Source organism: Pedobacter sp. KLB.chiD, from assembly GCF_047040275.1.
Classification (GTDB): Bacteria; Bacteroidota; Bacteroidia; order Sphingobacteriales; family Sphingobacteriaceae; genus Pedobacter.
Window position 1 is genome coordinate 1 of record NZ_CP178207.1, and the last position, 57,671, is coordinate 57,671.

General features: G+C 40.4%; 48 protein-coding genes, 2 tRNA genes, 3 rRNA genes and 1 pseudogene (1 of these 54 running past the window's edge). 29 read left to right on the top strand and 25 right to left on the bottom strand.

The genetic code is table 11. The features are described 5' to 3' along the window. Positions 1-1,431, top strand: coding sequence for a chromosomal replication initiator protein DnaA (gene dnaA, locus ACK1I8_RS00005; RefSeq protein ID WP_090502090.1), 1,431 nt, complete (start codon positions 1-3; stop codon positions 1,429-1,431). 111 nt (positions 1,432-1,542) lie between these two features. On the opposite strand, the gene ACK1I8_RS00010 is transcribed toward dnaA, so the two are convergent. From ACK1I8_RS00010 to ACK1I8_RS00030, 5 genes are all read right to left on the bottom strand, one after another. Then, positions 1,543-2,091, bottom strand: coding sequence for an NUDIX hydrolase (locus ACK1I8_RS00010; protein ID WP_412467393.1), 549 nt, complete (start codon positions 2,089-2,091; stop codon positions 1,543-1,545). A gap of 50 nt (positions 2,092-2,141) precedes the next feature. Next, a complete protein-coding gene (locus tag ACK1I8_RS00015) occupies positions 2,142-2,531 on the bottom strand; it encodes a hypothetical protein (RefSeq protein WP_412467394.1) in 390 nt (129 codons plus the stop codon). Between the two features lie 98 nt (positions 2,532-2,629). Further along, positions 2,630-3,400, bottom strand: coding sequence for a TPM domain-containing protein (locus ACK1I8_RS00020; protein ID WP_412467395.1), 771 nt, complete (start codon positions 3,398-3,400; stop codon positions 2,630-2,632). A gap of 3 nt (positions 3,401-3,403) precedes the next feature. Further along, positions 3,404-3,847: a TPM domain-containing protein gene (locus ACK1I8_RS00025; RefSeq protein ID WP_412467396.1), complete on the bottom strand. Its 444-nt coding sequence runs from the start codon at positions 3,845-3,847 to the stop codon at positions 3,404-3,406. Between the two features lie 85 nt (positions 3,848-3,932). Beyond that, complete coding sequence (locus ACK1I8_RS00030) at positions 3,933-4,514, bottom strand: LemA family protein (protein WP_412467397.1); 582 nt, start codon at positions 4,512-4,514, stop codon at positions 3,933-3,935. 617 nt (positions 4,515-5,131) lie between these two features. Here ACK1I8_RS00030 and ACK1I8_RS00035 point away from each other — a divergent pair. From ACK1I8_RS00035 to ACK1I8_RS00045, 3 genes are read left to right on the top strand one after another with little or no spacing between them, the layout of a single operon-like run. Further along, positions 5,132-6,673, top strand: a complete 1,542-nt coding sequence (locus ACK1I8_RS00035; RefSeq protein WP_412467398.1) for an NAD(P)/FAD-dependent oxidoreductase — start codon at positions 5,132-5,134, stop codon at positions 6,671-6,673. Positions 6,674-6,706: 33 nt separating this feature from the next. Then, positions 6,707-7,174, top strand: a complete 468-nt coding sequence (locus ACK1I8_RS00040) for a DinB family protein (RefSeq protein ID WP_412467399.1) — start codon at positions 6,707-6,709, stop codon at positions 7,172-7,174. 33 nt (positions 7,175-7,207) lie between these two features. Continuing rightward, the gene (locus ACK1I8_RS00045) at positions 7,208-7,567 is read left to right on the top strand and encodes a CoA-binding protein (RefSeq protein ID WP_412467400.1); all 360 of its coding nucleotides are present in this window, start codon (positions 7,208-7,210) and stop codon (positions 7,565-7,567) included. Here ACK1I8_RS00045 and ACK1I8_RS00050 read toward each other — a convergent pair. Both ACK1I8_RS00050 and ACK1I8_RS00055 read right to left on the bottom strand, forming a co-directional pair. After that, positions 7,564-8,673 carry an acyloxyacyl hydrolase gene (locus ACK1I8_RS00050; RefSeq protein WP_412467401.1) on the bottom strand — a complete coding sequence of 370 codons (1,110 nt, stop codon included), beginning with the start codon at positions 8,671-8,673 and terminating at the stop codon, positions 7,564-7,566. The two genes, ACK1I8_RS00045 and ACK1I8_RS00050, sit on opposite strands and share 4 nt — an antisense overlap. Then, complete coding sequence (locus ACK1I8_RS00055) at positions 8,673-9,638, bottom strand: lipid A deacylase LpxR family protein (RefSeq protein WP_412467402.1); 966 nt, start codon at positions 9,636-9,638, stop codon at positions 8,673-8,675. The genes ACK1I8_RS00050 and ACK1I8_RS00055 overlap by 1 nt, the downstream gene beginning before the upstream one ends. Before the next feature lie 133 nt (positions 9,639-9,771). On the opposite strand from ACK1I8_RS00055, the gene ACK1I8_RS00060 reads away from it, so the two are divergent. From ACK1I8_RS00060 to ACK1I8_RS00095, 8 genes are all read left to right on the top strand, one after another. Then, positions 9,772-10,008: a hypothetical protein gene (locus tag ACK1I8_RS00060; RefSeq protein ID WP_412467403.1), complete on the top strand. Its 237-nt coding sequence runs from the start codon at positions 9,772-9,774 to the stop codon at positions 10,006-10,008. A gap of 427 nt (positions 10,009-10,435) precedes the next feature. Further along, positions 10,436-11,957 (top strand): 16S ribosomal RNA (locus ACK1I8_RS00065). 265 nt (positions 11,958-12,222) lie between these two features. Then, positions 12,223-12,300, top strand: a tRNA-Ile gene (locus ACK1I8_RS00070). Positions 12,301-12,381: 81 nt separating this feature from the next. Further along, a tRNA-Ala gene (locus ACK1I8_RS00075) sits at positions 12,382-12,458 on the top strand. Positions 12,459-12,885: 427 nt separating this feature from the next. Continuing rightward, positions 12,886-15,761 (top strand): 23S ribosomal RNA (locus ACK1I8_RS00080). A 143-nt stretch (positions 15,762-15,904) separates the two neighbouring features. Further along, positions 15,905-16,016, top strand: a 5S ribosomal RNA gene (gene rrf, locus ACK1I8_RS00085). The 16S, 23S and 5S rRNA genes sit together here with 2 tRNA genes alongside, the layout of an rRNA operon. 705 nt (positions 16,017-16,721) lie before the next feature. Continuing rightward, the gene (locus ACK1I8_RS00090) at positions 16,722-18,488 is read left to right on the top strand and encodes a S8 family peptidase (RefSeq protein WP_412469336.1); all 1,767 of its coding nucleotides are present in this window, start codon (positions 16,722-16,724) and stop codon (positions 18,486-18,488) included. Positions 18,489-18,729: 241 nt separating this feature from the next. Beyond that, the gene (locus tag ACK1I8_RS00095) at positions 18,730-19,989 is read left to right on the top strand and encodes an IS4 family transposase (RefSeq protein ID WP_412469337.1); all 1,260 of its coding nucleotides are present in this window, start codon (positions 18,730-18,732) and stop codon (positions 19,987-19,989) included. A 97-nt stretch (positions 19,990-20,086) separates the two neighbouring features. Here the strand turns inward: ACK1I8_RS00095 and ACK1I8_RS00100 are convergent, their stop codons facing one another. Genes ACK1I8_RS00100 through ACK1I8_RS00110 form a run of 3 tightly spaced genes read right to left on the bottom strand, consistent with a single transcriptional unit; the run spans position 20,087 to position 22,981 of the window. Beyond that, positions 20,087-20,866, bottom strand: a complete 780-nt coding sequence (locus tag ACK1I8_RS00100) for a polysaccharide deacetylase family protein (protein WP_412467404.1) — start codon at positions 20,864-20,866, stop codon at positions 20,087-20,089. Between the two features lie 2 nt (positions 20,867-20,868). Continuing rightward, a complete protein-coding gene (locus tag ACK1I8_RS00105) occupies positions 20,869-21,801 on the bottom strand; it encodes a glycosyltransferase family 2 protein (protein ID WP_412467405.1) in 933 nt (310 codons plus the stop codon). Then, positions 21,794-22,981, bottom strand: a complete 1,188-nt coding sequence (locus ACK1I8_RS00110) for a glycosyltransferase family 87 protein (RefSeq protein ID WP_412467406.1) — start codon at positions 22,979-22,981, stop codon at positions 21,794-21,796. The genes ACK1I8_RS00105 and ACK1I8_RS00110 overlap by 8 nt, the downstream gene beginning before the upstream one ends. Positions 22,982-23,153: 172 nt before the next feature. Here ACK1I8_RS00110 and ACK1I8_RS00115 point away from each other — a divergent pair, with 172 nt between their 5' ends. Next, on the top strand, positions 23,154-24,122 hold the full coding sequence (locus ACK1I8_RS00115) for a phosphatidylinositol-specific phospholipase C (protein WP_412467407.1): 969 nt from the start codon (positions 23,154-23,156) through the stop codon (positions 24,120-24,122). 98 nt (positions 24,123-24,220) lie between these two features. Here the strand turns inward: ACK1I8_RS00115 and ACK1I8_RS00120 are convergent, their stop codons facing one another. Continuing rightward, the gene (locus ACK1I8_RS00120; protein WP_412467408.1) at positions 24,221-26,797 is read right to left on the bottom strand and encodes an alpha-L-arabinofuranosidase C-terminal domain-containing protein; all 2,577 of its coding nucleotides are present in this window, start codon (positions 26,795-26,797) and stop codon (positions 24,221-24,223) included. 422 nt (positions 26,798-27,219) lie between these two features. Between ACK1I8_RS00120 and kdpF the strand changes: the two genes are divergently transcribed. From kdpF to ACK1I8_RS00165, 9 genes are all read left to right on the top strand, one after another. Beyond that, on the top strand, positions 27,220-27,297 hold the full coding sequence (kdpF, locus tag ACK1I8_RS00125) for a K(+)-transporting ATPase subunit F (RefSeq protein ID WP_133575248.1): 78 nt from the start codon (positions 27,220-27,222) through the stop codon (positions 27,295-27,297). A 38-nt stretch (positions 27,298-27,335) separates the two neighbouring features. After that, positions 27,336-29,048: a potassium-transporting ATPase subunit KdpA gene (kdpA, locus tag ACK1I8_RS00130; RefSeq protein WP_412467409.1), complete on the top strand. Its 1,713-nt coding sequence runs from the start codon at positions 27,336-27,338 to the stop codon at positions 29,046-29,048. An 87-nt stretch (positions 29,049-29,135) separates the two neighbouring features. Beyond that, positions 29,136-31,160: a potassium-transporting ATPase subunit KdpB gene (gene kdpB, locus ACK1I8_RS00135; RefSeq protein WP_412467410.1), complete on the top strand. Its 2,025-nt coding sequence runs from the start codon at positions 29,136-29,138 to the stop codon at positions 31,158-31,160. 80 nt (positions 31,161-31,240) lie between these two features. Beyond that, positions 31,241-31,801, top strand: a complete 561-nt coding sequence (locus ACK1I8_RS00140; RefSeq protein ID WP_412467411.1) for a K(+)-transporting ATPase subunit C — start codon at positions 31,241-31,243, stop codon at positions 31,799-31,801. 215 nt (positions 31,802-32,016) lie between these two features. Beyond that, a complete protein-coding gene (locus tag ACK1I8_RS00145; protein WP_412467412.1) occupies positions 32,017-33,087 on the top strand; it encodes a porin in 1,071 nt (356 codons plus the stop codon). A 137-nt stretch (positions 33,088-33,224) separates the two neighbouring features. After that, the gene (locus tag ACK1I8_RS00150; RefSeq protein ID WP_412467413.1) at positions 33,225-33,473 is read left to right on the top strand and encodes a hypothetical protein; all 249 of its coding nucleotides are present in this window, start codon (positions 33,225-33,227) and stop codon (positions 33,471-33,473) included. Between the two features lie 5 nt (positions 33,474-33,478). Then, complete coding sequence (locus ACK1I8_RS00155) at positions 33,479-34,609, top strand: sensor protein KdpD (protein ID WP_412467414.1); 1,131 nt, start codon at positions 33,479-33,481, stop codon at positions 34,607-34,609. A 53-nt stretch (positions 34,610-34,662) separates the two neighbouring features. Beyond that, positions 34,663-35,040 (top strand): hypothetical protein, encoded by a 378-nt coding sequence (locus ACK1I8_RS00160; protein WP_412467415.1) that lies wholly within the window; start codon positions 34,663-34,665, stop codon positions 35,038-35,040. A 269-nt stretch (positions 35,041-35,309) separates the two neighbouring features. Beyond that, entirely contained in the window at positions 35,310-36,278 is a 969-nt protein-coding gene (locus ACK1I8_RS00165; RefSeq protein ID WP_412467416.1) for a helix-turn-helix transcriptional regulator, read from the top strand. Positions 36,279-36,396: 118 nt separating this feature from the next. Here ACK1I8_RS00165 and ACK1I8_RS00170 read toward each other — a convergent pair whose 3' ends face one another. The 5 genes from ACK1I8_RS00170 to ACK1I8_RS00190 all read right to left on the bottom strand — a co-directional run bounded on the left by ACK1I8_RS00170 (position 36,397) and on the right by ACK1I8_RS00190 (position 39,843). Next, entirely contained in the window at positions 36,397-36,855 is a 459-nt protein-coding gene (locus tag ACK1I8_RS00170) for a DinB family protein (protein ID WP_412467417.1), read from the bottom strand. Positions 36,856-36,949: 94 nt separating this feature from the next. Next, a complete protein-coding gene (locus ACK1I8_RS00175) occupies positions 36,950-37,126 on the bottom strand; it encodes a quinol oxidase subunit 4 (protein WP_412467418.1) in 177 nt (58 codons plus the stop codon). A 146-nt stretch (positions 37,127-37,272) separates the two neighbouring features. Continuing rightward, entirely contained in the window at positions 37,273-37,524 is a 252-nt protein-coding gene (locus ACK1I8_RS00180) for a hypothetical protein (RefSeq protein WP_412467419.1), read from the bottom strand. Positions 37,525-37,774: 250 nt separating this feature from the next. Then, positions 37,775-38,890 carry an acyltransferase family protein gene (locus ACK1I8_RS00185; protein WP_412467420.1) on the bottom strand — a complete coding sequence of 372 codons (1,116 nt, stop codon included), beginning with the start codon at positions 38,888-38,890 and terminating at the stop codon, positions 37,775-37,777. A 302-nt stretch (positions 38,891-39,192) separates the two neighbouring features. Then, complete coding sequence (locus tag ACK1I8_RS00190; RefSeq protein ID WP_412467421.1) at positions 39,193-39,843, bottom strand: suppressor of fused domain protein; 651 nt, start codon at positions 39,841-39,843, stop codon at positions 39,193-39,195. Between the two features lie 272 nt (positions 39,844-40,115). Between ACK1I8_RS00190 and ACK1I8_RS00195 the strand changes: the two genes are divergently transcribed. The 3 genes from ACK1I8_RS00195 to ACK1I8_RS00205 all read left to right on the top strand — a co-directional run bounded on the left by ACK1I8_RS00195 (position 40,116) and on the right by ACK1I8_RS00205 (position 42,875). Beyond that, positions 40,116-40,604, top strand: a complete 489-nt coding sequence (locus ACK1I8_RS00195) for a hypothetical protein (RefSeq protein WP_412467422.1) — start codon at positions 40,116-40,118, stop codon at positions 40,602-40,604. 117 nt (positions 40,605-40,721) lie between these two features. Beyond that, the gene (locus ACK1I8_RS00200; protein ID WP_412467423.1) at positions 40,722-41,591 is read left to right on the top strand and encodes a helix-turn-helix transcriptional regulator; all 870 of its coding nucleotides are present in this window, start codon (positions 40,722-40,724) and stop codon (positions 41,589-41,591) included. Between the two features lie 165 nt (positions 41,592-41,756). Continuing rightward, entirely contained in the window at positions 41,757-42,875 is a 1,119-nt protein-coding gene (locus tag ACK1I8_RS00205; RefSeq protein ID WP_412467424.1) for a Gfo/Idh/MocA family protein, read from the top strand. 170 nt (positions 42,876-43,045) lie between these two features. Here ACK1I8_RS00205 and ACK1I8_RS00210 read toward each other — a convergent pair whose 3' ends face one another. From ACK1I8_RS00210 to nhaA, 9 genes and pseudogenes are all read right to left on the bottom strand, one after another. Further along, complete coding sequence (locus ACK1I8_RS00210) at positions 43,046-43,723, bottom strand: DUF4397 domain-containing protein (RefSeq protein ID WP_293785427.1); 678 nt, start codon at positions 43,721-43,723, stop codon at positions 43,046-43,048. A gap of 348 nt (positions 43,724-44,071) precedes the next feature. Beyond that, positions 44,072-47,128 (bottom strand): DEAD/DEAH box helicase, encoded by a 3,057-nt coding sequence (locus ACK1I8_RS00215; protein ID WP_412467425.1) that lies wholly within the window; start codon positions 47,126-47,128, stop codon positions 44,072-44,074. A gap of 724 nt (positions 47,129-47,852) precedes the next feature. Then, a complete protein-coding gene (locus tag ACK1I8_RS00220) occupies positions 47,853-48,155 on the bottom strand; it encodes an ArsR/SmtB family transcription factor (protein WP_088300346.1) in 303 nt (100 codons plus the stop codon). A 10-nt stretch (positions 48,156-48,165) separates the two neighbouring features. Beyond that, on the bottom strand, positions 48,166-48,903 hold the full coding sequence (locus ACK1I8_RS00225; protein WP_088300345.1) for a metallophosphoesterase family protein: 738 nt from the start codon (positions 48,901-48,903) through the stop codon (positions 48,166-48,168). Positions 48,904-48,906: 3 nt separating this feature from the next. Next, positions 48,907-49,677, bottom strand: a complete 771-nt coding sequence (locus ACK1I8_RS00230; protein ID WP_088300344.1) for a metallophosphoesterase family protein — start codon at positions 49,675-49,677, stop codon at positions 48,907-48,909. Then, the gene (gene arsB, locus ACK1I8_RS00235) at positions 49,677-50,762 is read right to left on the bottom strand and encodes an ACR3 family arsenite efflux transporter (protein WP_088300343.1); all 1,086 of its coding nucleotides are present in this window, start codon (positions 50,760-50,762) and stop codon (positions 49,677-49,679) included. Before arsB ends, ACK1I8_RS00230 begins: the two co-directional genes overlap by 1 nt. A 17-nt stretch (positions 50,763-50,779) precedes the next feature. After that, positions 50,780-51,250: a DUF6428 family protein gene (locus ACK1I8_RS00240; protein ID WP_088300342.1), complete on the bottom strand. Its 471-nt coding sequence runs from the start codon at positions 51,248-51,250 to the stop codon at positions 50,780-50,782. Positions 51,251-51,308: 58 nt separating this feature from the next. After that, positions 51,309-51,638: an ArsR/SmtB family transcription factor gene (locus ACK1I8_RS00245; RefSeq protein WP_088300341.1), complete on the bottom strand. Its 330-nt coding sequence runs from the start codon at positions 51,636-51,638 to the stop codon at positions 51,309-51,311. A gap of 58 nt (positions 51,639-51,696) precedes the next feature. After that, positions 51,697-52,876 (bottom strand): annotated as a pseudogene (gene nhaA, locus ACK1I8_RS00250) (Na+/H+ antiporter NhaA). A 264-nt stretch (positions 52,877-53,140) separates the two neighbouring features. Between nhaA and ACK1I8_RS00255 the strand changes: the two are divergent. The 4 genes from ACK1I8_RS00255 to ACK1I8_RS00270 all read left to right on the top strand — a co-directional run. Continuing rightward, positions 53,141-54,679, top strand: a complete 1,539-nt coding sequence (locus ACK1I8_RS00255) for a SulP family inorganic anion transporter (RefSeq protein ID WP_088300340.1) — start codon at positions 53,141-53,143, stop codon at positions 54,677-54,679. A gap of 295 nt (positions 54,680-54,974) precedes the next feature. Further along, the gene (locus ACK1I8_RS00260) at positions 54,975-56,171 is read left to right on the top strand and encodes a sulfite oxidase (protein ID WP_008245487.1); all 1,197 of its coding nucleotides are present in this window, start codon (positions 54,975-54,977) and stop codon (positions 56,169-56,171) included. A gap of 158 nt (positions 56,172-56,329) precedes the next feature. Next, positions 56,330-56,860 (top strand): DUF305 domain-containing protein, encoded by a 531-nt coding sequence (locus ACK1I8_RS00265; RefSeq protein ID WP_056095405.1) that lies wholly within the window; start codon positions 56,330-56,332, stop codon positions 56,858-56,860. Positions 56,861-56,863: 3 nt separating this feature from the next. Then, a protein-coding gene (locus ACK1I8_RS00270) for a beta-propeller fold lactonase family protein (RefSeq protein ID WP_056095402.1) crosses the window boundary here: on the top strand, positions 56,864-57,671 show its 5' portion. The gene runs 584 nt beyond the window's last position; 808 of the gene's 1,392 nt are visible here — the first part of the coding sequence; it begins with the start codon at positions 56,864-56,866; the stop codon falls past the right edge of the window.

Sequence of the window (57,671 nt, forward strand, 5' to 3'; positions counted from 1 at the left end):
ATGGAAAAAACTTGTACAGAAGTATGGAAGAACTGTCTTCAAATTATTAAGGATAATATTCCGGGCCAAAGTTTTAAAACTTGGTTCGAGCCGATAACGGCTCTTAAATTGGAAGGCAAGGTTTTAACCATACAGGTGCCAAGTTTGTTCTTTTACGAATGGCTTGAAGAACATTATGTGGGCTTGCTTCGCAAGACCGTAAAAAAACAACTTGGAGAGGATGGCAGGTTGGAATATAACATCGTTGTAGATAAATCATCAAACAGCGGTAATCCTTATACTACCAATATGCCCTCAAATGGAAATGGAGCGGAGGCAAAGGTACAATCGATGCCGATTCCGGTTTCCATCAATAAGGATATTAAAAACCCATTTATTATCCCTGGATTAAAAAAATTAAATGTTGATCCACAATTAAACGCTAACTACACTTTCGAAAATTATATTGAGGGAGATTGCAACCGCTTGGCACGTTCTGCAGGTTACGCTGTAGCGGCTAAACCAGGGGGGACATCTTTTAACCCTTTAATGATTTACGGTGGAGTTGGTTTGGGTAAAACACACCTGGCGCAGGCAATCGGTAATGAGATTAAACGCAGCATGCCAGATAAATTGGTGATCTATGTAAGTTGTGAGAAATTCTGTCAGCAGTTTGTAGATTCCTTGAAAAACAATACGATTAACGATTTCGTTAACTTTTACCAGGCAATGGATGTAATCATCATGGATGATGTACACAACTTCGCGGGCAAAGAAAAAACACAGGATATTTTCTTCCACATTTTTAATCACTTACATCAGTCGGGCAAACAGGTCATCTTAACATCTGATAAAGCGCCAAAAGATTTAGCTGGGTTGGAAGAACGTTTATTAAGCCGTTTTAAATGGGGGCTATCTGCCGATCTTCAAATCCCTGATCTGGAAACGCGTATTGCTATCTTAAGAAAGAAAATGTATGCAGATGGTATTGAGTTGCCAGGAGAGGTAGTGGAGTATGTGGCGCATAACATTGATAATAATGTGCGTGAGCTGGAAGGTGCCATGGTATCACTTTTAGCACAGGCCACTTTGAATAAAAAGGAAATCGATTTAGCCCTGGCGAAGCAAATGTTGAAGAACTTTATCAAAAATACCTCAAAAGAAATTTCAATGGAGTACATCCAGAAATTGGTTTGTGAATATTTTGAGGTTCCTGTTGATATGGTGAAATCGCAAACACGTAAACGCGAAATTGTTCAGGCCCGTCAGATTTCAATGTATCTTTCTAAAAGTCATACTAAATCGTCATTAAAAACAATTGGTGCTTTCTTTGGCGGGCGCGATCATAGTACCGTAATTTATGCTTGTCAAACTGTTGAAGATTTAATCGATACCGATAAGAAGTTTAAAGCTTACGTACACGATATCCAAAAGAAATTAAAAATGAGCTAAGCCTTTACAGGCTTATTGCTCTATAAAAAAGCAGCCAGATGTTTAAAAATCTGGCTGCTTTTTTTACCTGTAATTTTTGAGATGGGAATAAGGGGCCTATCTCAGATTTTATTAACCTTTGGCTATTTCTTCGAGCCCGTAAAACAAAGCGGCAACGTGTAAAGCCTGAGCTATTTTATTTTCCTTAATCAGTTGCTTTACCTCATTAACCGTATATTCTTCCACATTTAAAATTTCATGTTCATCTAAATGCTGCTCGTGGGTTTTAATCCCGCCTGTTAATAAATAGGTAAAGGTCCTGTTATTTGAAGTTGCCGGATTGGGATAAAGTTCCGCAATAAGTTTGCAGGTTTTAAAACTGTAGCCGGTTTCTTCCAAAAGCTCACGTTTAACGGCAATTTCCGGGGCTTCATCACCATCAATCACGCCGCCCGGAACTTCAAGTGAAACGATATCGGCTGCATGGCGGTACTGGCGCACCATAATTATTTTCCCTTCTTCCGTTAATGCAATAGCATTTACCCAGTTTGGATATTCTAAAACATAATAATCGTCTTTTACCACGCCACCCGGAAGTTTTACTTCATCAACGCGCAAAGTAGCCCATTGTTCGCGTACTAAATATTTAGAGGCAAGTTTTTGCCACTTCTCTATAACCATTTAATTTATTTATTTAATAGATCTTACTCCAAACTCGAAACCGCCAACTCCTAACTGATATACTGTTGTATTGTTTTCTGTCGGTGCAGGTTCACCAAATGTACGATCTTATGCTCATCTGACAAGTATTGATAAACTAAATTAAGTTTTGGCGCAATGATTTGATTCCGCTCCTGACTTACCCCTAACTCGTAATATAAAAATTCGCTTAACGAGTCGAGTTTTTCTGGGGGAAGATTGCCTTCAGCAAGCCAACTTTCAAAAACTGAGAGGTCTTCGTTTTCAAGAATTTCTTTTGGCAGTTGAAAGCCGCCAGCCATAGTTTCATCAAAAAGTTGATCGGCCTCTGTTAACTTACCCTCTAATTTGAGCCCCATGATACGGGCCAGAACCTGGGCCAGTTTCTGTATTTCAGCTGTAATTAAATCTCTTCTATACATTATTGTTGTAATCTGTAACGGTCAAAACAAACGTGATTCTCATTTAAAGACTAAAGACTAAAGACTAAAGACTAAAGACTATGGACTTAAGACTACTGCTACCAGCTTCCGCTGCTACCGCCTCCACCAAAACTGCCGCCGCCAAAACCACCGAATCCACCACCGCCTCCGCCAGATGAACCACCTCCCCAGCCACCGCTGCTTCGGCCACCGCCGCTTCCAAACAACATCGCCCAAAATAGTGCATTAGATGCTCCGCGTCCGCCAATTACCTCGCTTCCGCCTCCGCCACCTTTACGCATGATGATGATAATCACAATTACAATAATAATAATGATAACGATGCTACCTGAACCACCTTTCCTGGAGGAAGTTTTCGGATTATCGTTTTTGTATTCGCCTCTGGTGTATTTTATAATGGAGGTAGTAGCTTCGTCTAAGCCTGCATAGTAATTCCCTGCTCTGAAATTGGGTTTAATATCGTTATCAATGATACGCTTGGCGTAGATATCAGGTAAGGCGCCTTCAAGTCCGTAACCGGTTTGAATAGAGATTTTCCGGTCGCCCACGGATACCACGATCATAATGCCATTGTTTTTGCCACTTTGGCCAACGCCCCATTTTCTGCCGAGTGCTACAGCGTATTCATTAATATCATAATCGCCTACGGATTTTAAAATAGCAATGGCAATCTGTGTAGAAGAAGAGTCGTTAAAGGTTACCAGTTTATTTTCGAGTGCCTGTTTCTGATCTGATGATAATACATTAGCATAATCGTTAACCAAAGTAGTAGGCTTTTCCGGAAAGTCCTGTGCAAAAGCAAAGGCGAATAATAAACTGAATAATGATAAAAGGAATATTTTCTTCATCTCTTATTTGTTCTCTAGCTTATCCATAAAAACAATATCGTTCGGCAATTCATTAATATCGCCTTTTTGCGGAGGAAAAAACAAGGCTAACTTTTCTCCGGCCAATGCTATGCCTGCAATAATGCCATCGGCCAGATTGCCTTTTGCAAAATGCGCTGTCATGGCAATTTTTGTGGTTTCCCAGAAGTTATCAGGAACCACTTTATGGATACCAACATCACCGATAATGGCAAATTTATGGTCGGCATGTGCCAGATAAATCAGCACACCATTTCTTTGTGCAGTTTTATCCATATCCAGTTTAGCAAAATACTCGGTGGCTTTTTCATATGGATCACCTGCACAATGTTTATCAATAGCAATTCTGATTTCTCCGGAAGTTGCTCTTTCTGCGTCGGAGATTGCATTTGCTATTCTTTCTTGTTCAATATCTGAAAATAACGACATGTACTTATTTTTATATGAAGTAAAAAGGGTAATAAATGTTTAGCTGATAAACATTCACTACCCCTTATATGTTGTGTTGGGAATATTAAAATTCTACTTTAGGTGCATCTTTAGCAGAAGCATCAGCCTCAAAATATCCTTTAGGTTTAAATCCGAACATTCCCGCTGTTAAATTGGTAGGGAAAGACCTGATTTTGCCATTATATTCTTGCACCGCATCGTTAAAATCTTTACGTGCAACTGTAATCCTGTTTTCGGTACTTTCCAATTGTGCCGATAAATCGCTGAATTGTTGCGTAGCCCTTAGTTCAGGATAATTTTCTGTAATGGATAATAATTTACCCAAAGCCTGACTCAATTCGCCTTGTGCAGCCTGGAATTTTTTGATGTTTTCTGGCGATAAATCATCTGTACTTACTGTCATTTGTGTCGCTTTTGCACGTGCTTCAGTCACAGCGGTTAACGTACCCTGCTCAAATTTAGCCGCACCTTTCACCGTAGCTACCAGGTTTGGAATCAAATCTGCCCTTCTTTGATACTGGGTTTGCACGGTTCCCCATTTTGATTTAACGTTCTCATCCAATTTAACCATGCTGTTATAACCGCATGAACTTAAAGTGCTCACTGCAATAACTGCAGCTAAAAATCCAAATATTAATCTTTTCATTTTTATGGTTTTGTCTTTTTAATAGAAATTGATTTATGTTCAATTTACGAATTAGATATCAAATTGCATGCCTTTGTTACAGTTTCGGTATTTATCTGACAGGTTGACAAGCGCCACAGGAATTTAGTAAGTTGAAATTTGCAATATTCTGATGGCAATTGAATAATAAACCGTTGCTTATCAAAGCTGGTTTTTGTTTTGGAGCGCAGGGTCTTTCGCTTTTTTTAATGTTCGTTCCCGCTCATGCGCTTTATCCCGATAGAAACCTGTGAAACAAGCAAGCACACCAAAGTATAATATAAGCCGGTGCTTAAAATCTGGATGCCCGCTCCGATCGGGGCTAAAAACTTTATACTGTGGTACAGAAAACCGGCATAGTAGCAGAAAAAACCACCTAATCAAACCTAAGGGATCGAACGGATGCCCCCGGCCTTCACCGGAGCAGGAGGTAGAGCGGGAAGAAACTGACTTATAGTACACAGCATTTGCTTTCCGGATCAATAAAAGATTTTCTAAATATGGCACTAATGTACTTTTTAATCTCTATAGAATTATAGTGTTAATTATTCCCGAGTTAGCTATCTTTGTACCCATTCAGGATAAAAACCTGACCTGTTATGCAAAAAGATATCGAAATTACCTTGCTCCCTGATCAGGTTGAGCAGCTTGAAGTTATTAAACAGAAACTCGCAGAAGGTTTAAAACTTTCTCAAACGCGGATAAAAGGTTACGAAATTCTGAAAAGATCGATCGATGCCCGTTCCAGGAAGGTAATTTTCCGTTTACAGGTAAGAGTTTTTGTCGATGAAGAAGCTGTCCCCGCGATTTATCACATCAACTATCCCAACGTGAGGGGAGCCAAACCGGTAATTATTATTGGCGCCGGTCCGGCGGGTTTGTTTGCGGCCCTGCAATGCATCGAAAATGGGCTAAAACCCATTATTATCGAAAGGGGTAAAGATGTAAAACAGCGAAGGAGAGACCTGGCAGCTATAAATAAACAAGGTTTGGTTAATACAGAATCTAATTATTGTTATGGCGAAGGTGGTGCCGGAACCTATTCTGACGGTAAGCTATATACACGCTCTAACAAACGCGGCGACATCAATAAAGTACTTCAGATTTTTGTAAATCATGGTGCCGAAGCAGATATTGCTATCGATGCCCGTCCACATATCGGTACGAACAAACTTCCCCATATTATCACTTCGATAAAAGATACGATCCTGAATGCCGGAGGTGAAGTGATGTTCGATAGCCGGATGACGGATATTTTAATTGAATTTGGAAAAGTAAAAGGCGTCGAGATAAATTTTGAAGAAAAGTTGAGGGCAGATAACATTATCTTGGCAACAGGTCATTCTGCAAGAGATGTGTACGAATTATTGAACAGTAAAAATATCTTAATTGAGGCAAAACCTTTTGCTTTAGGCGTACGGATTGAACATCCTCAGGCAATTATTGATTCAGCGCAGTACCACTGCGATATTCGTTCGGAATTTTTACCACCAGCCTACTACAGTGTGGTTGAGCAGGTTGGCGCACGTGGGGTATTTTCTTTTTGCATGTGTCCCGGAGGTATCATTGCGCCATGTTCCACTGGTGAGAATGAAATTGTAGTTAACGGTTGGTCGCCATCCAAACGGAATAACCCTTATGCCAATTCCGGAACAGTCGTTCAGGTTACGTTAAATGATGTTCAAGGTTATGATCCGCTTAGAATGTTACATTTCCAATCAGAAATTGAAAAAATGGCTTTTGAGGCCGGTGGCGGAAATTTGGTAGCTCCTGCGCAACGCATGGTCGATTTTGTGAATAACAAATTATCGATCGATTTACCAAAAAACTCATATCTGCCTGGTACAAAAAGTTCCATGCTGGATAATATTCTGCCCAATTTCGTATCAGATAGCCTGCGTGCGGCATTGCCCTTGTTTGGAAAAAAAATTAAAGGTTATTATACCAACGAAGCGATTTTGGTAGGAGTAGAGAGCAGAACTTCCTCTCCGGTCAGGATTCCGAGAGATAAAGAGACCTATCAGCACCCTCAGGTAAAAGGTCTATATCCTTGTGCGGAAGGAGCAGGTTATGCCGGTGGAATTGTTTCGGCCGCAATTGATGGAATTAACTGTGCAAATGCAATATTGAACGCCTCATAACAAACTTTATTGCATGCCAGTTGTTATTTCGGCATGTTTAGTATTACGAACGAAATAAAAAAAGCTTTTAACGGAGATGCCTGGCATGGTAACCATGTGATGCAGACATTGAATAATGTTAATCCGGAAAGCGCATTTAGCCATTTTGTTCCCGGCGCGCATTCTATTGCAGAAATTGCCTTGCATTTAACTGCATGGACAGAAGAAGTTTCTTCCAGGTTGATCGGGAAACCGGCTACTGAGCCCGAAAGGGGTGATTGGCCAGCAACTGAAGAACGGACATCCCGGGCCTGGGAACGCATTATTTTTGATTTTAAGACTGCGAACGAAGAACTGATCCGCGTTTGTGAAAGCTTAAAAGACAGCCAGTGGAATGAGGAAGTGAAGGATGAACGTAATCCTGCTTTAGGCACAGGGGTAACCAATGCCGAGCTGTTAAGTGGTTTGATACAGCACCATGCGTATCACTCCGGTCAGATTGCTTTATTATCTAAATTTTAATCCGTGTAATCTCGCCATCCGTGTAATATTATTATGAAAAAGACTCTAATTATAGGCGCATCGCCAGATCCATCCAGGTATGCATATAAGGCAGCCAATATGCTCAGGCGTTTCAATCATGACATTGTTAATGTGGGAATAAAAAAAGGTGAAGTTGCAGGTATTGAAATTGAAAAGCCTGGAGAAATCCATCAGGATATCGATACCATTACTTTATATATAGGTCCTGCTTTGCAGCCACAATACCACGACTATATTCTGGCAACAAAACCCAAAAGAGTCATCTTCAACCCCGGAACCGAAAATTATGAATTGGAGAAATTATTAGATATGCATGGTATCGAACCTGTTGAAGCCTGCACATTAGTATTGCTCAGTACGGGGCAATATTAAAACCGATATAGTACACCCCAATTTACATAATCGGCCTGGGCAAAGTGCATATAGGTTTTGGCCTGTAAACCCAAATGTGGCGTAATGTTAAAAGTAGGCCCAAATGTCCAGTACCAGGTTGCTTTATCCATCAATCTGTTGTAGTGGATGTATTTTCCAATTTGACCTGCCACAGTTACCCTCCATAAATTAACATCGGCACCAATACTGATGCCTGTGCGCCATCTATCATACGAAGTACCGTAGTTTTGGAATGTATTGCCAAAATTATTCGGATCGAAGGTGGTGTAATAATAAACGGCATCGGCCCCTGCTTTAAGCGACATTACATCATTCAGGTAAAAATTGTAGCCCGCATAAATCCCGCTTTTGTATAAGCTTTTTGCTCTATTGCCAAATACGCCCCTCGCGCCCAAACCCGCGCTGAGTTCAATTGAATTACGCTGTAAGGTAGTGTAAGTGCTCATCTTGGCAGAAGTTAATGTTTTTGGATTATTGAGTTTAAGCCCGATGTAAATATTCCCGGTATTCAATCCGCCATTGGGAACAGTAGCGCCTCCGTTTGATACATGTAGAAAACCGAAACCAGCCAATAGATCGGCATATTTTCCGATTGGCAGTTCCATGCCTAAATCTGCTTTAATGGTTTCATTAACCGGACTTCCCAAAAATCTGTTTTTGGTATTATTATAGTAATACTTGTTTGTGTAACCCAGGCCAACACCAGGTGTAAAATTAAATTTGGCTTTCCCGATTTTAAATAACCGGAAATCCATCTGGGCCACTAAGCCATATACTTGTCCAAATGCATGGGCCGAAGTATCTTTTGTGCCTTTCAGTTTGCTTAAATCCCTAAAAATAAAACCGACCCCATAAGATTGGGCGCCGCTAAATCCGATCCATTTATCACTGTTCTGGCTGATGTCTTTAAAATAAGCAGCATCAAATCCTGTAATCTGATCCTGAAACAAATGTCCTTGGTCGTTATTGATATGTGTGCCAAATATGGGCTTAAAAATTATAGACCGGTTTTCTGGAACAATTTGAGCCTTAGCAAAGGAACAGCCTGTAATAACTAAAATAAATACGAGTAGCTTTTTTTTCATTAGTTTTTACTAAAACGGTAAGCAAGACTATAATAGGCATAACGATAGCCGGTAGCACTATTTTTAACTTCATTCGAAGTAAAGGTAGCGGTATAATTGGCTGTCCAGCGTGCAATAGCAAAGGTTAAACCTACCTGCGTACTAAAAACCATAGACTTCGGCTTGAAAGTAATCGGACCCTTATCTTCTAAGAACAGGCCACCCTGCAAGCTCGAATCAAAAGCTATTACATGTAATTGCGGGGCCACCGAAAGGAAAAGTTCATATTTACGTTTAGCATTATTTTTATGATGGTTGCTTACCAGGCTATTAAATGCAGCTGAACCATCCATTTCATTAAATTTTCCTAATCTGAGCAAAGCGCCAACATTCGCTTTGGTTATTACATTGCCCGCCGCTGCTGAAGCAATTCCGGTAACATCAAAGATTTCGTTTGGGGTAGCCAACAGGCGTTTGTTGTATTCTATGCCCAGATTTAAAGTGGGTTCGCTATTTAATCCATATTCCCAGCCGGCAATTTGATTCTGGCCAACCAGTTTATGGTAAGTTTTCTGGAATTCTTCTCCCAGGGCATCCTTACCTGTGAGGCCAATCTGTGCCGAGACCTTTAGGAGTTGTTTGTTTTGGTAAAACCTGCTGTAATTAGCCTCACCATAAAGATAGGCTGTAAAAGGACGGTCGTGTAGGGCGGGGTTTGGAGCAAAACTATAATAAGGATTGTATATTTTCTGTCCCAATTCGAAACCAATAACCTCTTTACTACGGCCGGTTTTCAGGTTATCGCCGTTTAAGGCATGTCTGTATTTAATAAAAAAACCATTGGTGTAATACTTATCGCTTGTGATATCAATATAAGCATCATTCTCTGTGATAACCACGAGCTCACTTTTGTAATTCTGGGCCTGGCTAAGCTTTGCAATAAAGATAAAGATCAAAGGTAAGTATATTTTAAGCGCAATTTTCATTGATAATAAGGATGATTTATTAAGCGGTAAAAGTATTAATTATTGTTTAATATCTCGAATATCCCGATAGTTGTATGCTCTTCAAGATTTAAAAGACGGGCTGAAACAGTTAATCTTCCAAAAAGTTTGGTCATTGGCTAAACTTTTTTCCGTTGAAAACCATGGTCTTACGTCAAATCCTGCTTTAACCGCTTCAAAAGCTTTGCCGTTGCAGATATTTTTTCTACTTTTGCATCCCGCTTCGGAGGAAGGGGTTTTGGTGAAAGGATGGCTCTGGGCGATGGATGGCAGGATTTATTTTAAAATAAATATTGCGGAAGCGGAAAAGATTGCTACCTTTGCAGCCCTGTCCGGAAGGAGGGAAAGCTGAGTAACATCGGCATATTGAAATAAAGGAAAGATAAAAGAGAGGGCTGAAAAAAATAAAATTTATTTTATTTGGAAGTTTAAAAAAGATGCTTACCTTTGCACTCCCAACAGAAACGAAGGGGAAAAAAGACCGGAACGGCGGATGCCGGGAAGAGAGAAAAAAAGATTGAAATGAGCTTGAAAACAAGGGAAGGAAAACGACCCCAACCAAAAAGCGAATCACAATATATAAAGACGGGCCGAGAGGCAACAACAGTCGATAAGTTCTTAAAAGAGATGTCAATGTAGCGTAGCGGGGTTAATGGAGTACTGATCAAAGTACATGATTATTCTGCTTTATTTTAGAGGTGGTGTCTAACAGACAACATAAAAAAAGAAGACCATTTTTAACATGGTTAAAAACTGGTCAGAATTGAACAACACATTTTACAATGGAGAGTTTGATCCTGGCTCAGGATGAACGCTAGCGGCAGGCCTAATACATGCAAGTCGAACGATATTTTCCAGCTTGCTGGGAGAGAAAGTGGCGCACGGGTGCGTAACGCGTATGCAACCTACCTTCATCAGGGGGATAGCCCGGAGAAATCCGGATTAATACCGCATAAAATCACAGGATGGCATTATCCAATGATCAAACATTTATGGGATGGAGATGGGCATGCGTGTCATTAGCTAGTTGGCGGGGTAACGGCCCACCAAGGCGACGATGACTAGGGGATCTGAGAGGATGGCCCCCCACACTGGTACTGAGACACGGACCAGACTCCTACGGGAGGCAGCAGTAAGGAATATTGGTCAATGGAGGCAACTCTGAACCAGCCATGCCGCGTGCAGGAAGACTGCCCTATGGGTTGTAAACTGCTTTTATCCGGGAATAAACCTATTTACGAGTAAATAGCTGAATGTACCGGAAGAATAAGGATCGGCTAACTCCGTGCCAGCAGCCGCGGTAATACGGAGGATCCAAGCGTTATCCGGATTTATTGGGTTTAAAGGGTGCGTAGGCGGCCTGTTAAGTCAGGGGTGAAAGACGGTAGCTCAACTATCGCAGTGCCCTTGATACTGATGGGCTTGAATGGACTAGAGGTAGGCGGAATGAGACAAGTAGCGGTGAAATGCATAGATATGTCTCAGAACACCGATTGCGAAGGCAGCTTACTATGGTCTTATTGACGCTGAGGCACGAAAGCGTGGGGATCAAACAGGATTAGATACCCTGGTAGTCCACGCCCTAAACGATGAACACTCGCTGTTGGCGATACACGGTCAGCGGCTAAGCGAAAGCGTTAAGTGTTCCACCTGGGGAGTACGCCCGCAAGGGTGAAACTCAAAGGAATTGACGGGGGCCCGCACAAGCGGAGGAGCATGTGGTTTAATTCGATGATACGCGAGGAACCTTACCCGGGCTTGAAAGTTAGTGAATGATCCAGAGATGGATCAGTGAGCAATCACACGAAACTAGGTGCTGCATGGCTGTCGTCAGCTCGTGCCGTGAGGTGTTGGGTTAAGTCCCGCAACGAGCGCAACCCCTATGTTTAGTTGCCAGCATGTAATGGTGGGGACTCTAAACAGACTGCCTGTGCAAACAGAGAGGAAGGAGGGGACGACGTCAAGTCATCATGGCCCTTACGTCCGGGGCTACACACGTGCTACAATGGACGGTACAGAGGGCAGCTAGCTGGCAACAGTATGCGAATCTCATAAAGCCGTTCACAGTTCGGATTGGGGTCTGCAACTCGACCCCATGAAGTTGGATTCGCTAGTAATCGCGTATCAGCAATGACGCGGTGAATACGTTCCCGGGCCTTGTACACACCGCCCGTCAAGCCATGGAAGCTGGGGGTACCTAAAGTATGTAACCGCAAGGAGCGTCCTAGGGTAAAACCGGTAACTGGGGCTAAGTCGTAACAAGGTAGCCGTACCGGAAGGTGCGGCTGGAATACCTCCTTTCTGGAGTAGCACCGCCTACCCGCCACGCAACATGATATTTCGAATAAGGTAGAGGGTAAAGAGGTAAAAGGCTTAAGGTCTTGATACTGAATACCTGGTACTTTATACAAAAAAAGACAAGAGAAAAAAGAAACACCCAGAAGACAACGGTGGGCATACTATAGAGGTATAGCGCAACGGAGACGAAAAGGGTAAGCCAAAAAAGGGAAGCAGTAGCGGTAAGATACTATGTACTGCGACTAATTAAAGCCTGCCTTGAAAATACAGTCCCGTAGCTCAGCCTGGTTAGAGCACTACACTGATAATGTAGGGGTCTCCAGTTCAAATCTGGACGGGACTACCATTGAAGTTGGGAGTTGGGAGAAAAGAGCCTGGAGTGATGGATACTCCAAACTGAAAACTCCGAACTCAAAACTGATACTCTGGGGGATTAGCTCAGCTGGCTAGAGCGCCTGCCTTGCACGCAGGAGGTCAACGGTTCGACTCCGTTATTCTCCACCAAAAAAGGTTGAGGGTTGTAAGGTAGAGGGTATGGGGTTAAACCTAACGCTTAAAACTGAAAACACCACAACAGAAAACAAAAAAAACAATTACCTGGATCGGTAATCTACATTGACATAAAGATTAAGAAAAGAAGAAACGCCACGGGGCACATATCAAAAAAGGTATGAAACGGTTCGAGACCGCAGTTTTTTACTAACGAAGCTGAAACGAAGCTTAGGTTGGGGAGAATGAAACCCTCCGCCTTTATACCTTCGGCCTTCAGCCTCAGTAAAGTTCTTTGACATATTGGAAGAAGTTAAAAAAGAAGAGCAAACAACAATAGGCGACTGTTGTGTTTGTGCTCTCCCGACTTTACGTCGGGAATGAGACATCATAACAAGAGCAAAAAAAAGCATACCGTGCGGCGCAAAAGGCGCACGAGTAGAAGAAAGTAAGAAAGAGTACACGGGGGATGCCTTGGCTCTCAGAGGCGATGAAGGACGTGATAAGCTGCGATAAGCTCCGGGGATCTGCAAATAGGAACTAGATCCGGAGATTTCCGAATGGGGCAACCCGGCATGTTGAAGACATGTCACATATAATGAGCAAACCTGCCGAACTGAAACATCTAAGTAAGCAGAGGAAGAGAAAATAACAATGATTTCCTGAGTAGTGGCGAGCGAAAGGGAAAGAGCCCAAACCTACCTTGTTACGGCAAAGTGGGGGTTGTAGGACTGCAACGTGGCATTAGCAAACAGAAGTGGAACGGGATGGGAAGCCCGGCGATACATGGTGATAGCCCAGTACACGTATAGAATGCTAGCCTAGCAGTATCCTGAGTACCGCGAGGTCGGAGACGCCTTGTGGGAATCAGCCGGCACCATCCGGTAAGGCTAAATACTCCTGAGAGACCGATAGTGAACCAGTACCGTGAGGGAAAGGTGAAAAGAACCCCGAACAGGGGAGTGAAATAGAACCTGAAACCGTGTACTTACAAGCGGTCGGAGCGTCCAGGTGGCGTGACGGCGTGCCTTTTGCATAATGAGCCTACGAGTTACTCTTCTCTGGCAAGGTTAAGTGCTTCAGGCACGGATCCGAAGCGAAAGCGAGTCTGAACAGGGCGTATAGTCAGAGGAGGTAGACGCGAAACCTTGTGATCTACCCATGGACAGGTTGAAGGTGCGGTAACACGTACTGGAGGACCGAACCGATAAACGTTGAAAAGTTTCCGGATGATCTGTGGGTAGGGGTGAAAGGCTAATCAAACTGGGAAATAGCTCGTACTCCCCGAAATGTTTTTAGGAACAGCGTCGGTGTTTAGTTATATAGAGGTAGAGCTACTGATTGGGTGCGGGGGAGTCAAATCCTACCAAATCCAGACAAACTCCGAATGCTATATAATATAACCGGCAGTGAGGCGCGGGGTGCTAAGGTCACGCGCCGAGAGGGAAAGAACCCAGACCATCAGCTAAGGTCCCCAAGTTACAGTTAAGTTGAACTAACGAGGTCCGATTGCACAGACAGCTAGGATGTTGGCTTGGAAGCAGCCATTCATTTAAAGAGTGCGTAACAGCTCACTAGTCGAGCGATCGGGCATGGATAATAAACGGGCATTAAACTGTACACCGAAGCTATGGGATTGAAATATATCGGTAGGGGAGCATTCCAATTGCGGTGAAGGTATCTGGTAATGGGTGCTGGAGCGATTGGAAAAGCAAATGTAGGCATAAGTAACGATAAGGCGGGCGAGAAACCCGCCCACCGAAAGGATAAGGTTTCCTGATCAACGCTAATCGGATCAGGGTCAGTCGGGACCTAAGGAGAACCCGAAGGGGAAATTCGATGGACAACTGGTTAATATTCCAGTACTTTTTATAACTGCGATGTGGGGACGGAGTAGTGACACTGCCGCGATCTGACGGAATAGATCGTTAAAGGCTGTAGGTATATCAAACACAGGCAAATCCGTGATTGATGCTGAGAGCTGATAGTACCGGGAACCTTCGGGGGACTGGATAGTGCAGGTAATCAGACTTCCAAGAAAAACCGCTAAGCTTCAGGTTATAAAAACCCGTACCGCAAACCGACACAGGTATCCGGGAAGAGGATTCTAAGGTGCTCGAGTGAATCATGGCTAAGGAACTCGGCAAAATGGCCCTGTAACTTCGGGAGAAGGGGCGCTGGCAGCAATGTCAGCCGCAGTGAAAAGGCCCAGGCGACTGTTTAACAAAAACACATGGCTTTGCAAAATCGAAAGATGAGGTATAAGGCCTGACACCTGCCCGGTGCTGGAAGGTTAAGAGGGGATGTCATCGCAAGAGAAGCATTGAATCGAAGCCCCAGTAAACGGCGGCCGTAACTATAACGGTCCTAAGGTAGCGAAATTCCTTGTCGGGTAAGTTCCGACCTGCACGAATGGTGTAACGATCTGGGCGCTGTCTCAGCCATGAGCTCGGTGAAATTGTGGTCCCGGTGAAGACGCCGGGTACCCGCAACGGGACGGAAAGACCCCATGCACCTTCACTACAATTTAACATTGACATTGGGTACAGGATGTGTAGGATAGGTGGGAGGCTATGAAGCGGTGTCGCCAGGCATCGTGGAGCCAACGTTGAAATACCACCCTTTCTGTATTCGGTGTCTAATCCCATCATTTGGGAGACATTGTTTGATGGGTAGTTTGACTGGGGTGGTCGCCTCCAAAAAGGTAACGGAGGCTTTCAAAGGTAAGCTCAGTACGCTTGGTAACCGTACGCGGAGTGCAATAGCATAAGCTTGCTTGACTGTGAGACATACAGGTCGATCAGGGTCGAAAGACGGATATAGTGATCCGGTGGTTCTGCATGGAAGGGCCATCGCTCAAAGGATAAAAGGTACGCTGGGGATAACAGGCTGATCTCCCCCAAGAGCTCATATCGACGGGGAGGTTTGGCACCTCGATGTCGGCTCGTCACATCCTGGGGCTGGAGAAGGTCCCAAGGGTTCGGCTGTTCGCCGATTAAAGTGGCACGCGAGCTGGGTTCAGAACGTCGCGAGACAGTTCGGTCCCTATCTGTTGTGGGCGTAGGAATTTTGAGTGGGGCTGACCTTAGTACGAGAGGACCGGGTTGGACCAGCCTCTAGTGAATCTGTTGTTCCGCCAGGGGCATTGCAGAGTAGCTACGCTGGGAATAGATAAGCGCTGAAAGCATCTAAGTGCGAAACTAGCCACGAGATGAGAATTCCATATAGGACCGTAGCAGACTACTACGTTGATAGGCTACAGATGTAAAGCTGGCGACAGCACAGTCGAGTAGTACTAATCATCCGAAGCTTTCAAAGCAAGACAGACTGTTGTTTGTTCTTCCAACTAACTTCTTTCAATAATATGTCATTTAAGCGCAAAGCTAAAAGAGCAAAGACCAAAGCGGATTATAGACAGCTTTAGTCCTTAGGCTTTCACCTTTCGACTTAAATAAAAATATTCAGGTGCCTATATCGGTGGTGTCCACCTCTTCCCATTCCGAACAGAGAAGTTAAGCCCACCAGAGCCGATGGTACTGCGGTAACACGTGGGAGAGTAGGTCGGTGCCAGATCTTAAAGAGAAGCCCTTCAGCAGCAATGTTGGAGGGCTTTCTTCGTTTATAGCGCTTTTTCCCTCTGGCAGAGAAAGCTTTGAGCCCGCACATAATGCTGATCTCTGCAGATTGGTTCCATCCTCCCTTTTCCATCTTCCATCTTACCTCGCTTTACGATAGCCCTGATGGGAGCGGCATCCCTTTTGGGCAAAGAAAAAATTGTTCAACAGATAAAATTTCCCAAAAGGATACAGCGTACAGCAGGACAGGACCCCGCCCAAACGCACAGAAACCTGCGCTCCGGGAAAAGCAGGTGCTCTTTCAGCCATAAAGCGTAATAAAACTCAAAGTACTGCCCCGCAGAGGCCGTTCCGTTATCCTTTCCACCGTCCATCTTACCTCGCTTCACGATAGCCCTGATGGGAGCGGCATCCCTTTTGGGCAAAGATGAAATTGTTCAACAGAAAAGGTTTCCCAGATGGATACAGCGTACAGCAGGACCGGAGCCGACCCAAACGCACAGAAACCTGCGCTACAAAATAAAGAAATTATATTTTTAACACCCTTTGAAGGTCTAAGATTATAAGGGAACATAAGTTTTGATGTTTTTACTGCCACTGAGTTCCAATTGATGATCACTCACCTCTTGTTAAAAAATGTAAAATCTTAGATCCCCAAGATAATAAAACCGTATTATTGTATCATTACGTACATGTTATGATGATGAATGTAGATGTTAAAAAGTTAATCTTTCTTGCCTTTATTTGGTGTATCAATTTTAGTGTTTTTGCTCAAAGTAAAAATGTACAGCTCCCTGCAAATTGGTTTAACCTCGATTTACTGGAGAATGGCTATTTTGGTATCAGCACTGAAAAAGCATATCGCGAACTTTTAAAGGATAAAAAACCAAAGCAAAATATTATTGTGGCGGTAATTGATGGTGGTGTAGATATCAATCACCCCGATCTGCGAAATGTTTTATGGACAAATAAAAAAGAGATTCCCGGAAATGGAATAGACGATGATGGTAATGGTTATGTTGATGATATTCATGGCTGGAATTTTATCGGTTCAAAAAAAGGAAATCTCGAATTTGATAATTTGGAATTGGTGCGTTTGTTAAGAATTTACACGCCAAAATATCAATCAACAACCAATTTAACACCGTTAGACAGTGCACAGAAGGAAGAATTTAAACTGTATAAAAAAATGGTTGGCGATTTTGGTAAAAAATACGAAGATGCCAGCAATACTTTTTCTGTATTGATTGCCATTAACAAAGTTTTGGATACGGTAACTAAAATCAGTAAGAGAGAAATTCCAACGATGGATGATGTGGATCGCTATAAACCTGATGATGAAACTGAAGAGCAGGTTAAATCCATCATCAGAAAAGGTGCAAGGGAAGATGGAAGTTTCGAGAAGTTTTATAAAAGTATTAAAGAGGGGTACAAGCAATACGATGCGATGCTTAAGTACAATTTAAATCCTAAGTATGATATGCGCGCCGAATTGGTTGGTGATGACTACAGCAATGCCTATCAAAAGGATTATGGAAATAATGATGTAAAAGGTCCGGATGCTTTTCATGGTACGCACGTTTCAGGAATCATTGGTGCCGATCGCACTAATTCAATCGGTATTATGGGAGTAGCCAATCAGGTAAGCATTATGGCGATCAGGGTGGTACCTACAGGTGATGAACGTGATAAAGATGTGGCCAATGGTATCAGATATGCCGTAGACAATGGCGCGAAAGTAATTAATATGAGTTTTGGTAAAAGTTATAAGTGGGATAAAAAGGCGGTAGATTCTGCAGTAAAATATGCTGAACTTAAAGGGGTATTGTTAGTGCATGCCGCCGGAAATGATAACCAGAATAACGATATTGAAGAGAATTTTCCTAATAAGTTTTTTGACAGTAAAGAGGCCGAGGTTTATAATGAGGCCAATAAAAAACCAAGCAAGCCAGATTTTACACCACCTAAACCTATGACACCAAATAACGGAATGGGTATGAGGCCAGCTTATGAACGATCTACATTCGTAAAATCTATACCAGTCGACTCTGCAAAGTTTAATCTCCCTCATGCCAGTAATTGGATTGAAGTTGGTGCCAGTGCTTATAAAGATGATGATAATCTGAAAGCCAGTTTCTCCAATTATGGTAAATATTCTGTAGATGTTTTTGCCCCCGGATTTTTAATCAACTCAACGGTTCCTGGTAATAAATATGAAGAGGCAGATGGAACGAGTATGGCTTCGCCTGTGGTGTCAGGCTTAGCAGCATTGATCTTAAGTTATTATCCGGATTTAAAACCAGCACAGGTACGGGAAATTATCATGAAATCGGTTTCAAAAGTAGCGCATAAGGTGAAGTACAAAAATGAAAAAGGTGAGAATACCCGGGTGCCTTTTAACGAAATATGTGTGAGTGGTGGGATTGTTAACGCTTTTAATGCACTTAAATTAGCAGAGACATATAAATAAAGGGAAGTTGTTAGTTTTTGAAGCGCAGGGCATTACAGCTATTTAAGTTTGTTCCCGTGCTCTGCTGTATCCCTTCGCTACGCTTTCGGGTATGCCGTTTCGCCCGCCCGCCCAATGTCGTTAAGTTAAGGAAAAACATTGCAAAGAAAGGATTTAACCAGTATCTTTATGTCAGCCCTTATAAAGGAAGGCGAACTTTTTCCAGTTTATAGAAGGGCTTTTTTTACACACTATTAATCACATTGAAAATGAAGATTTTAGAGTCTCCTCTAAAACTGTTTCTAGTGATTTTACAAGGAAGCGTAAGTTTTCCTTTAAGGACCTTGTTGTCAATATCCTGGGCTTTAGCCGTGCCTCCGTCCGAACCGAACTTGACAGGTTCTTCAAATCCCTTTCCGGTACAGGTTCAGAAATCACCACCTTTTCTAAAAGTGCGTTTACTCAGGCTCGGCAAAAATTAAGGCCAGAGAGTTTCATCTGTTTAAACCAATCTCTTTTAGATTATTTTAAAAACAATAGCCCTTCTCAAAGAAACTGGAAGGGCAAGAGGGTTGTCGCTATTGATGGAAGTTTTCTTGTACTGCCAAACGAAAAATGCTTAATAGAGAAATTTGGTAACTTTTCGAATCAAAACAAAACTATTTCTGCAGGTGCCAGGATATCAATTGCTTATGATGTCTGCAATAATATTATCCTGGACGCGCTGATTGTCCATACACAGCACGATGATGAGAAAGAGATGGCCAAAAATCACTTGAAGAATTTAAATAGTGAAACTGATATTCTTGTTTTTGACCGGGGATATCCCAGTCTTTGGCTAATTTCTTACCTAAAGAAAGAGGGGTTTGATTTTTGTTTCAGGTTGAGTACAGCATGGAAAACTGCCCATGAAACTCTAAATTCAAGCATAGAAAAAGATATTGACTTTGAGCTAAAAAAGCGTCCCTCGCAAGAATACGGGAAATTGAGGAGCTACAACCTCCAGACCAAAGTTGAGGGGCTAAGGCTGCTATCGGTAGATTTACCTGATGGTGAACAGGAAGTTCTACTTACCAGTTTGTGTAACAGAGATGTATACCCAGTCCAAGCAATCAAAGAACTATACCACATGAGATGGGGAGTGGAAGAATGTTACAAGCGCATTAAACAGGTAGCACAAATGGAATATTTTTCAGGGAGAACGGTACATGCTATTCAACAGGATTTTTATGCAAGGATAATTTTATTAAATATTTCAGCAATGATAGGAGTGCAGATCGAAAAAGCCGGACAAAAAGATAAAGGACACAAGCATGCCGTACAAATCAATAAAACTCAGGTAGTAACCAAAGTTAAAGACTTTTTGATTGACATATTTTACAGAAACGACATAGTCTGTTCGGTCCAGAAAATCCTAAAGTTATTAAAGAATTGCACGGATATAGTTAGATCCAATAGAAGCTTCAAAAGAATTAAGGTCTATAAAGAAAAGAGAAAACCTTTGATGTACAGAGGGATATAGCTTAACTTAACGACATTGCCCGCCCGCCGGCAACGGGCAGGGGGCTAAATACTCGGTAACTGCCCTGAATGCCAAACAAAAACAAATTATTTAAAAATTAGATGTACAGGATTTTAATGAATTCCTGAAAGGTACCAAATGGGTATTTTTTTGCTTTCATCCATGAGATAAGTGTCTCCATGCGCGCGATCATTTTTGTACCGGTATTTTTCCTCACATAAGCAGGGAAACCAAAACGTTCAAAATCGTTTAAATCGGTAAATTCCCATGGATGAAAATAGATGTTCAAGTATTTATCTTTTTTATAGGTCCAGCTGGCTAGAGTTTTGTAAATGCCTAAGGGCAGATTATGGAAAGAGAGCCAAAATAGCGGGAAACGGATCAATGGGCTAACGGAGGCGGGAATCTGCAGGACGTTGTCTTTCATAAAATGCGTTCGCGAAATATTGAAATTATTATACCGTCCGGGCAAATAAGTTGGATTAATGGAGGTATTGTAAATATATCCGGCCTTCTCGATCTCCTTTTCATCAACAGGCATCATCCTTGCCATGCGGTAACCGGTAATTTCTTTGCCCGAGAGTTCTTCTAGCCTCAGTTTTGATTGAAGCAGGTGTTCTGGCTTAAAATCAGAATGATAATAACCATGAGAGGCGAGTTCGTGCCCGGTTTCAGTAATCCGTTTAATCAGATCAGGAATATGCTCGGCAAAGGTAACCGTACAGAAAAAAGTAGCCTTTACGTTGTATTTATCCAGTATATCTAAAATGGCAATGGTACCTGCTTTCGAAATGGCAATCTGATCTTCAAAAGAGATATCTTTTCCATACTCAAAAGGCATATCAAATTCTTCGATATCAAAACTTAACAATACCATCTTTATTTTTGTTGAATATTGGTTGAACGGATAATGTAATTCGGGCGGTTTTTGGATTGCATAAACATTTTACCCACATAAATACCTATAATGCCTAAAATAATGAGCTGTAAACCTCCAAAAAAGACAATTGTCATAATTACTGATGCCCATCCGGATACTTCCACATGATTAACGAATGCGTAGATAATGTAAGGCACATACAGTACGGAGGCAAAAGAGAGGATAAAACCCAGATAAACTGCTGTGTAGAGTGGCTTGATGCTAAAAGAGGTAACACCATGAAGGGCTAGCCTAAGCATTTTTTTGAGGGTGTATTTACTTTTACCCGAAAATCGTGCTGCCGGATTATATTTAATAGCATATTGCTTAAAGCCCAGCCACTTTACCAGACCGCGAAGAAATGGTTCATTTTCGTGAAAATTACGGAAAACACTAACCACCCGCTGATCCAAGAGACGGAAGTCTGCCGCCCCAGGCTCTAAATCAATATCTGAAAGCCAGTTTAATACTTTGTAAAATAAGCTTGATGAGCCTCTCTTACCTTTAGATAAATTTTTATCATCTTCACGGATGGTGTAAACTACTTCATAACCGGTTTCCCATTTTGCAATCATCTCCGGAATCAATTCCGGAGGATGTTGCATATCGCAATCCATAGAAATTACACAATCGCCAAAAGCATGGTCCATGCCCGCCTTAACAGCCAATTGATGACCAAAATTCTTAGAAAATTCAAGGAAAAAAATATTATTTGCCGTTGAAGCATAATCCTTTATTTTTTCAAGCGTATGATCGGCACTTCCATCATCAACCAGTATAATTTCGTAATCATAATTGATGGTTGAAAAAACTTTTTTAATACTTTCGGCAATTACAAAAATATTATCGGCTTCGTTGTAGGCAGGGATTACTATAGAAACTAATTTATTCATTATCGGTAATCAGATAAGACTCAAAATCTTCTTTCATCATTTGATAGATTATAGTTAGCCAAATGATAACGCAAGGTAGGGCTTTAAGCGAATATAGACGAATAAATTCTTTAACCGACCTCGGGAAAATATCGGTTGGCGATAAGCTGGTTAATATAAACGCAAAAATAAACAAGGCAATGATCCACCCGTTTTTAGGGTTTTGCTGTACCATAAACCAAATGGCCACTCCTGCAAAAGCGATAATATAAGTGGGCGATTCTGAGCCACTACTAAATATCACCGTGAAAATCAATGTTGAAGCCAGTAACATTAATCTAAAAGCTAAATTTTTGTACTGATTGATACGGATATAAGGCAAACCAAACAATATTAATCCACCTAGCAAAAATGGGGTATTCGGAAGGTTGATATTAGCGGTTATCCGTCTCACGATACCCATTAAAGAAATATCCTGAAAAGATGTTAATGAGGCATTTAAGTTATTTTTATGCGCTAAAGAATGGTACCAATCGCTATAAGATTGCAGAACAAATGCCGGTGAGGAAATGGCCATCGGCAAGGCAATCAACACCGCAAATGCAATAAAACAGCCTAAAATAAATTTTAACTTATTTTTGGTGAAAAAGAAAAAAGCCAGTCCAACAATTCCATAAAGTTTTACCAGGGTGCCACAGGCAATAAAAAAAGCAGATCGTATTTCTTTCTTTTTAATAAGATAGGAGAAACTGAGCAATATTAGTCCTGTTAGGGCAATGTTAAACTGGAAACTGAAGAGTGCGGTCAGGGTTTCATGTGCACAGATCCATGCGATTATTGTTCGCTTGTTAAGCGATATGGGCAGGCTGTAAATTCCCCAAAGTAATATCGCTAGGTTGGCTATGTTCCAAAGTATACAGCCCAATCCATCAGGTAATAAGGCAAAAGGCGCTATGAAAATTGAAAATATGGGCCCATAATGGTTACTATCCTGATACTCGGGGTAATTATGGTATAAGTTCTGCAAATCAATAGTATGCCAGTATACGTATTTAAAAATCAGGTAATTGTTGTACGAATGATGGTGATATTGTTTGAAACCAGCTACTAAAGCCAGTAGGAGATAAACAGCAAATACACATTGCTTATTTAGAAGTAATGAAGAGAGTTTGCTGAGATTATTTTCTGTAAAAATTTTCATTATACTTTGATGCCGCAATATAACTATTTCGTTACATCAATACGAAATAGATCTTTGGACTAGTCAGTCAATATTAAGTAATTATGAATTTATTTAAGGTATATCGATTTAGTAAATCATTTTACTAGTTTTAGTAAACTGAACCAAATAAATCATCAATCTTAAAAAAACTATGAGAAAACTACAACTGCCACTTTTTGTGGCCCTGGTGCTAACCTTCAGCGCCTGTAAAAAAGAAGAACAAGAGGCTGAAAAATTTTCCGGACCAAAACTTAAAGAAAATGTAAATCCGAGTGCGGCTTTATCAGGTTTTTCGCTTAATAACTGGATGAGCATACTTGCCGATCAAAATAGCATAGCGCTCATTTCTATCCCAGGTACGCACGATTCTGGCGCTACCATCGAACCCGTTTCAGGCACGGCTAAATGTCAGAATCTGAGCATAGCCGATCAGTTAAATGCAGGCGTACGTTACCTCGATATCCGTTGCAGGCATATCGACAACGCTTTTGCCATTCATCACGGCGCCATTTATCAAAATCTTAATTTTAATGACGTGCTGAATGCATGTATCAACTTCCTGAACAGTCACCCTACCGAAGCCATTATTATGAGCGTAAAAGAAGAACATACCCCATCAAACAATAGCCGTTCTTTTGAGCAAACATTCGACAGTTATGTGCAGCAAAACCCAGGTAAATGGGATTTAGGAAACAACATTCCAACTTTGGGCAGTATCCGTGGAAAAATCAGGTTGTTGAGGAGGTTTTCCGGGTCATCGCCAAAAGGAATTGATGCAACTGCGTGGGCGGATAATACCACTTTCGATATCAATAATGCTGCTGCAAATTTAAAGGTTCAGGATTTTTACAATGTTAATGACGTAAATACCAAGTGGGCGAGAATCGAAACCTTATTAAATGAAGCCAAAAATGATACTTCGAATAAACTTTACCTGAACTACGCAAGTGGTTATAAAGCTGGTGTATTCAGTATCCCAAGCATTACTACGGTGTCGAATTCGGTAAACCCAAAAATCACAACCTTTTTTAACAGTAATACCCATGGTAAATTTGGTATTATCCCACTTGATTTTGTTGATTCGGGCAGAAGCCAATTAATTGTCAATACAAATTTCTAATCTTAACGCAGAGACTTATTGGTTCAGTATGAGTTAAAAAGGATGCACAGTCTGATCAGACTATGCATCCTTAATTTCAATAGTATTTTACATTGTAACTACTTCGCTTTAAACCTTAAAACGGTAAATGAATAAGCTGGTAGCTCGAATTGCCTGGCTGCCTCGGCATTGATATTTGTGATAACAGGAACAGCTTTTTTATCGCTTGGGTTGCCAGAAAGTATGGTTTTAATGGCATTTTTTCCGAGCTGTTGCTGATTGAAATCAAGCGAGGTATTTACCGTTACTGGAAGTAGATTGATCAGTTTAACGATTACATCTCCGGTTTTTGTATCCTTAACCATCGAACAGGCCATCCGTTTCTTTACGTTTTCCTGGTCTGAAGAAAGCGCTACCATTGAAGGGATATACTCATCTCCGGCATGTTGTCCGTATAATTGCTGTACAAAATAGCCTATGGTAGGTTTTACTTCCGTATTGTTAAAATAAATGAGGTCTGGATTCCATTGCGTATGCCCCTCTTTAGCAAGAAGCGGGGCGTATGATGCCATACTGACCACATCGCCATTGCGTTCAAGTGAAAGAAGATACAATGCTTCGGAAAGCGAGGTTTCCAGGTTGGTGCGGTTACCGCCTGGTAAGCTTGCCGCATATTCGCCGAGATAAACTTTAGATTTAGCGCGATCATAACTGTCGTAAAAATTTTGATTATTGATAAACCAACCTGGCGATTGGTAATAATGTTCGTCAATTATCGGAACGTTAAGGTTTGATGCAATTTGCCAACCGGCCTCATAATCAGTTCCTTCGAAAAAAGGACCTGCTGTGCCGATAACCGTAATTTCGGGATGTGATTTTTTCAGGGCATTATAGATCAGGGTAAAACGTTGTTTAAATACTTCGGTAATCTGGTCTTCATTACCAATGCCTATATACTTCAGGTTAAATGGTTTTGGATGGCCTGCTTCAGCGCGTTTCTTTCCCCATTCGGTTTTTACATCTCCATTGGCATATTCAATCAAATCTTCTATATCCTGTATGTATTGCCCCATTTCGCTCATTGGTATGCCGCCCTGTTGGCCACCGCCGCCAGTGCCCGAATTCTGGCAAGGTACACCAGCAGCTACCACCGGAACGGGTGCCGCACCAATATCTTCGCAGAACTGAAAATACTCATAATAACCAAGTCCCATGGTTTGATGATAGCCCCAAAGGTTTCGGTCCGGTTTGCGGGCAGCTAAGGGCCCGATTGAGTTTTTCCATTTGTAAATGTTGGCAATGCCATCTCCATGTGCAAGGCAACCTCCCGGAAAACGTACAAAACGAGGGTGTATATCGCCAATGGTTTGCGCCAGATCTGCCCTTAAGCCATTTTTCCTGCCTTTAAATGTGTTTTTGGGGAATAACGAAACCATATCAATTGCAATGCGCCCTGGATTAGCCATTACGATTTCGAGTTTTGCATGGGTTGCATCTGCAGCAGGTACTAAACTCAAGGCTGTTGTTTTCCAGCTGCTTGAAGTAACGTTTACGCTCGATTGAGCTAAAATCGCTTGTTTATCATCTACCAGCCTGACTTCAAGGTTCATTTTTTTTACATTCAGTAACTTCGCCGATAACGAAAAATCATAGGTTTTGCCTTTTTTTAGTGCTATTCCATCAAAACCGCCATTAAGGATGGATGCCCCGGCAACAGGAATATCCAAAACGGCGTAGTGTGCATTATTGGGATGAATGGGCGAAATAGAATCTATTTTCATAGTCGCGCGCTCGCCTTTTAGTATCCAGGCATAACTGCTATTCCAGTTGTGGTCGTGATATTCTTTATCACGTGGGTGGTATTCAAAATCCCGGTTCTGAATCAGCTCCGCATACAATCCGCCATCAGCTGCATAATTTAAATCTTCGAAAAATACGCCTGTTAGCATATTGCTGATCGCTTTTGCTTGATCAGGTTGGAAAGTTATTTTTGCCTCCACATTTTTAAGCCCTGCAAAACGCTGCGCATCATCTTTAGTCGTTTCTCCGCTCTGTTTATTTTTATAGTCTTTTAGTTCATAAGCTTTTTTCAAACCCAAAATAACTTTCCATGGCAAACGGTGTACCTGGCCATTACCAGTATGGGGCATATTAACTGATGTATTCCCATTGAGGTAGGTTGAAGCAGGAACTTCTTTAACGGGACCGTAATTGATTAAATCATTGCTTTTGGTCTGGAAATATTTTCCATTGGCATCCGAATAAGTTACGGTATACTCATCCGATTTGCTGTCGTACTCCATAATCGGGCGCAGTACATTTTTACCTTTGTTTACATAAGGATAGTTTTGCGGATTCCAACTTACAAGATCTTTCGAACTTGAGGTGGCAAACTGTAGTGTACGGTCATTTAAACTCCATATACAAACCCATAGTCCGTTTTTACCCCGGGTAAGAAAAGGCGTTATCATTTTTTTTTCGCTTCCCCATCGGCCATAATCGCTTTGTAAAAAAGTATGATTATTCCCTATTGGCGTCCAGTTCTGTTTATCCAAACTCCAGGCAAAACAAAGGCCGTTTACATTGTAGGCAAATAAATAGGCCGAATCGGGTTCGTTGGCTGTTTTTTTATTCATGGCCAATACATTTGTTGCCATGAAGATCAATGCGGCAAAAAGCCAGAATTTTCTTTCCATTTCTGTTAAAATTAGTCTTAAAATTCAATAAAGCATCAACAACAAAACTATTCAGGCTTTATAAGGAATGATGATTTTGGTTAGAATTTTTTTTCTAATTTAAATAATAATCGTCATTATAACGATTATTATCTGTTGCTTAATCATAAATAATCTGGTAAGCGCTTGTAACAGCTACCAATATGAAAAAAACCTTTCCAAAATGGAAGGGTTTTTTGATGTCTGCTTATGGGTAAAATAAATGATTATCTTTTAAGGTTCTGTTTATCAGTTATTTATTTTATTGATGTCTTTTGTGGTATAAGAGTTGGCTCTGGCTTGTAAAATCATTACAATCATGACAATATTACTCTTTTTAATCCTGGCACTGCTCTGCTGGGCTACTTACAAATCAATAAACTGGTTCGAGAAAATCTAACACTATGATCGCATTATTTATAATCGCCGTCGCCGTATTCATCTATATGATCTACGTGCTGATCAAACCCGAAAAATTTTAATCCTTAGCACTTTCAATAGCGCATTAACAAATTAAAAAATGAATACTGAATTAACAGGCATTATTGCCACATTTCTGCTCACTTTGGTTATCGCCATACCTTTAGGTAAATACCTGGCCAGGGTTTTTGCAGGAGAAAAAGTCTGGACAGATTTTTTAAAACCATTGGAAACTGGCATTTATAAGCTTTCCGGCATTAATATCAAAGAACAGATGAACTGGAAACAGCAGTTAAAAGCACTGCTTACCATTAATATTATATGGTTATTTTATGGGTTTTTTGTGCTTATTTTTCAGGATAAGCTTCCGTTCAATCCGGATGGAAATCCTGGGATGACACCTGACCTTGCTTTTAACACTATTATCAGTTTTGTTGCCAACTGTAATCTCCAGCACTATTCGGGCGAGAGTGGCGTAAGTTACCTTACCCAACAGTACGTGTTGATGTTTCTTCAGTTTGTAAGTGCGGCAACAGGTATTGCTGCTGCAGTTGTTCTTTTTAAAGCATTTAGAGATAAAACGACAACCGAGCTTGGCAATTTCTGGGAATTTTTTGTGAAATCCATTACCCGTTTATTATTGCCATTATCTTTTGTAATGGCCTTGATCTTAACTTTTAATGGTACACCTGCCAGTTATGAGGGTAAAGATAAATTTATTTCTGTCCAAGGTGATACCGTTAATGTTTCGAGAGGGCCAGCTGCTCAAATGATTGCGATTAAACATTTAGGTACAAATGGAGGGGGATACTTTGGCGCCAATTCGGCACATCCTTTTGAAAACCCCAGCTATTTCACTAATATGGTGGAAATCATTGCGCAAACCATTATTCCTTTAGCCATGATTATGGCCTTCGGTTATTTTATCAGAAGGAAAAAACTCGCCTGGACCATTTTCGGGGTAATGACCATTGGTTTGTTCATGCTGCTTCTACCCACCTTAAGTTCAGAAATTGGCGGAAACCCGGCGCTGGCCAAAATGGGTATTGCCCAAACTACAGGCGCCATGGAAGGTAAAGAAGTACGTTTCGGTCCGGCAGCTACTGCTTATTGGAGTACATTGACCACCGTAATTTCTACCGGATCGGTAAATGGTATGCATGATAGTACTATGCCTTTAACCGGGTTATGTGAATTACTGGCCATGATGATCAACTCATTTTACGGAGGCTGTGGTGTAGGTTTATTGAACTATTTTATCTACCTGATCATTGCTGTATTTATTTCAGGACTGATGGTGGGCAGAACGCCGGAGTTTCTTGGCCATAAGGTAGAAGCCAGAGAAATCAAGATTGCGGCCATTATTACCTTATTGAGTCCGTTTTTGATCCTAGCCGGAACAGCGGTGGCGAGTTATATCTTCACCAATCATGGTAATGCTGCATGGGCGGTTCAGCCTAAAAACTGGCTCAATAATCCTGGTTTCCACGGATTCTCTGAAATGCTGTACGAAATGACTTCTTCAAATGCCAACAACGGTTCGGGATTTGAAGGATTGGGCGATAACAATATCTTCTGGAACCTATCTACCGGTATCGTGATTTTCTTAGGCCGTTTCTTACCGATTATCGGTCCGGTTGCCATTGCTGGTTTATTGGGAGCTAAGAAATTCATCCCTGAGTCGGCCGGCACACTTAAAACAGATACCAAAACCTTTGCGCTGATGACTTTTGCGGTAATTATCGTTTTAAATGCACTTTCTTATTTCCCTGCCCTGGCTTTAGGCCCGTTGGCAGAATACTTTACTCACTAGGATGGAAAGGTAAGATGGATGATGGAAATTGGAATTTAATCCTTCATCATCCATCCGACATCTTCCATTTACACATAAATAACTAATATGAAACCCAATAATAAATTGTTCGAACCTGCCCTGGTGCAGGCCGCGCTAAAACAATCCTTCATTAAGCTTGATCCAAGGGCAATGGTACGCAACCCGGTGATGTTTACCGTAGAAATCGGAACGCTGATAATGGCTTATGTTACGATATACTCTTTCAGCCATACCGGACAAGGATCGCCCTTGTACAACTTCTTCATCTTTTTGGTGTTATTGCTCACAGTTCTGTTTGCAAACTTTGCCGAAGCCATTGCAGAGGCAAGAGGTAAGGCACAGGCCGACAGCCTTCGTAAAACGAGAGAAGAAACGCCTGCAAAAGTACTCCTGAATGGTACCATAGAAATCCGTTCATCCAACCAGTTAAAAAAAGGAGATGTGTTTATTTGCGAAGCAGGTGATACAATTCCAACGGATGGAGAGATTATTGAAGGTATTGCTACAATTGACGAATCGGCCATTACCGGTGAGTCTGCTCCGGTAATCCGCGAGTCAGGAGGAGATAAATCTTCGGTAACCGGCGGAACAAAAGTTTTATCTGATGAAATTAAAGTTCGGGTAAGTACAGCTCCGGGAGAAAGTTTTTTAGATAAGATGATCGCTTTGGTTGAAGGTGCATCACGTCAGAAAACACCAAATGAGATTGCTTTAACGATTCTCCTGGCCAGTTTCACCCTGGTATTCATCATTGTATGTGTAACCTTGAAACCTTTTGCCGATTATGCCAATACACCGATCACCGTTGCGGCGCTGATTTCGCTTTTTGTATGTCTGATCCCGACCACTATCGGCGGGCTTTTATCTGCCATTGGTATCGCGGGGATGGACAGGGCTTTAAGGGCAAACGTCATTACCAAATCGGGTAAAGCGGTAGAAACAGCAGGTGATATCGATGTACTGCTGTTAGATAAAACAGGAACCATTACCATTGGTAACCGTAAAGCCACTAATTTTTATCCTACAGCAGGCATAAACATTAAATCTTTTACTGATGCCTGTGTACTAAGTTCTCTGGCGGATGAAACTCCGGAAGGAAAATCAATTATCGAACTGGCCGCCGAACAGGGGGGTGAAATCCAGGGAACGCCAGAAGGATCTACATTTATCAAATTTACCGCCGAAACCCGTTCGAGTGGATTGGATACTGCTGATGGAAAAAGGATCAGAAAAGGCGCTTTCGATTCGATCAGAAGTATGGTACAGAAAGCAGGAAATCATTTTCCTTCTGATATTGAAGACCATGTAAAAACCATTGCTACCAACGGCGGAACACCTTTGGTGGTGGCTGAAAATGAAAAAGCACTTGGCGTAATAGAATTACAGGATATCATTAAGCCCGGCATCAGCGAACGTTTTGAGCGTTTAAGGAAAATGGGTGTGAAAACGGTAATGGTGACGGGAGATAACCCATTAACTGCTAAATACATCGCAGAGAAAGCGGGTGTTGATGATTTTATCGCAGAAGCCAAGCCAGAGGATAAAATGAATTACATTAAAGATGAACAAAGTCTTGGCAAACTGGTAGCCATGATGGGGGATGGAACGAATGATGCCCCTGCGCTGGCTCAGGCAGATGTGGGTGTAGCCATGAACAGTGGAACACAGGCCGCAAAAGAAGCAGGAAACATGGTCGATCTGGATAACGACCCAACCAAACTGATCGAGATTGTAGAGATCGGAAAACAATTGTTGATTACCCGTGGTACATTAACCACTTTTTCGATCGCGAATGATGTGGCCAAATATTTTGCAATCGTTCCAGCCCTGTTTATCGCATCTATTCCTGCCTTGCAAAGCCTGAACATTATGGGGCTGCATTCACCAGAATCGGCCATTATGTCGGCAGTAATTTTTAACGCCATCATTATTCCGATCCTGATTCCGCTGGCCTTAAAAGGTGTGGCTTATAAACCGATTGGCGCAACCGCTTTATTACGCAGAAACCTGTTTATATATGGTATCGGTGGTGTGCTAGTTCCGTTTATAGGGATTAAAGTAGTTGATTTATTAGTCGGATTATTTGTGTAAAAATTTGCCTCAACCCCGCGTAGCAGTGAATCGTAATGCAAGCGATTAAAGATCCCGAATTAAAATTTAAAAAAACAAAAATGAAAAAGTACATTATTCAATCTATCCGCTTAACATTGGTCCTGTTGGTATTGTTATGCGTAGTATATCCCATTAGTGTAGCCTTTATCGGCAAAATGTCTAAAGGAAACGGTGGTGGAGAAAAAATCACCAAAAACGGTAAAACAGTAGGATACGCCTTATTGGGTCAGTCGTTTACCAAACCTCAATATTTCTGGGGAAGGCCATCTGCTGTGGCTTATAATGCAGCAGGTTCTGGAGGTTCTAATAAGGGGCCATCCAATCCGGATTATCTGAAAGAAGTGCAGTCACGGATTGATACTTTATTGAAGTATAATCCGGGGATTAACAAATCAGATATCCCTGCCGATATGGTTACTGCATCGGGAAGCGGACTTGACCCAAATATTTCTGAGCAAGGTGCTGCTATCCAGATTGAAAGGGTTGCCGCAGCCCGTAAAATCGATGTGAAAAAGGTAAAAGAACTGGTGGCCATGAATACGCTTAAACCATTTATGGGGGTATTCGGCCCTTCATCGGTAAATGTGCTGAAATTAAACCTTGCCCTTGATGCGCTTTAATTAATGGTTCTAAAAAGTTTCGTCATCTCAACCATAGTGGAGAGATCTAACAATCACCCGTTTAAAGATCTCTCCATTCCGTTGCACTCCAGTCGAGAGGACGATTGCCTATTTAAGTAAACAATTTCCCAAAACAATAACAATGGTAATGCTTTCTGTTCTGGTGCCAACTCACCTGGGCATTAGGCTTTGCCCAATATCAACAATCAGATAAAATGAAAAAAATACTATTACTTGCCGCTACACTTACTACAGTATTTATTGCAAAAGCACAGGAAGAACCTAAAATTAAATTAACGGGTTACCTTGAAGCCTATTATGGATATGATTTTAATAAACCTGCAGACCATAACCGTCCCGGGTTTATTTATTCGCATAACCGCACCAACGAAGTAAACTTAAACCTTGGTTTTATCAGGGCTGCCTATGATAGCGGAATGATCAGGGCTAATTTGGCGGTAATGGCAGGGACCTATGCCAATGCCAACCTGGCTGCTGAGCCTGGCGTTTTAAAAAATATCCTGGAGGCCAATGCAGGGGTAAAATTATCCAAAACAGAAAACCTTTGGATTGATGCCGGAATCTTTTCTTCGCATATCGGTTTCGAGAGTGCAGTTTCGAAAGATTGCTGGGTGCTTACCAGGAATATTTCTTCAGAAAATACACCATACTATGAATCAGGTGCAAAAATTACTTATGGTACCAAAGATGGTAAATTTACGGCCAGCGCATTGTACTTAAACGGATGGCAGCGCATTACCCGCCAGAATGGAAATAATAAACCTGCCGGTGGACTTCAGCTTAGCTGGAAACCGACAGATAAAATTACGGTAAACTACAGTAATTATCTTGGTACAGAAGGTGCAGATTCGGTTAGGGTTAATCGTTTTTACCACAATGTTTATGGTATTTTTCAGCTAACCGATAAATTTGGTGTAACCCTGGGATTTGATTACGGCACGCAACAAAAACAAAAAGACAGCCGTGATAAAAACGAAGTCATTTCTCCGGTAGCTATTGCCCAATACAAATTTGCACCGAAATGGGCTATTGCCGGAAGGTTCGAATATTATGAAGATAAAAACGGAATTTTTATTGTCACAGGTACACCACAAGGTTTTAAAACCAAAGGTTATTCTTTAAATCTCGATTATTCGCCAATAGCTAATGCTGTTGTAAGGTTGGAAGGAAAAGTCTACGATAGCGAAGACAAAATATTTGGAAGAGATGGCGCCGCCGTTAATGGCAATGCAAGTTTAACGGCAAGCATTGCGGTATCGTTTTAATCTCCCCAGTTTTCGTCATTTCGAGCGGAGCGAAGCGCAGTCGAGAAATCTTTTAACTTAATCCGAAGATCTCTCCATTCCGTTGCACTCCAGTCTAGATCACGACCACTCTTTTAAAAGTATTCTAAAATAATACAATGCATCCCTATATAGAAATTTTATTCAGCCTGTTTTTAGCATTGATGGGGATGTTAATGATGAGAAAATTAAGTTCGTTAAAAAGGAAACGATCTGGAGTTACTAAAAAAAGCTATGCTACAGAAACATACCTTAAACTGCTTCATCATCAGATTTCTTTTAAATTTATGATGGTATTATTAATGTTAGTTATGATTATTGCCATTACGGCATTAATAGAAAAAGGGATCATGAATGTTACCTGGTAAATACGATGGAAGAAGAACAAAAAGAAGAATCGGTCAGGCATTTTTTAGATCTGGTTAAAAAATCCAGGCGTGGAAAGCTCAAAATCTACATTGGCATGAGTGCGGGTGTGGGCAAAACTTACCGTATGCTTCAGGAATCGCATGCTTTGCTGCGGAATGGGATAGATGTTTGCATCGGCTATGTGGAAACCCATAAAAGGGTAGAAACAGAAGCGCTTGTTGCCGGTATTCCAATTGTTCCACGACGGAAAATCTTTTACCGGGGTAAGGAAATAGAGGAAATGGATCTCAAGGGTATTATAAACCGCCATCCCGAAATTGTGGTTGTAGACGAACTTGCGCACACCAACGCCGAAGGCAGTAAAAATACCAAGCGCTGGCAGGATGTTTTTGATCTGCTCGAATCCGGGATCAGCGTAATTTCTGCAGTAAATATCCAACATCTGGAAAGCATTAAAGAAGAAATTGAGCAGATTACAGGTATTGCTATTACTGAACGGATCCCGGATAAGATATTGGAGATCGCTGATGAAATTGTAAATATCGACCTTACGGCCGACGAATTGGTTGCCCGCCTTAAAGAAGGCAAGATTTATGATCAATCAAAAATCGAAAGGGCATTGGGTAATTTTTTCCAATCAGATAAAATTCTTCAGCTGCGAGAGTTAGCCTTAAAAGAAGTAGTGCATCAGGTAGAACGAAAAATACAGACTGAAATTCCCAGATCGGTTAAACTCAGGCCCGAACGTTTTTTGGCCTGTATTTCTTCAAATGCCGAAACTGCAGGAGTAGTGATCCGGAAAACAGCAAGGCTGGCTTCTTACTACCGATCGCCATGGATGGTGCTTTATGTGCAGAGCGATAGTGAAAGTATGGAACGCATTAAATTGGATAAGCAACGCCACCTGATCAACCATTTTAAACTGGCTACCGAACTGGGTGCCGAAGTGATTAAAATAAAAAGCAATGCCATTACCAAAACCATCATCGATACTGCTGCCGAAAAGGAAATTACGACCATCTGTATCGGCAAGCCTCATCTTAACATTTTTCAGGTGATTTTACGTACTGCGGTGTTTAATGGGCTGTTAAAAAATCTGGCCATGAAGGATATTGATCTGGTGATTTTATCATAAAAAAAAAATTATCAAAACTATATCTTTTGTGTGGGGTTAAAATAATAGAACCTATGAAAAGCGATATGGAAAAAAATGATACGAAAACACGTTTGATTAATGAGATTACGACTACCGGTTTACAAAGTGCGGCAAAGAAATTAGGTGCTCCGGCAAGTAAAAGGCAGATCAGGAAAGGTGTTTCCAAAAATATCAGTTTAATAGATGAGCTGTTGCGCATTGCTTTAATCAAAAATAAAGACGCATCTAAAAAAGTGCAGCGCAATATTGAGTTTGTAGGCCTTGGTGTAATAGCTGCCCATACTTTTTACAAGGGTTTTACAAAGAAAAAACCATTATGGATTTGCGAGGGTATTTTCCTAACAGCGGCACTTGGCGGAGTATTGCTGGCTACGCAACTTAAAGCAGCAAAAATGACGATTAATCAGTAGTATCGCTTAATTCATTAGCCCAAAGATGCATTAATCTACGATTTAGTTGTTGTTTTGATTAAAAGAATAGAAATCGCTATTGTCTTTAATCCAACCTCTACATTATATAATTCTTTTATAATTTAGCTAAATTTATAAAAGGTTAAGTTGCCATTGCCACAAGGCTGTCACCACGTTTATTAAATTTGCATTGCAGTTTAATTAATTTGTTTCGTGCCAGGGAACGAACAATTAAATTAACTGTGAAATTAAAACTGCATTTTTAATGAATGGATATTACTAAAAGGTTTGACCGGATACTACAGCTATTTTTTCTGTTGCAATCCAAATCTGTAGTTACTGCTGATGAATTACAAAAGCGTTTCGAAATTAGTTTAAGGACAATTTACCGGGATTTAAAAGCCCTGGAAATGGCCGGCATTCCAATCGTAAATGAATCCGGAAGTGGTTATTCGATTATGGAAGGTTTTAGGTTACAGCCATCCAGGTTCAGTCAGGAAGAAATTCTCAGTTTAATGGTTGCTGAAAAAGTGATGCAGAAACATGAAACCGAATTTGTTAAAAAACATTTCGATGCGGCACTGATTAAAATAAAAAGCTCATTTCAGGTACATCAAAAAAGAGATTTCCTGCATTTGGAAGATACCATACATCTTAAAAATGATTTAAAATCCAATGATTACCTGCCCAACATTATCGATGTATTGCTCAATAGCACTTTAAAGAAAAAGATAACCCACATCGGTTACCTTAAAAGTGGCGATATTAACACAGTCGGCAGGTCTGTAGAACCCATAGGTATATTTTACGAACATGGGTTCTGGTATCTTTTAGCCTATTGCCATTTAAGGAAAGATTACCGCAATTTTAGGTTGGACAGAATTAAAAAAGTTTCCGTATTAGAAGATACCTTTACCATTTCGCATCCACCCATTCATGAGTTCCGTAATAAAGGCTTATCTGAAACCATAACGAAAATCGAAATCAGGGTAGACCGGAAATACGCCAATTTTTTATACTGGGACCGCCAGATTTTCGGCTTTACAGGAGAGGAAATTTCAGAAGATTTTGTTTTAATGTATTTCGACTGTTCGCTTCCTGTTGTTTCTTTTGTACGCTGGTTTATTAAATTTGTTGATATAGCTGAAATTATAAAACCAGCCCATTTAAATAACGAGCTGGTAGAGATTATGGAATCCGGTTTAAAAAGGATAAAAAACAAAAAGGCTATCTCATAAATTATAATTCGCTTAGAATTTGTCACGTTGAGCCTGTCGAAACACTTTATTAAACATCTTAAAGAAGTCCTTCGACAAGCTCAGGATGACAATTTTATATTATGATACCATTTTTTATTTAATACCTATCCCAAAAAAATGGAGGTTCGATACCCAATGCCCTCAAATACACAAAACCCTGGCCACGATGGTGTATTTCGTTATCGATGAAATATAAGAGGTGACTGATGATGGTAAACTCATACATTCCAAATAACTTAATGGTTTCATGAAGCTGGCCCTCATTGATTTGATTAAAGTATTCTCCGATTTTTGTAGTATCCTCATCCCATTTTGTGAGTAGCTCTTCCTTGGTATATAAGGGAAGATCATGACTAAAAGGTGTGATTTCTTTCGTTATCATTTCCTTTAAACCCGGAACATCAATCGATAATAACTCTTTAATTAATGCTGAAAAAGGTCTCATTCCACCAATGGAAAATTCGAATAATTCTTTTTCCGGAAATTTTTCAATAGTTTTTCGGGTTAGTTTTCTGTGGCCTAACCAATGCTGAAGTAGTTCGCTTTTAGTGATCATAGCTGCTGACATTTTGTTATATTATTTAATAGAACAAAACTAGAACCAGCTTATGACAACAGCCTGTCACTCAAAAAGGATTAAATGTTCATTTTTAATTTCTTTTTTGTTGCCCTGGAGCAAATGGTCTGGCCGATTTGGAAGCCGTACCTTTTTTAGCCTGCCCTGGAGGAACTTTTCCGCTGTTGCCGGCTGTTCTTGTGCTATAACAGGCACTGGAAAGCAGCATTACCGATAAGGTTACTATAAGATATATCTTTTTCATCATCATACTGAAGCGATAATTGTGCCAAATGGAGGTTTAGCAGTGTCAAGCTTATTGTCACTATACAGAGAGGTATCTAACATCAAACTCTCATTATGGGCTAAAAGCTTTCAGGATATGATCAAGATATGCGGTTTAATTTCTCCATCTATTTATTTCAGCCCTCTTTCTTTTAACAAGTCTTCTAATTCGCTGTTATCATATTTAGAATTATTAACCAATTTATAGATTAAAAACAAAGGGATGAGCGTTAAGAAGCCTAAAGTATTTTTAGCCACGCTAAAAAATATAATGCCAGCCAGAAAGCCAATTAATACGGCGTTGGTTATCGCTGTTGATTTCTTTTTTTTTGCTGCCTGCAACAATTCCCCGTCGGTTAATTCAGATAGTTTTTTTTGCTTCATTTTTGGTTTTTTAGTTCAGTATTTCATTAGTCCTTGTCAATTCAAATATAAATAACGGGTGGCATTTATACGGCAGGAATTGTGTGTAATTATGTTGTCCGGTTTTGAAATCCCTGATCAATAGCTTACCTGACGGCTTAATGACATGCTTTAAAGCATTTTCAATATTTGGTTACGCTTAGTATCGGCCAAGCTCCTGCATCTGGCTTAAACCGGCTTCTGATAAATTCTTTAAAACTTAAACCAATTTTCAGGCAAGCTTTTTCTGCAACCATTTGCGCACCGGTTCATCATACCATTTCAATACGGCATAAGCCAAAACGATACTGCCTGTTAAAATGATTAAAGCATATGGCCAGGCCTGTACAAGGGTAGTGCCTTTGTGGTTACTGATCCAGGCCACATAAAAATAAACAAAAGGATAATGCACCAGATAAAGCGGGTAGGATATATCACCCAGAAATTTGCATATCCTGCGTTCCGATTTTGTTTGCAACACGCCACTTGCACCAAGGTACACAATAAGAGGAAAAACGATAATAATGCATACCGATTCATATAAGCCATTCATCCAAAGATGTTCCGTTCCACCAATGCGGGGCATATAAAGTGCCAGGGAGATTAAAAGGCTGCACCATAAAAAAGCATTTTTAATTTTGATGGGCTTCGTCATACGTGAGAGTAATAAACCAGCAAAGAAAGGGTATAAGGTCCGGGTAAAACCAATACGTACCTGTTCTAGGTTCAGTGTCCAGCCACCACTTACATCTCCGTAAGTAATCGCGAGATGGGCCAACGAAATGGCTGCGATAACAACTAAGATACTTAATGTTGTTTTAGAAAATTTTCTGATCCAAACCGCATAGAGAATATTGGCGATGTATTCAAAAAATAACGACCAGCCCACACTGTTCAGGGGATGCATTTCTTGCCAGCCCCGTATGTCAAGTGATAATGGAATAGGCAGAATGGTATAACCGATCAGCAGTACCAGTAACATCTTCCAAAGCGGTACGGTGTGAATGAGTGGCCATATGGTAGAATCTGTAAAGTAAAATCCGATAGCGCCCAGGGTCATTCCCAAAATCACCATGGGATGAAGACGAATGATCCGGCGTTTGAAAAAACCGTTTATACTCATGTTGTTCCATCGGTCATCATAAGCATAGCCTATTACAAACCCCGATAATAAAAAGAAAAAATCAACTGCGAGATAGCCATGGTTAACCAGAATATCAAAATGACCGGTTCCAAGCGGTTCGGTTAAATGAAAGGTAACGACAATTATAGCAGCAACACCACGAAGGCCATCTAATATTGGATAATGCGGTTTAGTGGACAACTCTGTATTAAGGTTGGTATTCATTTAAGGGCTTGAAAAAAATTGCAAGCCATAAAAATAACCAACATTCCTTAGCGCATCGCTTTGCATCTATAATGATACGTAACGTATTGAATCCACTTGAAGAGATCAACATTTTTTCATAATCAAGAAAGGATAGCGATTAGTAAAAAACAAGCTTTGTAAATTAAAAACTTAAATCATTACATTCACCCTTGGTGAAAAACTTTGTATTCCTTTTCTCTCTTTATCTGATCCTTCTGGTCTTAATGCCTGTTAAGTTTAAATAATGGATTTTGTTTATAGCTGATCCGAGTAAGCCTCTTTTAAAAGACAACTTTTATGTCTTTACAAACATTTACTCTGTTTATGTCTACGATTTCTTTAATATTATATTTTTGAAATAGCTCTATTAACTTATTTGTTCCATTCTCTAAAGTGTACTCAAGTTCTTCTTTATAAATTGGTATTGCTGAATAAAAATACACTTTTTTTTCATTTGTTTCGATGTAAGTAAAATCGCTGGGAAGTGTAATCGATTCAAGTAAAATTATACTATGGAAATTATGATTAACTTTTTTCGTACTATCTAGAGGTATGGTATGGCCATAACCAAACCAGGTGTTGTTTAAATGTGGATACTTAGAAAGTTGCTTTAATGCTCTAAATGGCCAATAATTGTTTTCGTGAGCAAGGTCATCATAGATAAGATTCCAATCGGGTGGTAATAACATTGTTATTTCTGCAAATTTTAAATTGTCAAGATCGTGAGGTACACTCATCGGTAGTGCGCTCATTCCACAGGTGAGTATTAGATTATACCGTCTGTTCTCTGCCGGTTTCACAATAAAAACGTCTGAATGAATAATTTCGGATTCCTTTTCATGTAGTACCAAAATTTCCTCAGAGTTAAAGAATTGATCAAGGTGTTTGTCGATTATTTCAACTGAATCTGGTATGTTGTCTTGGTCTTTCATAATAGGCTATCAAATTTAAATATATATAGCATCTAAATTGTCAATATTAATCGATCAGGGTGAATTTTATTTGATTAATAATAGGAACGCAAGGATAAAACTTGCACCAAAATGAAGTTATAAGTATTGTTTATTAGCAAAGGAATTTATTAATATTACCACCAATCATTTTTTGAACCAGATTGCCAATTAATTGAACGAATTAACAAAATCCCTTAACCTGACTATAGCCACTTTTGTAAATAACAATTACATACTCAACTAAAAAGACTATGGGACTATCAGGTTTAGGCATTTTTCATACCATCATTGGTATCATAGCCATTGCAGCGGCAATTATTTCGTTTGTACGCTTTGGTAAAATTGATTTAACGCAGATGAGCGGTAAAATATACTGCTACACCACTACTGTTACGGCTTTAACTGCATTGGGAATCTCCAAACACGGGGGCTTTAATCCCGGGCATATTTTTTCGGTGTTTATTTTTGTTTTAGTGTTGGTGGCTTTCTGGCTTTCGGTAAAACGAAGTGCCAGTGAGAAAGCGCGTTATACCGAGAATTTTTTACTTTCTTTCAGTTTTTTTCTGTCACTCGTACCCACCGTGAATGAGACCTTCACCCGGGTTCCGCTTGGCCATCCGCTGGCTAAAAATCCAACTGATCCTATCATCGCTAAAACGTTGCTGGTACTCTTCATCGCATTTATTGCTGGTTCCATCTATCAGTACATTAAACAACGAAATGTGTTTAAGATAAGATAAGTCAAAGTTTATGATTTCAGGATAACGGAAATTTTTACATCAGATCAGCTACTGCAGGGAGCAGAAAAGCCAAACCATGCATTAGTTTTTCTATTTTTATAGCTGAAGGTTTTTAATATGATCATTGACCATAAAAAATACGACTTGTTTGGTAAATCTATGGTGCAGAACATCAGGATAATGGCACCCTTTACCTTCGATTTTCCCATTTCAGATAATGCCTGCTTTTTGTACATGTTACAGGGTGAAATGCAGTACCACCGTGATGAAGACAGGGTAAATATACCGCATAAACACGCTTTGTTTCTGAATTGTATCCAGGCCGGCAAAACCATTAGCAGTCTTAATGCTGCAGGCATTAACGAAATCATGGTCGTTAATTTTCATCCCGATATTTTAAAACGGATTTACGACCGCGAATTGCCGTTAATATTGCAGTCCGCCATAATTTCTAACAAAAGTGTGGAGCTGTTAAATAGCAATTTTTTAATCGAAAAATATATCGAAGGGCTGTTGTTTTATTTTCAGCATCCGGCTTTGGTTAATGAGGATATACTGGTTCTAAAACTGAAGGAAATTATCCTGCTCCTGGCCCAAACACCAAATGTCCAGGCAGTACGAACCATATTTGCACAGTTGTTTTCGCCTGCTGCCTACACGTTTAAACAAGTTGTGGAGGCGAACCTATTTGCCCAAATTAGTATGAATGAGCTGGCTCAGTTACATAATTTAAGCATTTCTTCTTTTAAACGCGAATTTGCCAGGCATTACAACAGTACGCCCGCTAATTATATCAAAACCAAAAGACTAGAAAAGGCTGCAGAATTGCTGCTCATTTCGAACGAAAGAATTACAGACATTGCTTTTAATTGTGGTTTTAACGTTCTGGCAAATTTTACCAAAAGCTTTCGGGATAAATATCAGTGTACCCCGAGTGAGTTCCGTTCAGGCAGAGGTATTGTATATTTGCGCGTAGCCAGGAAGTAGGATGGGGTAGGGAAGCAAAACATTCTCAAATCATATCTTTAAAACTAAATGTAATCATCTGGTGTTACCTATCATAAAGTAAATCAATGTATTAGGTAGGAGTTTGGTGATAACATCTATTTCTTAATGATTTTGCTGGGTAGGGTACATAACTATATAACGAATATGAATACCAGAAGAGACTTTCTACAAAAAATGGGTGCATCAGCATTGATGCTGCAATTAAGTTCAATAGCTGCATTTGCTGATACTCCTGATCAGATTGGGCAGCCGTACGAAGGCAGGGTACTCAGGGTGGCCATTATGGGTTTAGGCGGATACGGCACCAGGGTAGCGGAGGCGATGAAAGCCTGTACCAGGGCGAAACTGGTTGGTGTAATTAGCGGTACACCTTCAAAAGTTAAAGATTGGCAAACGAAGTACAACATCCCCGAAAAGAATTGTTATCACTACGGCAACTTCGATCAGGTAAAAAACAACCCGGATATAGATGCCATTTATGTGACTACGCCAAATGCCCTTCACCATGATCAGGTTATTCGTATAGCAAAAGCCGGAAAACATGCCATATGCGAAAAACCGATGGCATTGAATGCTAATGAGGGGCAAGAAATGATAGCTGCCTGTAAAAAGGCAAATGTGAAGTTACTGATTGGTTACAGAATGCATTTTGAGCCACGCACGCTGGAGGTGATCCGAATGCGGAATGCAGGCGATTTTGGTAAGATCATGTTTTTCCAGGGGCAATGTGGTTTTAAAATAGGCGATCCTACACAGTGGCGATTAAACAAAGCGCTTGCGGGTGGCGGATCAATGATGGATATTGGAATTTATGCAATTAACGGAGCAAGATATATGGTAGGCGAAGAGCCAATTTGGGTAACCGCTCAGGAAACTAAGACCGACCCGGTAAAGTTTAAAGAAGGTGTAGATGAAACTATACAATTTCAATTGGGTTTCCCCAGCGGCGCGGTAGCCTCCTGCTTATCCAGCTATAACATCAACCACCTGGATAGGTTTTTCATGAGTGGCGATAAGGGATTTGCAGAAATGCAACCTTCTACCGGTTATGGCCCGATCAAAGGCAGAACACACCAGGGTGAACTTACGCAGCCGATAACCACGCATCAAACGGTACAGATGGATGAAATGGCCGACATTATTTTTGAGGATAAAAAGCCTGTAGTTCCTGTAAACGGTGAGGAAGGTTTGAAAGACCTCAAAATTATTGATGCCATTTATGAAGCTGTAAAAACAGGAAAAAAGATCAAGTTAACGGTTTAAGCCATGGCTTTAAATGGGTAATGGAATTTTATCCAAAAATTGACCTTGACGGCGATAAGGCAGACTTTTAAGCTATAGGAGAATCCAAAAGCCACTTACACAATAAATTTTATTCTCTGAAACCAAATTAAAGGTATATCATAAAAAAAAAGCGGCCTGGGCCGCTTTTCTTATTTCTGAACAATGATATGGTATCTTGCTTTTGTGGTTGTTGAGCTATCGAACCAAACGGTATATATTTTTCCGGCTTGTAACTCTGAACCTGCAATGGTTGTGGTTTCCAGTGAACCAGACATGTTAACATTCAAGCTGGTATTGGCATCAATTGTTTGATAAGCTGAAGCCGCTTTAAAAGCTAAAGCAGAAAGGATGCTGGTACCGGTTGATGTTGTCACATTAATGGTGCTGCTTAACATCGGCGCTACGTTGATAAAACGAACTTTTGCTTTGCCACTTACGGTATTATCGTCATTGGCGTAAGTATTGATTGCCATTGTACCATCAGCTTGTTTTACTAAAAAAGCAGTTTGTGAAGAATTTTCACTTGCATTCACACTGGCAGATGCAGTTACCGTAGCAGATCCTGAATTTTTAAAGGCAATGGTTTTATTCCCTGCTGCGGTAGAAATATCTGTTGCAGTGTTAGAATAGGCTATTGCAGATGCATTCACCTTAGCATCATTAATATAGGCATCCTGTGCTGCTGATCCCTCTACGGTATTTACAAATGATATTCTGGCATTAGCATTTAGATCATTGTTGCCGTCTTTCTTACAAGATGAGATTGAAAGAACCACCGCTGCGGCTACCGCAACCCTGGTGATTAAAGAATTAGTTTTAAGTTTCATAATTTATTGATTAATGTTTGAACCTTTTCAAAAAAAATGCCTTTATTTTATCGGAAAAACCTGTTTTTTATTTAAGTTGCTGTAAATCAGTATTTTATTGAATTTTTGCTGTTTTCAAATGTTTTTCTCTTGTCATAATATTGTATATAAGATGGTTCATATTGTAACGTTATTAGTACGTTTATAGGCGCTAACGTGGCCATGTTAGTTAACTTTAGCTTAGTTTTATTAGAAGTGTGAGACCATTGAAAACACTTCGATAACAAGAAGCTATCTTTCTACGGACTTTTTTAGTAGCGGGGAGTTGCAGGATGTAGCACCTCTACAGGACTTGCCAGCAATCTGTAATCATAATTTTTCGGCCAATACTGAAAAGAATTGATAGCCAGACCAGGATTTTCTATTACCTATCACATAAAAACGTCTTTTGGCGCGTGTTAACGCAACATTAAGCATATTGGGCTTAGATGATGCCCATTGTCTAGATCCAGGTTTCCCCGGATCACTGCCAAGTACCAGAAAGACAATATCTGCTTCCTTACCCTGAAAGGTATGGATCGTTCCGCATTGTATCTTTGAGTTTATAGAATGAAATTCCTGTTTACATCGGTCTGCAACCGATTTGAAAGGTGAGATAACAAATATTTCCTGATGTACTTTCCCGAGCAACTGAATTTTTTCTTTTAATAAAGAGATCTCCTCTTCAACAACTTGTCTGTTTTGGATATGCGAGCCGTTGATGTCGAACCAGGCAGATGCTCCCAGCGCACATTCAAAGGGAGCATCTGCCATCGCTTTAACCATCTGATTATTATAGGCAATTTCATTGGAGATAGCGAACATGGGGTTATTGCATCTACGGTGGGTACGTAATGGAAACCCTGTCCAAATATCTTCGTCGTCAATTTCTTGCTTCATCCATGTACCCTCAGCAGTTATTCTATCAGCCAAAATTTGTGCTGAACTTCGTAATGGTGACCAAACTGCATCGGTCTTATGTTGTTGATTCAATATGTCGATCAACTTAATCGGCGTAGTAACGACTGGTTCAATCTGTAAGGGGTCGCCGATAATAATACTCCTCTGGGCTCGATAAATAATCCCTGCCGCTGATTGCGGTGTGGCCTGTCCTGCTTCATCAAGTAACAACCAACCAATACTTTCCTTTCCCAGACTACCGAATAGACGGCTGACAGAAGCTAACGACGTTGAAACAACAGGGATACAAAAGAAAAAGGATTGCCATAAACTTGATGCAATAGGTTTGGAAACCTCCACTTTACCATCCATTAGTTCCATTAATAAACCAATATTGTTTTTAAACTGCTTGGCATTTCTCAAAATAACATGTTCATGCAATAACAGGCTCTTAAGAAATATCTCGCTCCGCAGTTTATTTATGCTAACGGACGACCAGGGATTACATTTGTGAAAGGTATCCTGATCTGTTTCAAACGCGTTCAACAAATTTTCATCGGGAATATCTCTATAAGCTATGCCATAATCGCTGTGGAGTCTTTCTTTTTTCTTATTGTAAATGCCCATCCGCTGATTAATCTCTTGTAATTGGGCCTGTAACTGTTTTATTTCTTTCTCCTTATCAGTGATTTTCCTGTCTAGGTTATCTATCTCTTTTTGAACCGCTATGCTTTTTGTTGTAAGCGCTGTATGTTCATTTAATAGCAGCAGGTATGGTCCGTTCCACTTTTTAAATGCTTTCGTATTGAACAGTTTCTGGAAAAAGAAAAATGCCGGTTTTGTAGATTGGTGCACCTGAATACCATATTGGATTTCGTTAATCCGATTTTTAAGATCAGCCAAATCTCTAACCAGTAGTTTTTTACTATTCCGGATCTCCCCGATAAGGGTGGTAAGCTGCTCAATGCTGTGTATTGTTCTTATTTTATTTTTTTGGTCATTTAAATAGGTGGGAACCAACTTAAAGAACTCTGAAGCTACCTGTCTGAATTCATAAAATTGTTTTAGTAATGCAGTAAGTTCAGCTTTCGTTCTTTCATAGTATTTAAGATATTCAAAAGTACGGTCCTCATTTTCCGGATTGTTATAAAGGGATTGTAAAAAGGTAGCAAATCCGGGTTCGCTATCCTTCCTGTACCAGAAATTATTCTTAAAAAATGCCCTGTTTTCAGAGTTTCCCAACGCTGCGGCCAGTAATCCCCAACTGTCTGCCTCAATTAAATTTTGAGAAAAGTCAGTGAAATAGCTGGCATTTGGAAACATGTTCCTGTCTATTTTTTGTTCGTCAGGCAGTTCTTTCGATATGTTTTCGACGGCTGCATTGTTATTGCTGGCCACTACAATGCCAACATCGTCAAAAACATCACTATTGGTAGGGAAATGATAGGCGAAGTTGCTTTCCCTTTCTATTTTCTGGCCTCTGGCAAATAACGTGGAAATATTCTTTTCCATCAGTTTCTTCGCACGAAGCACTATCACCTCGGCCACAATGTCTGATAAAAGGGTTGTTTTTCCGGTACCCGGAGGACCATTAATTCCCATTAGACCTTTATCCTTAAGTAATTCTAAACTGGTATTAACAGCACCTGTTTGCGCTGAATAAAGACCATGACTAGGATTGGAAGGCCAACGCTCTGCAGGTATTTTTGCTGGGTCTATCGTGTCGAAAAAGGCTTCCGAATTCGCGAGTAAATCCGTGCGTTTAAGCTGACGTGTATCGATATGTAAATAGTCATTCAGTCCTTTCCCAAAAGAGTTGGAGTTGTTGATGAGTTGATTGAGGTCTTCAAGATAAAAACTGTTTAAAAATGCGGTGTCGCCTTTAGACTGTTTGGAGACCTGTATGGACTGCACATAAATATGACTATCACAAGTTATGCCATCAACATTCAGCTTGTTTAGAACAGCTATTTCTTTTTCTAGATGTGCGGATGTGATTATTGGCGCCAACGCACTGTTTAGGTCTTCTGCATCCTGATTGTAAGGGTATCTTTCTCTAAACTTTTCTTGTACCTCGTCTAATAGTTTGGACACCTCCGATAATTTTTTTCCTTCCTGCAGGCATTTGATGCCATATAAATAGGAGGCTTGTAAATAAGGACTGTCTCCCGACAATCTCCCATGTTCATTTATAATCAGGACAGCCATACAGGTATTACCGGTTGGTTTCTCTATCCAGTCTTGTTTTTCAGGTTTATCGTGCAGAGCTTTCCCTATAACATCGATTATGTTTTCTTTACTATGCTTACCCAAAAAAACAATATGCCTCCACGTACTATTTTGTTTGGGTACAAAAGATAATTCCCAGGGTAATGTTTTGCTCAGATCTACCAATTTGGCATTGGAAGGCAAATCAGGCAAGGAGAAGATTTCAATATCCTTCCAGAATGACAATATTGATTTTTGTGCGTTCAATTTAGTTTTCAATCTAATATAAATGCCTACAATTTATTAAATTATGCGCTAAAATGAGCTGTTCATTTAAACTTAAAATCTCAGGGTTAGATTTCTGTGGGTATAGAAGAAGGAACCAACCAAATATGTCTGCCCTTTAAGTCGGGGGAATCTAAAAAACTTACTCTCAAAAAGGCTTGCAACGCATGTTTCATTTTAAAAACATCTTGTGCAGCTCTTTCCCCGAACATATAAATTTATTGACGGGAGAGGTTTTGTTCAAGGCAAATTCATGTAAGCGTCTAAAGAGGTTTTGTACTAGTTGTCGAATACCCGTTGGCCAAGCGGGAATAATTTGGTTATCATGTTTTATTGGCATAAAAAAAGGAAACAGCAAAGATATGCTGTTTCCTTATGGTAGAGTCAATCCGCGGAAGTTCGAACTTTTATGAGCATTGCGAAGCGATAGTTGATTTTGAGAATTTGTTAAACAATAAGGTGGAAAGGCAGTATCGTAAAAAGAAATTACTATAAGTTTTACCAAGGAATTTATCATTTTGAAATCTATTCCAATAGCCTCTTCAATGAATTGTTTCGCCCATTTTTGTATTATCAAGAAACGACCGTTTTTTGATAATTGGAAGAAGAGAAATAATGATCGCAATATTTCTCTTGCTCTGCCGTGTATTAGAACCCCTAGCTGAACTATCATAGATAGCTTAAACCTTGGTCTTGCAGCTTTGAATTGGTGCTTGCTCTAAAAAACTGTTAAATAGCAAATTAAATTGTTCAGAGAAATCCAAAAGGCGTACCAGTTAATGCAATAACGTGATCGTAAATTTGAGGTATTCCCTTTTATAAGTCCAGCAACTTCTAAGGCTTTAAGATGCTTTGCAACTGAAGATTCTTCAATTGGCAGATCGTTTATTACTCCTTCAGTACAACTTTCTTTCCTTGCAAGCCGGATCATTATAGCCATCCGGGCTGGGTGTGCCAAGACCCGCATGAACTTTGCAAGCTGCTTTTCTATTGGCGCATAGTCTCTGGTGTTGACCTCCATTTGGTTAGTGTTATTTGGCTAGTCGCAATGCATCTGCAAATTCACTTTGCAACAAACTATTTTCAATAGCTCTTGCTGAGGCTTCTACGTCATATTCAAACCTTATAAACTCTACCTGTATGCTGTTTTTATCTGATAGGGAGCTGTCTGCAGCAATGGTAAGTATCACATAGCAGCCCCTGGGATCTCCGTCTTTAGGCTTTCCTACCGACCCGAGGTTAACTACGTGCTTAAACTTATTATCATTATCCTCTAAAATACGATGGTAAGGCTTGTGAGAATGACCAACAAAGAGCATGTCTGCACCTGCTTCCTGCATCATATCTAAAACATACTTTTCATCCGTATCTATTAAAATATATTCATCTATACTTCTGGTGCTGCCGTGGGCAAAAACAAGATTGAGTGTTTCGGATTGTAGTTTGTATTCCAATTTAATGTGCGCAGGCAGTGTCTTCAGGTAATCTCTATTATCCTGGCTGATTAAATGATACGCATAATTCTTCCCTGGCTCCTGGAGACTATTCGGGGTTGTAATTAATTTTTCAACCTTCTGGTCATGATTACCTTTCAAAGTTCCGATTCCACGCTTACGGATCTCCTGGATAATTTCGTTTGGATAGATGTGGTATCCCACCAGATCACCGAGACAATAAACGGCATCGGGTTTTTGGTCATCCATATCGTCTAACATTGATTTAAATGCAGGTAGATTGGCATGAATATCTGAAAATAGTGCTATTCTCATACCTTATCCTCTACGCAACATGTCTGCATATTCATTCGGAAGAGGACTATCCTCTACGGCTTTAGCTGCCTTTTCTATATCATACTCAAAGCGAATAAATTCGACTTTAACACTGTCCTTATTGTTTACTGTACTATCAGGGTTGATGGTTAAAATAACATAACCACCCCTTGGGTCGCTGTCTTTTGGTTTACCTACTGAGCCAATATTAATGGCATGCCTGAAATGATCCGCACCTTCATTCCCTGAGTTTAAAATTCTATGATAAGGCTTGTGGGTATGGCCAAAACACATAATATCTGCATCTGCCTGTTCCATGATCCGAAGCATGCTTTTTTCATCACGGTCTTCAAAAAGGTATTCATTGACCTTACGGGGGCTACCATGTACAAACAGAATATTGCGTTTATCGTGGTTCAACTGGTATTCTAGTCTAATGTGAGCAGGAAGGGTTCTTAGATAAGCACGCTGTTCGTCCCTTACCACTTCGTTTGTGTAGGAGATAGAAACCTTACCTAATGCTTTTTCTTCTTCTGTTTTATAGGCACAACCGCAATCATCACTAGACCTGCCAATGCCCCAGTCATAATTTCCTGCGATAGTTGGTATGCCTCGTTTGCGAATTTCATCTATTACTTCGTTTGGCCAGATGTTATATCCAACTAAATCTCCAAGGCAATAAATTGCATCAGTGTTTCTGGTTTCAACGTGTTTAAAAAAGGCTTCCAGGGCAGGAAGATTAGCATGGATATCTGAAAAAAGTGCAATTCTCATTAATGTATGGTGTTTAATTTTTTTGACGGATAGTATTTCTTGCGGAAGTAAAAAGCAAGGTTGACCAGGGCAATCAGTGCCGGGACTTCAACCAAAGGGCCAATAACGCCCGCAAATGCTTGTCCCGAATTGATTCCAAAAACACCAATAGCAACTGCTATGGCCAGTTCGAAATTATTTCCTGTGGCCGTAAAAGCAATTGATGTACTTCTTGAATAGTCTGCACCGAAGTAACGGCCAGCAAAAAAGCTGATCACAAACATGATAGAAAAATAAATAACAAGGGGTATAGCAATTCTCACTACATCCATTGGAATTTGTACAATCAGTTCGCCCTTCAGGCTAAACATAATTACGATAGTAAAAAGTAGCGCTATCAAAGTAATTGGGGAAATCAGCGGGATAAACTTGTTTTGAAACCAGTCTTCACCTTTCAGTTTAATAAGGCCGTACCGACTGATTATACCCATTGCAAAGGGAAGCCCCAGGTAGATTCCTACGCTTTTAGCAATCTCGGAAATGGTGATGTTTACTTCAAGGCTCTCCAGACCAAAAAAAGGTGGCAAAACGGTAATAAAGATATAAGCAAACACACTGTAGAGCAATACCTGAAAAATGCTGTTCAGTGCAATCAAGCCTGCTGCATATTCCCTGTTACCCTCTGCAAGCTCGTTCCAGACCACCACCATAGCAATACACCTTGCCAGGCCAATAAGGATCAGCCCAACCATATATTCCGGATAATCTCTTAAAAAAGTGATTGCTAAAAAAAACATTAGAAGTGGACCAATTACCCAATTCAGAACCAGGGATACGCTTAAGACTTTAGTGTCTTTAAAAACTTCTCCCATCTTTTCATATTTCACCTTAGCAAGTGGCGGATACATCATTAAGATCAGTCCGATAGCTAATGGGATGTTTGTGGTTCCACTGGAAAACGAGTTTATAAATCCGGAGGAAGATGGTAGAAAATAGCCGGTAGCTACACCGATACCCATCGCTAGAAAAATCCATAGTGTAAGGTACCGGTCTAAAAAGCTTAATTTTCTTCTTTCGGCAGCAGGTGCACAGTTGTTTGCAGACATAGTTTATGATTGATTATTTAGCAGCAACCGCCACCTGGTGTACACGCTGATCCTGAAGCAGCAAGATTCTGAAATTGTACTTTTTGTTTTACTTCAGGAACACCACATAGTTCCGGAGCAAGGCACGCTGTTGTCTTAGCAATAAGCAGGAAGTTTTTACCATCGTAACCAAGGTCGTATTTACCAATAGTTTGAGCCTGGTATTCTACCTCAATTTCCAGATCTTCCATCGCCAATACTTCTTCAGAAAGAGATATGATGTTTAGCAACTTGCCTGCTTTCAAACGATGCTCAAAATCGTTGGCATCCCAAAGTTGGAAGTTGGCTACTTTTTCATGACGTACCGTACCGCCACAATCAATAAAATCTTTAGTAACAACACCAACTTCGGTCACATGGAAATGTTCAGGAACTGGTGTACCGTTTTCTAATTGAAAGTTTACGCTTTCAGCCTGCGCCAAGTGGGCTTTTATTTCTGATAGTTTCATAATTAAAGATTTAAGTATTTTTATATTGCAATTAAACGATTGATTTGATTAAAAAAAGCTAGCAGCAGCTAGCTTCTAGCTTATATGATCCAAGGAAGGCACCGATTTGGGCTTCCAGTAATTTCCATGTTTCAGGGTTTATGCAATAGCAAACGCTAACCCCTTCGATGGTACCCTGGATAATCCCGACAGACTTTAATTCCCTTAAATGCTGGGAGATTGTAGCTTGGGCAAGACCCAGCTCCTCTACAAGATCTCCACAAATACAAGTATTGAAAACTAGTATTCTTTGCAGAATAGCAATACGTGCAGGGTGAGCCATTGCTTTTAATAGCTGAGCAAGCTGGTTCTGCTCGGAGGTAAACATTTCGGTTTTTGTAAGTCCCATATAATATTGCAATATTACGATTTATTAATGAAACAACAAATTTATCAGAATATTAATTTTAATTCTTCTGATCTCTCTTTTTGCTGCTAAGGTTTAAAATCAAATAACCTAATAGTCCTGATATTACGGAGCCGACAAGAATTGAAAACTTTGCTTCCTGAACAAGCAGCGGGTCAGCGAAGGATAAGATTGATATAAATATGGACATGGTAAACCCGATACCTGCAAGTAGGCCAACACCAAGGATATGAACCCATTTTGCATTTTCAGGTAGCTCACTTAGCTTAAGCTTTACGCTGAGCCATGATATAAATAATATACCCAAAGATTTACCAATAACCAGACCTAGCACAATGCCCATTCCCAGACCTGTAAAAAGCCCTTCTACCATGCCGTTTTCAAAACGGATGTTGGTGTTGGCCAGTGCAAATATTGGAATGATCAGAAAATTAACGGGTTTAGTAAGTGCATGCTCTAGTTTTTCCAGTGGAGACTCTTTATGATCTGCTGTTGTGGGTAGTGTAAGCGCTATCAAAACTCCTGCAATAGTTGCATGAATGCCTGAGTGATGAACAAAGTACCAGATAAAAATACCTGGAATTAGGTAAAAGGCAAGGTTCTTTAACCCGAAGCGATTAAAGAGGAACAGTAGTATCAATATAGCCCCGGAATAAACCATATTCATATAGTGGAGATCCGAAGAGTAAAATACCGCGATTACTAATATTGCAAGCAGATCATCAACAATAGCCAGGGCAGCTAGAAAGATCTTTAGGGAAAGTGGAACCTTTACTCAGGAGCGATAGAATGGCTAGTGCAAAAGCAATGTCTGTAGCCATTGGTATACCCCATCCGCTAGCAGTTGGCGTATCACGGTTAAATATGGTATAGATTATTGCCGGCACAATGGCACCACCAATCGCACATATAATCGGAAGTATTGCCTTTTTAGGTGAGGAAAGTTCACCTTCCACAATTTCCCTTTTAATTTCAAGTCCCACCAAAAGAAAGAAAATGGCCATCAGGCCATCATTGATCCATAGCGCAACAGAATACTTTAAATGTAAACTGGTGGTTTCATATCCAATTTGATTCGCTAAAAAGTTATCAAAGCCTTCACCCAGTGGCGAGTTTGCTATTATTAAAGACAAAATTAAACAGGAAAATAAGATAATCCCACTTGATGTTGTAGAGTTGAAAAAGTCTTTAAAAACCTTTTTGTTGATCGACATTGGCATATTTTTCAAATATAACATTTTCATTTTTACGGTCTAAATCTGCCTCCTGTTAATTCAGACACCAGAGCAAAACCATAGGTAATGACAGATTTTAAAAATATTTTTCTATTTTTGCATCAATCGAAATGAGAAAAGTTAAACAAGTTTCATATAACCCTGTGACAAAGCCCTGAATTCTTTCAGTGACTCTTTTCTCCCTTAGCATAATCCCTTGCTAGGGCAATGCCCCTTATTTTATAATTTTTGACCTTTAATTTTATTGGTATGTTCTTACGTACACGTTTTTTTGACTTATCTCAAAAAGTCAACTACAAAACCGAAATTTTGGCTGGCATCACTGTGGCCATGACCATGATGCCTGAATCGCTCTCCTTCGCTATCCTTGCGGGTTTCCCCCCCTTGGTCGGTCTTTATGCAGCTTTTATTATGGGGCTTGTAACCTCAGTTCTGGGCGGTCGTCCAGGTCTGATCTCAGGCGGTGCAGGAGCAGTCGTAGTTGTGCTGATTGCTTTGATGCAGGCGCATGGAATTGAATATGTATTCGCCGCTGTAGCCCTCGCCGGCGCCTTTCAGATCCTGGTAGGTCTTTTCAAGCTTGGGAAATTTATCAGACTTGTTCCCCAACCGGTAATGTATGGCTTTGTTAATGGACTGGCAGTTATTATATTCATGGCCCAGATTGAACAGTTCAAAACCATCATCAATGGAAAAGAGGCCTGGTTGACCGGTAGCCCACTTTTAATCATGGCCGGGTTGGTTGCGCTTACCATTGCTATCGTACTATTCTTTCCAAAGATAACAAAGGCGGTACCACCATCCCTGGTTGCTATTATTGTTGTTTTTCTTGTCGTCCTCGGGTTCGGTATCGATACTAAAACAGTAAGCGATATTGCCTCTGTCAGCGGAGGGTTTCCACCATTTCACATTCCTCAGATTCCATTGACATTTGAAACCTTTCAAATTATATTGCCCTATGCCGCGATCATGGCAGGAGTTGGGCTTACCGAGGGGCTGTTAACACTTAACCTAGTAGACGAAATTACTGCAACCAGGGGGAATGGTAACCGTGAATCAATAGCTCAGGGTATTGCCAATATTCTGAATGGCTTTTTCTATGGTATGGGAGGATGTCCAATGATTGCTCAGACTTTGGTAAATCTTTCAGCAGGGGCGAGAGCCCGCCTGTCGGGCATAGTGGCAGCACTCACTATTTTGCTTATCATTCTGTTTGGCGCACCGATAATTGGTTTAGTTCCAATGGCTGCCCTTACAGGCGTGATGATCATGGTGGCCGTAGGAACCTTTGAGTGGATCAGTTTACGGATCATCAATAAAATGCCAAAACAAGATATATTTATTGGCATACTGGTGGCTGCGATCACCATTTGGCTTCATAACCTCGCCCTTGCAGTTTTAATTGGTGTAATTATATCGGCACTTGTTTTTGCCTGGGAGAGTGCAAAAAGGATTCGTGCAAGAAAATTCGTGGATGGAAGTGGCACCAAGCACTACGAAATTTATGGGCCATTGTTTTTTGGTTCAGTTACAGCGTTCACTGAAAAGTTCGATGTTAATGAAGACCCATCTGAAGTAATTGTTGATTTTAAGGACAGTCGAGTGTCGGATATGTCTGCTATTGAAGCATTAAACAAGTTAACAGAACGATACCATCTCGCGGGTAAAAAACTTCATTTAAAACATTTAAGCGAAGATTGTAGGCTACTACTTAAAAACGCTGAAAGTGTTATTGATGTTAATATATATGAAGATCCGACATATCGTGTCGCTATTGACAAATCTTAAGTATAAATTAGAAATTTGGATGGAGCTTTTTATATAGCTCCTCCAGTATTTCCGTTATCATTATTCCCTCGTTTTTTGAAAGATGACTGCTAGTCCTATCACTATTCCACCGTTTTTTGATAGAAATTGAGATGAGTATTTGATAAACAGTTATAGAACTATTGTGTCTTTTCTAGCAGGCCAGCGATGAAGTAAAGTCTACAGTTGTTTCCTTTCAACCATCAAGAAAAAGGAAGAATACAAGTTATCCTATGAGAGATTTTTGGCTATATTGTAATCACCTACATTTATTGAAATGAAAAACGACAAAACATCACAAAACTACACGTTAAACAGACGTAATTTTGTTACTGGAATTATCCCGGTGATAGCTGGCGCAACAATACCATCCTGGGCTTCGGCGAAGGAGATTCAACAAACCAGAGAAGACAATGACTTTCCAGGACTTATTACGCGAGAGAAAAAGCCATTAAATATGGAGTTTCCATTTCCTACGTTAAAAAACAGGATTACTCCAAATAACCAGTTCTTCATCAGGAGTCATTTTAATATTCCCAATATTGATGCTACAAATTGGGAATTAGAGATTGGCGGCAACACCAATCATGTCATAAAGATCAATCTGAGCGAACTTAAAAAGCTTCCTGCAAAAAAGGTAATGGCTACTATAGAATGTGCCGGAAACGGACGTGCTAACCTCGCCCCAAAAGTGAAGGGTTTAGGATGGGAACAAGGTGGGATCAGCAATGCTGAATGGACAGGAGTACCTTTATCCGTATTGTTAAAGAAGGCTGGCATAAAGGTGGGTACGGTAGACATTATTTTGGAAGGGAATGATGAGGGGATGATTACAGAAGAGCCGAAATCACCAGGAAAAATCAAATTCGCCCGAAGCATTCCGTTAAATATAGCAATGCAGGATCACATCATCATCGCCTATGAAATGAATGGAAAACCATTGAGTGCTGAACATGGTTTCCCGGCAAGGGCAATTATTCCAGGATGGTATGGTATGGCATCTGTGAAATGGCTGATGAAAATTACTGCATCTGAAAAGCCGTTTGATGGCTATTGGCAGACGATTGAATATGCTTACTGGAAGCGTGTTGAAGGACTACCTACCTTGACGCCCGTAACCACTACATTGGTTAAGTCTGAAATATCAAGGCCGGTATTGTTTGAAGCGGTGCCGGCTGGAAAACCTTATCAAGTAAGGGGTGCAGGATGGTCAGGTGATAGTAACCTATCGAAAGTAGAAATAAGCACGGATAAAGGAAATTCATGGCAACCAGCAAAATTAATTGGTCCTGCTATCCCTTTCGCCTGGCAGCTATTTGAATTTGAATGGGTGGTTCCTGCTAAGACTGGAAGATATAGTTTAATGGCTAGAGCGACAGATCAAAATGGCAAAACGCAACCCATGGAGCATGATTTAGACAGAAGAACTTACATGGTTAATTTTATCTCGCCAATTGATGTAGATGTAATATAGCTCAATAAGAACAAATTTCAGGATCTTGCGGTTATCGCATAAGGCTTGTTTGGCATAAACAGTTTATCACAATTAATATTCTACATCAAACCATGATCAGATTCACGTCTATACTTCTACTATTTGCTAGTTTCTCTGCACGAGCACAACATGAACACATGCAAATGGCAACTAAAAAAAATGTCTTCCTTGGGCAAATGGCTCATATGATGATGAAGATGGATGAAATATCAGCTACCACATCTGCAGACAGAGATTTCATACAAATGATGATCCCACATCACCAGGGTGCTATTGATATGGCAGAAGAAGAGATTAAGACCGGAAAAAATAAAGAAATGATTCAGCTAGCTAAAAGTATCAAAGCTGAGCAACAAACCCAGATTCAGCAAATGCGACTCCTGCTCAGCCATCCTGAAGGATTTATCGCTACAGGCAACCAACATCAAAACGCCAACCAGAAGATGATGAAAGTGATGATGGAACAAATGCCTGAAGAAAAACAATTGTCTGATACTGATCTGTCCTTTGCAAGGATAATGCTTCCTCACCATCAGGCTGCCATCGACATGGCTAAAGTTGAGTTGCGGTATGGAAAAAATAAAAATGTAAAAAGACTGGCCGAGAATATTATCTCAGATGAACAGATAGAAATCCAACAAATGAAGACATTTACAAACTCCCATTAACATATGAAAAAGATATCCTTGTTTACGCTATTAATATTCAGTTTTGCCCTACAATCAAAAGCACAATCAATCTATGCCCAAGACAGGGTTTATACAGGCAATCAGATATCTAATACGGTTTCTGTCTTAGATCCCTCAACACAAACGCTATTAGGAAATATTGTTCTTGGTAAACCCCAACCTGATATCTTAAGTCCTCTATATAAGGGACAGGCCCTGGTTCATGGCCTGGGTTATTCCCCTAAAAGGCAATTACTAGCAGCGGTTTCCATTGGATCAAATTCAGTAACCTTTATTTCAACAGCAAAAAATAAAGTTTTAAAAACTGTTTATATCGGACGTTCACCGCATGAGGCAACCTTTAACCCTTCAGGATCACAGGCATGGATATCGGTAAGAGGAGAATCGTATATCAGCGTAATTGATGCAAATAAACTGATTGAAATCAAGCAAATTCCAGTAGCCGACGGCCCGGGAATGGTTGCTTTTACTCCAGATGGAAAATGGGCTTATATTTGTTCCAGCTTTACTGCAGAAGTGGATGTAGTGAATGCAACTTCTTATGCTATTGTAAAGCGTATTCCAGTAGTTAGTCCATTTTCTCCAAATATATTCTGTAGTCCTGATGGGAAATGGATTGCATTGACACATAAGGATGTAGGGAAGATCACTGTCATCAGCACGGAGACAAATACGATACATACAGTACTAAATACAGGTCCAATTACCAACCATGTCACTTTTACTTTAGTTAATGATTCACCTGTGATGCTGGCAACCATTGGCGGAGAAAACAGCTTAAAAGTATTTA

Bases quoted from the DNA above. Each gene is read 5' to 3' on its own strand.
- dnaA (WP_090502090.1), top strand. From the start codon at position 1: ATGGAAAAAACTTGTACAGAAGTATGGAAGAACTGTCTTCAAATTATT.
- ACK1I8_RS00010 (WP_412467393.1), bottom strand. From the start codon at position 2,091: ATGGTTATAGAGAAGTGGCAAAAACTTGCCTCTAAATATTTAGTACGC.
- ACK1I8_RS00015 (WP_412467394.1), bottom strand. From the start codon at position 2,531: ATGTATAGAAGAGATTTAATTACAGCTGAAATACAGAAACTGGCCCAG.
- ACK1I8_RS00020 (WP_412467395.1), bottom strand. From the start codon at position 3,400: ATGAAGAAAATATTCCTTTTATCATTATTCAGTTTATTATTCGCCTTT.
- ACK1I8_RS00025 (WP_412467396.1), bottom strand. From the start codon at position 3,847: ATGTCGTTATTTTCAGATATTGAACAAGAAAGAATAGCAAATGCAATC.
- ACK1I8_RS00030 (WP_412467397.1), bottom strand. From the start codon at position 4,514: ATGAAAAGATTAATATTTGGATTTTTAGCTGCAGTTATTGCAGTGAGC.
- ACK1I8_RS00035 (WP_412467398.1), top strand. From the start codon at position 5,132: ATGCAAAAAGATATCGAAATTACCTTGCTCCCTGATCAGGTTGAGCAG.
- ACK1I8_RS00040 (WP_412467399.1), top strand. From the start codon at position 6,707: ATGTTTAGTATTACGAACGAAATAAAAAAAGCTTTTAACGGAGATGCC.
- ACK1I8_RS00045 (WP_412467400.1), top strand. From the start codon at position 7,208: ATGAAAAAGACTCTAATTATAGGCGCATCGCCAGATCCATCCAGGTAT.
- ACK1I8_RS00050 (WP_412467401.1), bottom strand. From the start codon at position 8,673: ATGAAAAAAAAGCTACTCGTATTTATTTTAGTTATTACAGGCTGTTCC.
- ACK1I8_RS00055 (WP_412467402.1), bottom strand. From the start codon at position 9,638: ATGAAAATTGCGCTTAAAATATACTTACCTTTGATCTTTATCTTTATT.
- ACK1I8_RS00090 (WP_412469336.1), top strand. From the start codon at position 16,722: ATGAATGTAGATGTTAAAAAGTTAATCTTTCTTGCCTTTATTTGGTGT.
- ACK1I8_RS00100 (WP_412467404.1), bottom strand. From the start codon at position 20,866: ATGGTATTGTTAAGTTTTGATATCGAAGAATTTGATATGCCTTTTGAG.
- ACK1I8_RS00105 (WP_412467405.1), bottom strand. From the start codon at position 21,801: ATGAATAAATTAGTTTCTATAGTAATCCCTGCCTACAACGAAGCCGAT.
- ACK1I8_RS00110 (WP_412467406.1), bottom strand. From the start codon at position 22,981: ATGAAAATTTTTACAGAAAATAATCTCAGCAAACTCTCTTCATTACTT.
- ACK1I8_RS00115 (WP_412467407.1), top strand. From the start codon at position 23,154: ATGAGAAAACTACAACTGCCACTTTTTGTGGCCCTGGTGCTAACCTTC.
- ACK1I8_RS00120 (WP_412467408.1), bottom strand. From the start codon at position 26,797: ATGGAAAGAAAATTCTGGCTTTTTGCCGCATTGATCTTCATGGCAACA.
- kdpF (WP_133575248.1), top strand. From the start codon at position 27,220: ATGATCGCATTATTTATAATCGCCGTCGCCGTATTCATCTATATGATC.
- kdpA (WP_412467409.1), top strand. From the start codon at position 27,336: ATGAATACTGAATTAACAGGCATTATTGCCACATTTCTGCTCACTTTG.
- kdpB (WP_412467410.1), top strand. From the start codon at position 29,136: ATGAAACCCAATAATAAATTGTTCGAACCTGCCCTGGTGCAGGCCGCG.
- ACK1I8_RS00140 (WP_412467411.1), top strand. From the start codon at position 31,241: ATGAAAAAGTACATTATTCAATCTATCCGCTTAACATTGGTCCTGTTG.
- ACK1I8_RS00145 (WP_412467412.1), top strand. From the start codon at position 32,017: ATGAAAAAAATACTATTACTTGCCGCTACACTTACTACAGTATTTATT.
- ACK1I8_RS00150 (WP_412467413.1), top strand. From the start codon at position 33,225: ATGCATCCCTATATAGAAATTTTATTCAGCCTGTTTTTAGCATTGATG.
- ACK1I8_RS00155 (WP_412467414.1), top strand. From the start codon at position 33,479: ATGGAAGAAGAACAAAAAGAAGAATCGGTCAGGCATTTTTTAGATCTG.
- ACK1I8_RS00160 (WP_412467415.1), top strand. From the start codon at position 34,663: ATGAAAAGCGATATGGAAAAAAATGATACGAAAACACGTTTGATTAAT.
- ACK1I8_RS00165 (WP_412467416.1), top strand. From the start codon at position 35,310: ATGGATATTACTAAAAGGTTTGACCGGATACTACAGCTATTTTTTCTG.
- ACK1I8_RS00170 (WP_412467417.1), bottom strand. From the start codon at position 36,855: ATGATCACTAAAAGCGAACTACTTCAGCATTGGTTAGGCCACAGAAAA.
- ACK1I8_RS00175 (WP_412467418.1), bottom strand. From the start codon at position 37,126: ATGATGATGAAAAAGATATATCTTATAGTAACCTTATCGGTAATGCTG.
- ACK1I8_RS00180 (WP_412467419.1), bottom strand. From the start codon at position 37,524: ATGAAGCAAAAAAAACTATCTGAATTAACCGACGGGGAATTGTTGCAG.
- ACK1I8_RS00185 (WP_412467420.1), bottom strand. From the start codon at position 38,890: ATGAATACCAACCTTAATACAGAGTTGTCCACTAAACCGCATTATCCA.
- ACK1I8_RS00190 (WP_412467421.1), bottom strand. From the start codon at position 39,843: ATGAAAGACCAAGACAACATACCAGATTCAGTTGAAATAATCGACAAA.
- ACK1I8_RS00195 (WP_412467422.1), top strand. From the start codon at position 40,116: ATGGGACTATCAGGTTTAGGCATTTTTCATACCATCATTGGTATCATA.
- ACK1I8_RS00200 (WP_412467423.1), top strand. From the start codon at position 40,722: ATGATCATTGACCATAAAAAATACGACTTGTTTGGTAAATCTATGGTG.
- ACK1I8_RS00205 (WP_412467424.1), top strand. From the start codon at position 41,757: ATGAATACCAGAAGAGACTTTCTACAAAAAATGGGTGCATCAGCATTG.
- ACK1I8_RS00210 (WP_293785427.1), bottom strand. From the start codon at position 43,723: ATGAAACTTAAAACTAATTCTTTAATCACCAGGGTTGCGGTAGCCGCA.
- ACK1I8_RS00220 (WP_088300346.1), bottom strand. From the start codon at position 48,155: ATGGAGGTCAACACCAGAGACTATGCGCCAATAGAAAAGCAGCTTGCA.
- ACK1I8_RS00225 (WP_088300345.1), bottom strand. From the start codon at position 48,903: ATGAGAATAGCACTATTTTCAGATATTCATGCCAATCTACCTGCATTT.
- ACK1I8_RS00230 (WP_088300344.1), bottom strand. From the start codon at position 49,677: ATGAGAATTGCACTTTTTTCAGATATCCATGCTAATCTTCCTGCCCTG.
- arsB (WP_088300343.1), bottom strand. From the start codon at position 50,762: ATGTCTGCAAACAACTGTGCACCTGCTGCCGAAAGAAGAAAATTAAGC.
- ACK1I8_RS00240 (WP_088300342.1), bottom strand. From the start codon at position 51,250: ATGAAACTATCAGAAATAAAAGCCCACTTGGCGCAGGCTGAAAGCGTA.
- ACK1I8_RS00245 (WP_088300341.1), bottom strand. From the start codon at position 51,638: ATGGGACTTACAAAAACCGAAATGTTTACCTCCGAGCAGAACCAGCTT.
- ACK1I8_RS00255 (WP_088300340.1), top strand. From the start codon at position 53,141: ATGTTCTTACGTACACGTTTTTTTGACTTATCTCAAAAAGTCAACTAC.
- ACK1I8_RS00260 (WP_008245487.1), top strand. From the start codon at position 54,975: ATGAAAAACGACAAAACATCACAAAACTACACGTTAAACAGACGTAAT.
- ACK1I8_RS00265 (WP_056095405.1), top strand. From the start codon at position 56,330: ATGCAAATGGCAACTAAAAAAAATGTCTTCCTTGGGCAAATGGCTCAT.